The sequence below is a fragment of the Paenibacillus sp. FSL M7-0420 genome, assembly GCF_038002345.1.
Lineage (GTDB): Bacteria > Bacillota > Bacilli > Paenibacillales > Paenibacillaceae > Paenibacillus_AQ.
Genome location: NZ_JBBOCJ010000001.1, coordinates 807,400 through 865,070 on the forward strand (window position 1 = coordinate 807,400; position 57,671 = coordinate 865,070).

Genomic DNA, 57,671 nt, shown 5'->3' on the forward strand with positions numbered 1-57,671 from the left:
CACGTTTAAGGATTACAATCTGTTCAAGGGGATCTGGGCCAGCAACTGGGTGGGCTTCAAATATTACCGGATGTTTCTGGAGAACCCGGATTTCCTGCTGCTGATGAAGAATACCTTTCTGCTTGGATTATACCGGCTGGTATTCGGCTTTCCTGCCCCGATCCTGCTCGCGATTCTGCTGAATGAGGTAAGGAAGGCATCCTTCAAACGTCTCGTGCAGACGGTAAGCTATCTTCCGCATTTCATCTCCAATGTCATTGTTGCCAGTATGGTGATTATGTTTCTCTCGCCAACGGGAGGGCTGATCAATAATCTGCTCGGGGGCCTTGGCATCGGGCCTGTTAACTTCATGAACGAGCCGGGTTTCTTCCGTATCATTTATGTACTCTCCGAAATCTGGCAGCATATCGGCTGGGAGACCATCATCTATCTTGCTGCGCTAACCGCCATTGATCCCCAGCTGTACGAAGCGGCGGAAATGGACGGAGCAGGCAGACTGCGGCGGATCTGGCATATTACGCTGCCGGGTATCTCTCCCGCGATTGTCATTACACTCATTCTGAATATCGGGCAGGTGCTGGAGATAGGCTTCGAGAAGGTCTTCTTGATGCAGAATCCGGCGATTTACGAAACTGCGGATATTATCAGCACTTATGTATACAGAGTCGGTATGCAGCAAGGTAATTTCAGCTACGGTGCTTCCATAGACCTATTCATGGGGATGATCAGTCTGGTCTTCATCTATAGTGCCAACTGGATCAGCCGCCGCATAAGTGAAACCAGTCTATGGTAGAAAAGAGGTGCTTATTATGAAATTCCGGATGAATCTGTTCAGTATAATCAATGGGATTGCGCTGCTGATGGTTGTGACCGCTACGCTGTATCCGTTTGTACACATGCTGGCGGTGTCGCTTAGCAGTGATTCTAATGTCATCCAGAATAAAGTGTCCATCTGGCCCAAGGGCTTTAACCTTGACATGTATAAAGTGGTACTGGAGGACTCCAAGATCTGGGTAGCTTACAAGAACACGATCGTCTACACCTTTACGGGTACACTGATCTCCCTGCTCATCACCTCCACGGGAGCTTACGCCTTGTCGCGGAGCGATATGGCGCTGCGCAAAAGCTTGACCATGCTGATTGTGGTCACCATGTTCTTCAGCGGCGGGATGATTCCCACTTTCCTCGTGGTCCGCTCTCTGAATCTGGTCGATACCGTATGGGGGATGGTGCTGCCGGGTGCGGTGAGCACCTGGAATCTGATTCTGATGCGCACGTTCTTCGCGGGCATTCCGAAGGAGCTGGAGGAGTCGGGGCGTATGGACGGATTGAATGACATCGGTATCTTTGCCCGTATCATCGTCCCCTTGTCCAAAGCTTCATTTGCGACGATTGCGCTCTTCTATGCAGTGAGTATGTGGAATAATTTCCTCGGCCCGCTCTTGTATCTGCGCTCCTCGGAGCTGTTCCCGCTGCAGGTACTGCTGCGCAATATGGTCCTTGCCGGCACCTCCAGCTCAGGAGATGTAACCGGTATTGGGGGGGATAATCAGATTGTTGAAGAATCGCTGAAATATGCGACGATTATGGTATCAACACTTCCGATTCTGGCCGTGTATCCGTTTATCCAGAAGTATTTCGTCCAAGGCGCAATGATTGGAGCCGTCAAAGGCTGACAACGAACAGTACAATTCATAGGAATGGGAGTGGCTTATATGAGAAAATGGATGACTGCAAGTCTGCTTACCGTGATGGCAACGCTGCTTCTGTCCGGCTGCAGCGGCAACAATAAGAATGCAGCCGCGCCGGAAGCTGCTGTGCAGGAGGGCGGTGAAGGTTCGGGAAGTCCGTCTGCATTGCCGGTCAAGACCTTCACGGCGCTGCTGGACAACAATGCTACGTTTCCTTATTCGGAGTCCTGGCCGGTCTGGAGCTGGCTGAAGGAGAAGACCGGTGTCACCCTGAAGGTGCAGACGCCTTCCGGGGAGCTTGAAGAAAGCCTCAATCTGGCGATTGCCTCCAAAAACCTGCCGGACATCCTATATATGCCGAACCGTAAGGAATCTAACAAATTCGGCCAGCAAGGTGCTCTGGTGGATATCAAGGAGTATATGGACAAGATGCCGAACCTGAGCAAGTGGATCCAGCAGTATCCTGATGAAGCTAAGGCGGCGTTGTCCGCAGACGGGAAGATGTATATGTTCCCGAACCAGGGCTTCGGAGAGACGAACCGCTTAGTCTGGATGTACCGGAAGGATGTTTTTGACAAGGAAGGCTTGAAGGCGCCAACGACCTATAAGGAGCTTCATGAAGCTCTTCAGGTGCTGAAGGCGAAATACCCGGATAGCTTTCCGCTCTCCATCCGTTACGGGCAGAACCCCGATGAGCTGAATGCCAGCATGACGATAAACTTCGGGACCAGTGAGGGCGCATATTTTAATTTTGATAACAGTGAGTGGCATTACGGGCCAACGGAGCCCGCTTATAAGGAAATGCTCGGCATGTGGAAAAGCTTCTATGATGAAGGGCTGATTCCTCCGGATTTCCTCTCGCTGCAGACAAAACAGTGGCAGGATATGGTATCTACCAGCAAGTCTTTTGTCACCGTCGATTATATCAGCCGGATTGATTTCTTCAACAATGCGATGCAGAAAGACAACCCTGAATACAACATGCAGTTCCTGGCTCCACCCGCAGGTCTGGCGGACGGCAAGCAGCTCAATCCTTATTTTCACTATCTGGAGAGCGGTCTGACAGTGGCTTCGACCTCGAAGCAGATTGAAGACATCATGGCCTATATGGATTTCTTCTATACAGAGGAAGGGCGTACACTTGCCAGCTGGGGCAAGGAGGGGGAGACCTATACCAAAGAAGGCGATACGATCAAGTTCAAGCCGGAATACAGCGATGTGACCGAAATGCGCAAGCAGACCGGGCTGCAGACCAGCGGCACGTATACCTGGATCGACTTCGATGCCCATCTGTCGCTTTTCTCCGATAACCTGAAGCATGCTTATGAAGAAGCGGCCAAGTATGACCCGTCCGCCATGCAGCCCCGCCCAGCCTTCACCGAGCAGGAGAATGAAGTGATCTCGCTTACCGGGGAAGCGATCAACAAGCACCGGGATGAGAGCTTCGCCAAATTCGTCACCGGCTCCAGAAATCTTGCCGAATGGGATAAGTATGTGGAGGAAATGAACAATCTGGGCGTGGATAAGCTGGTAGGCGTATATAAGGAAGCTTACGACCGTATGCAGAACGTGCAGCTGAGCGGGGAATGAAGCTGCAAGATAAGGAGGAGAGCCGTGTATAATTTATTGCCAGAACCGCAACAGATGAAGCTTGAGGACGGAAGCGCTTTTCAGATCAATGACGGAGTATGGCTGAGTCTGATGATGGAGCAGGAGGAGCCAAGGCTGGAGCGGCATTGCCGCCGTGCTTTTCCCGGGGCGAAGCTGGTCAGCTCCACAGAAGGCAACGGCTATTCTCTGCTGCTGCACAGCGCGGCGGGAACGTCTGCTGGTGAGCGTCTGCAGAAAGGAGCGCTGGGAGGGGGCAGCGGTGAGAACGGCGTAGCGGGAGCCGGGCTAGTTGGAGTGCTGGAAGGCCGGAAGGAGAGTTATCTGCTGGAGGTGTCTGAGCATCGCGTTCGCATCCGGGCTACGGATGCCGCCGGGCTGTATTATGGGCTCCAGACCTTGCTGCAGCTGCGGAATCCGCAGGGAGAGATATTCGCAGTCAGCATTATGGACTGGCCGGATACCCGTTTGCGTGCGATGAACTATGACCTCCGCCAGACCTTCTCGAAGCCGGAGCTGCTGGTCCGTTATTTGGCTGATTTCTCCAACTACAAGATCAATGCGGTCCTGATCGAATACGAAGACAAGTTTCCGTTCCGGAAGTATCAGGAGCTGACGCACCCGCAGCATGCGCTGAATCCGGAGCAGCTGGAGGCGCTGCTGGGCGCTGCGAAGGAGCATTTTATCGAGATTATTCCGCTTCAGCAGAGCTTCGGGCATCTGGAATATGTGCTTCGGCACGACCGTTGGCGGCATCTCCGGGAGACCGAGTCTTCCACCGGAGAAATCTGCCCGTCCCGTCCGGAATCCTATCAGCTCATTACGGATTTGCTGGGTGAGATGATGGAGGCTCATCCGGACTCCCCTTATATTCATCTAGGCTGTGATGAAGTGTATAGCTTGTGTGAGTGTGCGCAATGCCGGGAAGCCTTCGGCGGAATCCGGGAGCGGGCGTTCATCGCCTTTCTGAACCGGCTGATTGAATTCACTTCAAGCCGGGGCAGAACGCCGGTATTCTGGCATGACATGCTGGATAAATGCCCGCCTGAGGAACTGGCGAAGCTGGACACGCGCAGTGTAGCGATGATCTGGATCTATAACGGCCGCAATATTGAAGCGGAGGTCTCAGGGCTGGCGGACAAATTCCGGGCTCTCGGCATTGAAGTGATGGGGGCACCAGCGGTCCGCAGCTTCGACTCGGCAGAGCATCAGAATTATCCCGTGCTGGATAACCGGACGGATAATCTGCGGCAGTGGGCTGAAGCAGCCGGTCGTCTCCACCTTGATTGCGTGGTGGCTACGAACTGGACCGGCCCGTTCAGTCTGGGAGTCCCTTACGGAATCTTTGAAACGACCTGGTATCCCATGCTGCTTCATGCTGAGCTGGCCTGGAACCGGAAGGCGGATACGGAGACTTTTATTGACCGCTTCCTGGAGCGGTTCCACGGCATTCCTGCCGGGAAGGCGCATGAGCTTCAGGGAAGGTACAGGCTGGAGGATTATTATAATCTGATCTGGAAGCTGGTTGATGAAGTCCGGCTCAACAAAGATGTTGCCGGACTGATTGCGGTAATGCATGATTTTGAAGAGGCTACAGATCGTTCGCGGGCTATCCATAAATACGTCTACCGCTGGGAGATGTATCCGGGGGATGAGGCGGAATGGCAGTCCCTGCTGAACAGTTACCGGCATAACCGCCATGGGCGAGAGGCGGTCCTCCCGCGCATGACAGCAGCGTTGGAACAGTATCAGTCTCCCGATATGGCCGCTCATTTTGTAAGCTCGCGTTTCTTCCTGCATGATTATCTGGAGCGGACCTTATACCATGTGATGGGGCTTCATTTGGATCACTCAGCAACCAGTTGATAGAACTCTTCAAGCAGAGTCAACAGGACAAGTCTCCAAGTTAACAGCGGGGCTTGTTTTTTTGGCATGGAATGATGTTTACTCCACAGCCGCCCCACTCAGCTTGGCGGCAAGTGCGGTATATTCCCCGCGCAGGCGGACCAGCTTCGAGACACTGCGCTCCAGGCCGCCCGGCCGGTTGCGCCGGGTCCAGAGCTGGCGGTACTGGTGGAGCAGCAGATCCAGGTCATGGATCAGCGCCTGAACCTGCGCTGCCTGGGGCTGCGAATCGGCTGCGGCGAGCTGCTGCTTGAGCCGGGTGAGCTGCACGGCATGCTTCACGAAGTGAATGCCGCTGCGCAGCTCCTGGATCACCAGCCCGGCATCGCTGCATTCCAGAACCGGCTGCTCAAGCCGGGCTTCAAGGCCGAGGATGTACTGCTCAAGCCTGTCAAGCTGCTCTACAGGCAGCTTCGTAGCCAGCTGCACATGCTCCAGATGGCTGCGCAGCAGCATAGACATCTCCGTGTCATTCGGGCGGACCGTGCCCGACTCCAGCTTATAGTAGTTCCCCAGATCTAGCAGCAATTGTCCGATGGTTCCTGAGCGGTCTTGGAAGACCGACGTGTTCAGATAATGCGCCACATCCGCCTCCAGATTCCCGTCTACATTCCAGGCCAGTGCTGCCCCGTAGGCGAATCCGGCATAGCTGACCGGCAGATGCTGCCAGTGGCCGAAATCGCCCCAGTCGGTAATCAGGTAGCCGACAGCGCCGTTTCTCTTGCCATGCACCGCAGCGCTGCGCAGATTGGCGAGCATGTTGTCGGTCCTGCCGGTGAGCGAGTTCCAGGAACTGGTTCCCGGACAGACATAGAACGGGATGCCTGCTTCCTTGAATTTGCGGGTATCCGCTTCAAAAGGATGAGCCGCGCTGTACCCCCATTCCATGGCGATGATATCCTTCGGCAGCCGGGGGATCAGCCCGGGATGCTGGATGATGATATCGCCCCAGAACTGCATGGTTTTGCCGCGCTGCTTGACCAGTCCGTGAATCTTCTGCAGGAAGGAGAGATACAGCTCGCCTTTGCCGGAAGACTCCGCCAGCGCCTGGCTTGCGCCAAGTCCCAGTTCATAAGTCTCATCGCAGCCGACATTGAACATCTCTGAGCTGAAGTAGGGAAGGAGGTCGTCATACATCGTGCCCAGAAGCTGCAATACCTCAGGGTCCTCCGTATGGAAGGTGCCGGGATGCATGAACAATCCTTCCGGGTATAAATCGCTATCATACATCTGATCCGGGAGCATGAAGCCTTCGGGGATCTCTGCCAGATGGTTGAACTCCGGCCGGGTCAGCCAGCCTTCCATATGGCCGAAGCTGTTCTGGTTGGGCACCAGCTCAATATACCGCTCGCAGCAGTAGGCATCCAGCAGCAGGATTTCATCGCCGGTGAGCGGAGTTTCCAGCTCCCATACCTGCGGGAAGGATTCGTAAGCAAACGGAGCTCCTTCTATATATAGCTGCAGCTGATTCAGCTTGAGGTCCGCCATGAGATCAATGATCCGGTACAGGGTTTCCAGCTTGGGGATTTTGTTGCGGCTGATATCTAGCATCAGTCCTCTGGCGGCGAAGTCCGGCTGATCTTGAATATGCAGATAAGGCACAGTTCTGCCGAATTGCACAAGGAGCTGCTTCAGTGTCGCCGCTGCATAATAAGCGCCTTGCGGAGAACTGTAAGCGGCAATGAGACCTTTTTCGTTAATGTGCAGCTCGTAGGCTCCTTCTGCAAGCAGTGGGTTATAGCGGAAAGTGCAAGCCGGAACTGTGGCAGACCGCTGCCCTATGGACAGAGGCAGACTGAGACGGACCACCTCGGAAGCGGTCTGTTGAAGCCTGCGGGCTGCGGGAAGGGCAGACACCTGATCCTCACCGGCCAGCACAATGCTGCCCCGGGAAGGAAGGTGGAACTGTCCTGCGGATACCGTGATCTTCTGCGGCCGGGGAAAAAGCTGTAAGTGAACAACATCAGACATAGCGTGGACACCTCTTATTCATGTAGAATATGATCATCTTCATTATCAACATACCACTCCTGAACACATGGAGGAATGCAGTGTATGCCCAAGCTCATGGATTATATGATCAGCCCGTATCCAGTAAGAATTATTGATCCGAAGGTGGAGGCCGCCAGGCTGCGCCTGAAGTCGATTCGTGTCGGGCAAGCCGGCCATCTGCCGGGAAGAACGCTGTTTCGTTCGGGTGTCACCTTTGAACACTGGGCACTTGTATATATAGTCGCAGGAGGCGGAACTTATACGGAGAACGGAGGACCGGAGCAGCAGGTCCATGAGGGAAGCCTGTTTTTTTTCAGACCCGGTTATAGCTACAGCTTCGGACCGCCCCCAGGCGGGTATTGGGATGAATACTATATTAATTTCAGCGGAAGCCGTGTCACAGAATGGCTGGAAGCGGGAATGATTGCGGGTGGAGAGGTGACCCGGGGGGATAAGGCGGAAGGGCTGAAAGCGTCCTTTGAAAAGGTTCTGGATTACATGGCCGGAGATGTTTCCGGTAACGCGGACCGGGCTGCGCTGCTGCTGGAGGAGATGCTGCTGGAATGCTCGCTGCAGCTCCAGGGCAGCCGCCGCCCGTGGCGGCAGGAAGCCATGCCGCTGATCCGGGAGGCGCTGAATGCCTGCATCTATGAGCAGCCGGATCTGCCGGGGATGGCCGAGCGCCTGCACCTGTCCATGTCTACACTCCGCCGCACAGTGCGGCGGAGCAGCGGGTACCCGCTGCATGAATATATCCACCGGCTGAAGATGGCCGAGGCCAAGCATTTGCTGCTGAATACCTCCCTGCAGGTGCAGGAGATAGCGGGAATGCTTCATTATAGGGATAGTTTTTATTTTTCAAGGCTATTCAAGAAATATATGGGCCTCTCCCCGCAGACCTGCCGGAATCATCTCTGACATAATAAACGACATAATTCTACTTTTTATCTTAAAAGAGTCTCGAAATAATGTCGTTTTTTGCAGATTTTTGTTGACACGCAGAAAAAAACAGTGATATGCTCTAGATAATATTAGCAGTTCTAGAATAGTTCTTCTAGACTATGCCGGAGATGAGACTATTGAGAGAGTATTACTGCATCAGTTGCCGCAGTCTCCATAAGGTGGTAGGACCTAATCATACCTTGCGTATTTTGTCCACCGGGTATCATATCGTTGGCGAACAGCGCTATCAAATTTGTATATGTAATAATGCCAAGCTGGAGCAAGCTGTGACGGCGGTGACCGAATAGACTGTGCCGGGTGTACTCACCGGTAACCGAAGACTTCTCTTTTGAAGAGCCTGTCCCTGGAGGGAGAGGCTCTTTGTCATGCCTGGAGCTGAATTGGATAATTTTGCATACGCTATCATTTGAGAAGCTGGATAGAGTTGGTTAATTTTTCATGAAAAAAGAATAATTATACCCATTTTATTTTCAAAGTAAACGCTATCATTAGAAATCGAAACTTGTTATTGTGATTTTTCTCATGTATGATGCTTTTAAACATAGCTTAGAATAAACTCGAATTTTCCACAAACTGGAGAATAGGGTGGTGGGATGAACATTAAATTAACAGTCGAAGACCGTACGATCGCCTTTTTCAGAATCTTTTCTTTGTCCCTCACATCGTTTATGTACCTCATGGTTTCTGCGGGGCCTTCCGTAATATACAAATCCCTACTAATCATTGTGCTATTCTTATTTGCCCAACTATTCCCGTACTATTACCGGAGGTTCCATGCAAGAGCCCGTACTCTAATGCTGATGGTCAGTATGGAGACGGCACTCATTGCGGTGTTGATGTTATTTACTGGAGGATACGATAGTCCTTTTAAGCTATATGTACTTAATCCGGTGTTGTTTGCGGCGGGTGCGCTCTCTTTGTATTGTGTCTGGAGTCTGATCCTGGGGTATATTGCCATGGTGGCGGTATCGGGCTACATGGAAGCCGGTTCTCCGGGTCTTACGATAGCTGAAATTATGCTTGCCAATGGTAACCTGTTTCTAGCCCTGGCTCTCGCGGTTATAGTTATGCAGATGGTTAAGGGGATAAAGCGGCAGCGGGAGGAAGCGAACGCGCGGACCAACGATACCATGGAGCATATCAAATCGCTTTATCACATCGTGGAAACATCAAGCCAGCATGACTTCATGAATATTGGCCAAGTCATTACCGACTATGTGGTCAAGCTTACCAAGCTGGAGAAGGCCCTGTTCTGGTTCGCCAAAAAAAGCGGTGAGCCTGCTCCGCAGAGCCGCCAGACGGGATGGCAGCATGAGGAGGAGCGCTTTCTGTTCATGGAGCTGGAGAAGCATGAGCATGAATGGAGGCTGCAGCGTGAACCGGTATTCAAGAGTATGCCGGGGATCGGCGACTTCCTGCTGATGCCGGTAAGAATGAGCACCCGGTTCGTCGGTATGATTGGCGTGAAGCTGGAAGCCTCGGAAGGGCTGGAGGGCCGCCGGTGGTATATCCAGCAACTGATGTTCCTGTCGGAGCTGAGTGCGATTATTCTTGAGCGCCACGAGCTGGGCGTGATCGAGAACCGGCTGATCATCACGAACGAGCAGAACCGGATCGCCGATGAGATGCACGACAGTGTCTCCCAGAGTCTTTTCGGCATCGTCTATGCGACCCATTCCCTGAAGCAGACGTGGCGCAAAATGTCTGAGCGGGAGCTGGAGGAGCAGATTGAGCTTATCCATGATTCAGCCACCAAGGTAGCCAAGGAGCTGCGGATTACCATCTACAGCCTCAGCTCGAAGAAGAGCGGCGGCCCGAGCTGGCTCGGGATGGTGCGCTCGCATCTGAAGAGCCTCTCCCGGCTTAATGATGTTGAGATTGAACTGAAAATAACGGGGGATGATTTCAGTCTCCCTTATCCTTACCACAAGGCACTCTTCCGGATTATCTCCGAAGCGACCGGCAACGCCATAAGACACGGTGCTGCCAGCCGGGTGGATGTAGAACTGTCGCTTAAGCCGAAATGGATTAGACTATCGATTGTCGACGATGGCATCGGTTTCGATGCAGATCTGATCTGGGCTGAATCCGAGGATCACTCAGGCGGACTGGGAATGAAGAATATGCAATATCTGGCACAGTCCCTTGGAGGCGATTTCCAGTTAACCAGCAGCGAGAACGCTGGAACCAGAATTTTAATCTCTATACCTGTCGGTGTGGCTGAACTGAAAAATGCATAAACTTTAGGCAGGAGGTCGTTCAAGTGAAAATCGTCATTGTTGATGATCACCCTTTGGTGAGAAGAGGATTGGCATCTGTGATATCGATGCAGTCCAATCTGCAGTTTGCCGGCGAAGCAACGAATGGCCAAGAAGCTCTTCTCGTGATTGAGGAGATACAGCCTGATCTTGTGCTGATTGATCTGAAGCTTGCCGATGAATCGGGCCTGGATATTATCAAGGAAGCCCGCGTGCGCGGATTCTCATGCAAGTTCATCCTGCTGACATCCTCAGCCAGCCGGGAAGATTTCCTGAAGGCGGAGGAAGTGCTGGTAGACGGTTATGTACTGAAGGAAGCTCTGCCTGAGGAATTGCTGTTTGCAATTCAACTGGTCCACAAGGGCAGGAAGTATTACGATCCCGGGCTGATGGAAGATAAGATGCGCATGAGCGGCAGCAGTCCGACGGATGAGCTTACACCCAAAGAGAAGGAAGTTCTGATCGAGCTGGGACAGGGGGCCTGCAACCGCGAGATTGCTTCACGCCTGTTCATCAGCGAATTCACCGTCAAGAAGCATGTCAGCCAGATTCTGGCGAAGCTGCAGGTGGCGGACCGGACGCAGGCGGCCTTATACGCCAATGCTGTCGGGCTTACCAAATATGAGATGTCATACGATTAATAATCATCCCTGTGAATGATCGGGGACGGAGCACGGACAATACTGTCCGTGTTTTTTTGCGTTCCGGGAAATCAAAGAAGGGGGGAAGATTATCGGGTGCGGGCCGAATGTATGCGAAAAACAGCATACATCGGGCGGCTGTGAGGTCCACGGCCCGAATGTATGCGAAAAACAGCATACATTATGTTCGCAAGCAGGCACACGCCCTGAATGTATGTGAAAAACAGCATACATTAGCTCGCAAGCAGGCACACGGCCTGAATGTATGTGAAAAACAGCATACATTAGCTCGCAAGCAGGCACACGGCCCAAATGTATGCGAAAAACAGCATACATTGTGCTCGCGCGGAATGCTGACACGAAGGTGCACCGGCATCCTTCACCCGGCTGGGTGATTTTTGTGTTTGGGTAAGTAAACACCTGAAGGAGGCAAGGCTCACCGGGGGTGTTAGCATTTTCCATGGATATGGTACTAAAGTATACCATTCACCCCCTCTAGCGGACCAAACGGGGGTACTCGAAAGTGAAGTGTAAAGTGATGCGAGGGGGCATGTGATAAATCCTGCGCATTGATAGAATAAAAGCAAGACATCTGAAACTTTCATGATTGCTTTCAAAACGAACACAAGCGGAAGGAGGGTTACTGTGGAAAAGACGATTCTGGATTACATTAACCTGATAAAGAAAAAATTATGGTTAATCATGGTATTTGTACTGATCTCCTGCGCCACCACCTTCTACGTCAGTAAAAACTTCGTTGCACCCGTCTACTCCGCCTCTGGACAGCTACTGGTCAACAACGTTGTGAATGTCCCCGAGAGCAATAATCTCAACGCACTGAACTTCAGTCTTAACCTCATCGAGAGCTATAAGGAAATCATGAAGTCGCCAACCATTATGAAGAGTGTAATCGCGGAGCATCCCGAGTTCGGTCTGACGGCGGGCCAACTGGCTGCCAAGCTGCAGATTAAATCCTCGGAGAAAAGCCAGGTGATTAATCTGACCGTGGAGGATAAGGATTACGGCACCGCAGCTACGATTGTAAACGCGGTTTCGCAGACCTTTATCCGCAGCCTGCCGGCACTGATGAATCTGGATAATGTAACATTCCTGACTCCGGCTGATCCTGCAGCCCAGCCTCTGCCGGTCAACGGCGGGGTGACCATGAATATTCTGATCAGCTTCGTGGTGTCACTGATGGCAGCGGTCGGGATTATCCTGCTGATGGAGACGCTGAACGGTACGCTGAGAAACGAGAAGGAAGCGGAATTTGAGCTTGGCCTTCCGGTCATTGCCAGTATTCCGGCGATCCGCAAACGCGATTTCGGCAGTGCGGATAATGACAAGGCAAGAGTAGGGGAGGGCAAATATGTTACGGCTGAATAGAAGTCTTATTACAGATATGAACCCGTCCTCGCATGTCTCCGAATCCTTCCGCTCGCTGCGCACGTATATCCGCCAGCTCGGCTTGCTGAAGGGGCCCGGCGGACAGGTGCTGCTCTTCACCTCAGCGGAGAGCGGCGAAGGCAAGACCACGATTCTCTCCAATCTGGCCGTATCCTTCGTACAGGACGGCAAGAAGGTGGCGGTGGTGGATTGTAACCTGCGGAAGCCTGGCCTGCACAGCGTCTTCGATGTGGAAGGCAGCCAGGGGCTGGCAGCTTACTTGAGCGGCTACGAGGAAGCGAAGGACGTTCTGGTATACGGCAGCCTGGCGAATCTGGCGGTAATCCCTGCCGGAGTAAGTACGGTCAGCCCGCCTGACCTGCTCGGCAGCGAAAGAATGGCCGGACTGCTTACGGAGCTGAAGGCAAGCTTCGATCTGATTCTGCTGGATTCGCCGCAGGGGGTCGATTACAGCGATGCACGGATTCTGGCCCCGCTCTCGGACGGGGTGGTCATTGTCGCCAGACACGGCCGGACGAAGCGCGAAGCGCTCCGCAAGCTGAAAGGTCTCATGGAACAGACAGGTGTAAGGATTCTCGGAATAGCAATGAACCAGACCAAGTAGAACACCGAAGCGGCAATGTGAACGAAACTATTGGGAGGTATGTGTGATGAAAAAGGTAAAAAAGGTAATTATCCCGGCGGCCGGGTTAGGCACACGTTTCCTTCCGGCGACCAAGGCAATGCCCAAGGAAATGCTGCCTATTATCAACAAACCGACGATCCAGTATATCGTGGAGGAGGCCATTGCCTCCGGGATTGAAGACATCATCATTGTAACCGGTAAAGGCAAACGGGCGATTGAGGATCATTTCGACAATGCCTTCGAGCTTGAGTCCAGACTGCTGGAAGACGGTAAGCTGGAGCTGCTCAAAGAGGTGCAGCGGTCCTCCAAGGTGGAAATTCACTACATCCGGCAAAAGGAACCCAAGGGTCTAGGCCACGCCGTATGGTGTGCCAGACGGTTCATCGGCGATGAGCCGTTCGGCGTTATGCTCGGCGATGATATTGTAACCGGACAGGTCCCTTGCCTGAAGCAGCTGATCGACCAGTATGAAGAGACCCAGAATTCGGTGATCGGGGTACAGGTTATCCCGGATGAATTTACGAACCGCTACGGGATTATCGAGCCGGATATGCAGGACGGGAAGCTCTACCGGGTGAACAATTTCGTAGAGAAGCCTCCGCTTGGAACAGCGCCTTCCAATCTGGCAATCATGGGCCGCTATGTCTTTACCCCTAAGATCTTCAAGTATCTCGATCTTCAGGAGAAGGGCGCAGGCGGTGAGATTCAGCTGACGGATGCCATTCAGAAGCTGAACCAGAGCGAACGTGTCTACGCTTATAACTTCGACGGTACAAGATATGATGTTGGCGAACGGCTCGGCTATATTTTGACCACACTGGAATTTGCCTTAGAGAGCGAAGATCTGCGTTATCAGGTCATGGATGCTATGGCGGAATGGCTGAACAAAGCGGGACAGACCACGCTCAGCAGCTGAGACGGTTCCCCGAAAGCGAGCGACACAAGCCGGAGTCAAGAAGTAAGGCTGCATAAACCTTTACGAGAAATGAGGAGAGATGAGCATGCAAAAACTGCCGGAAGACTATGAGGCCGTCCTGCCGAAACTTTACATGCTGCATTCGGGTGAAGAAAGCAAGGGAATGGAATCCTATCTGGTCATGAAGCGGATCATCGACATCTTGTTCTCTGCCCTGGGGCTGCTGTTCCTGCTCCCGCTCTTCGCAGTGGTGGCTGTTCTGATTAAGCTGGAAGATCCGAAGGGCAAGGTGTTCTTCCGCCAAATGCGGGTCGGCAAGGACGAGAAGCTGTTCCCCATGTACAAGTTCAGATCCATGGTCTCTAATGCCGAGGAGCTGAAGGAGAGTCTCATGGCCTATAACGAAGTAAGCGGCGCGATGTTCAAGATCAAGAATGATCCCCGCATTACGCGGATTGGAAGATTCATGCGCAAGACCAGTATTGATGAACTGCCGCAGCTCTGGAACGTGCTGATGGGGCATATGAGTCTGGTGGGTCCCCGTCCTCCGCTCGTTGAAGAGGTGGAGCAGTACACGGAATACGACAAGCAGCGGCTGATGGTAACCCCCGGCTGCACCGGCTACTGGCAGGTAAATGCCAGAAACAGCGTCGGCTTTGACGAGATGGTTCAGCTGGATCTCACGTATATCCACATGCGCAGCACGATGCTGGATCTGAAGATTATTGTCAAGACTGGCCTGATGCTCCTGGGTTCCAAAAATGCTTATTAAAAATATGGGAATTAGGTGATGCCGATGTTCGTACACGGAGATGGACCTGAGATTTCCATTATCATATGCACCTATAACCGGTCGGCGCTGCTGGTGAAGACTCTTCATTCGCTGCTGCCGCTGGAGAATTTGCACCAGGCCGAGATCATCGTCGTGGATAACCAGTCCACGGATGATACGGCGGCCGCCATTAAGGGGTTCATCGAAACCTATGGTGCGGATATGGATATCCGTTATCTGCTGGAGCCGGTTCAAGGGCTGTCAGCAGCCCGGAACACGGGGATTCTGGCTTCCAAATCGCAGCTCATCGCCTTCCTGGATGATGATGCGATCCCTTGCCGGACCTGGATTACAACCATTGTGAACACCTTTGCGGATAAGCCCGAGGTGATGGCTATGGGCGGCAGGATTGCTCCGATCTTCGAGAGCAAGCGCCCGGATTGGCTGATCAAGCCGTTCGAGCTTCCTTATACGATTGTCGATCTGGGGAGCCGGATCAAAGAGTATCCGAAGCGCCTTCACCCTTGCGGGGCCAACATGGCGATGCGCAAGCCGGTATTCGATATCAGCCTGTTCCCGCTGGAGCTGGGCCGCAAGGGCGATTCGCTGCTCTCGGGTGAAGAGACCTGGCTGTTCAGCCAGCTGCAGCAGGAAGGGCATTCGATTCTCTATCATCCCGAAATGGCCGTGGATCATTTCGTTCCGGCTAACCGGCTGACGGAGGACTGGATCATGAAGCGGTACTACAGCCAAGGCATATCAAACGCTATGAAGAGTGAAGGAATGAAAGGGCATCTGCTGCTCCTGGGCAAGACAGGTGCCAAAGTCATCTACATCCTGGCAGATTCTGTTCTCTCCCGCAGTAAGGGGAGAAGGCTGCTGAATAAATGCCGGCTGGAGAGTATTCGCGGAACTCTTCATATGATTCTTAACCGGAAGAGGGAATCCGCAGCGGGGTGAGGGGAGGTACGCGCGATGACCCATTTTGAGTGGGGCTCCAAAATCAATAGTCTGCCATATGGAATGCTCTATCTCGTAACCGCACTGTTCCTGGGAACAGCCGTCATCTTCCAGCCGGTCATCGCAGTAGCGGCCGTATTCTTCATTCTGCTGCTGGTTGCCTCCCTGTCACGCCCTGAACTGATCAGCTATTTCGTCCTGCTGACCACAGCGGTCTCGATTAACTTCCTGTACAGCGGGAGTATGTTCGGTATTGAGATCCTGTCGCTCTACAAGCTGGTTATTCTGATGCTGCTGGTGCCGTGTATCCTGGTCAATGGCCTGAGGTTCAAGCTCAGCCCACCCTTATGGGCGATGCTGGCCCTGATTCTGCTCACCTTCAGCTTCTCCATCTGGCTGCCGGAGATGAGCACATCGATTGCGGTCAAAGCCTTCATCGGACTGTCTCTGCCCTTCGTGCTTCTGCTGATCAACTGGAAGAAGGAGGTCGCCGAGAAGCAGATTCGGATCATTACCCTGCTGCCGCTGGTTAGCATGCTGCTGGGCGTGGTGCTCCAGGCTGCGAATATACATTCACTGGTAGCCGTTGAGTTCACAGGCGCGGTACGGGTGCAGGGGGCGAACATACCACCTCACCTGGCGATGCTGGCCTTCATGGGGGTAGCGATCGCGTTCATCGAGATCAAGCGCAGTCCGCAGTATACCCGGTTCAATTACATCATGCTGGGGCTGAATTTCTTCATTCTGGTGATTACAGGCACGCGCGGGCCGATTCTCGCCCTGGTCCTGATGGTGCTCTATTACTTCTATGATATCTCCCGCGCTTTTCTGAAGGGCAAGAAGAAGTACCTGCTCCCGCTGCTGGGCTCGCTGCTGATCATTACCTCGGCGGTGTACCTGCAGCTCGACAACCTCAAGAAGCGCTCCTTCGAACGGACGACCGAGACGGGAATTGACCTGTCCGGGCGGGCGGAGGCCTGGGAGTACTTCCTGAACAAGGCGGCGGATTCGCCGGTGGCAGGGCGGGGGCTTGGAGCCGTAACGGTGGCGAATGACGGAACGCTCTACGGAGGGTTCGTGGTTCCGCATAACGAATATATCCGCTTTTATTACGATGGGGGATACGTCGGGGCCATCCTGCTGCTGCTGTCCTTGCTCGCTGTGTTTCTTATGGTATACAGAGTTCTTTTGCCGGCGGTCAAACCTTATTTCCTGCTCTTTATTGCAGCATTTCTGATCTATTCTTTCACGGATAACACGCTGTCGACGGTCCAATTCATCATTCCGTTCTGTTGGTACCTGAACTGCCTGTATCGATCTTCACAGCTGGCCGATTCCCCACAAAAAGAAGTGATACGATGAACCAAGTGAACATGTTCGATGTCAATTTCGATAACTATGATTTCATGGACCTGCTGGATTATATCGACAGAACCATTCAGGAGAGGAACCAATCCTACATCCTGACCTGTAACGTCGACCATGTGATCAAGCTGCGCAAGGATAAAGAGTTCCGGGAAGTGTATTCCGAAGCAGGTGCCGTAGTCGCGGACGGGATGCCGATTATCTGGGCGTCCAAAATGCTCGGCAAGCCGCTGAAGCAAAAGGTGTCCGGCGCAGACCTGTTCAGCCGCCTGGGCAATGCGTTCGAGCAAAGGCAATACCGGTTGTTCTTCCTCGGTGCCGCCGAGGGTGTGGCGGAGCAGGCTACCAAAAATCTGAAGGCCGCCTTCCCGGGCATTAACGTAGTGGGCTGTTACTCTCCTTCCTACGGCTTCGAGCACAACGAAGAAGAGAACCGGCATATTATCCGGCTGCTGACCGAGAGCCAGCCCGATATCGTATTCGTAGGAGTAGGTGCACCGAAGCAGGAGAAGTGGATCTACCGTCACTATACCTCCTACCAGGCGCCGGTCTCTATCGGCGTAGGTGCAACCTTCGACTTCCTGTCCGGCTCGGTGAAGCGGGCACCGGATTTCATGCAGAGAACCGGCATGGAGTGGCTATGGAGACTTAGCCAGGAGCCGGGCCGGTTATGGAAAAGATACCTTGTCGACGATGCCCAGTTCCTGGTGCTGCTGCTCAAGGAGCTGCGCAAACGGGGCAAGGTGAAGAACAGCAGTACGGATTGAAGAGTGCGGCGAAAGACGGGAGGCAGGGAATGAAGATGCTAAGCAGAGATGAGAATAGTCTGAATCTTCCATCGGCACAAGCCGTGAAGTCGGCTGTAATGATGACCTTGATCTGCGCTTCGGCGCTGGCCCTGCCGCTTGCGATCGGCTTCGCCAGTGCGAACCTGAGCGCATCGAACAGCCTGCAGGGCATCATTCTGGCAGGCATCCTCTTTCCGGCCTTGCTGCTGGCCTTGCTGAATACACGGATGCTCATCCCGTACACGCTGCTGATCTGGGCGGTTGCCCCGGAGCTGCGGCGGATTGCAGACTGGTACGAAGGCGTGTATCATTCCGTATCTCTGCTCAGTCTGGCCCCGCTGCTGACCGGAGCGACCTTAGCCATTCCGGTGCTGCGGGAAATTCACCGGATCCGCAAGTCCTCCACCCGGATTATTCTGCTGTTCTCCATCGCTCTGGCCTACGGCGCATTGATTGGTCTGGCGAAGAACGGCATCGGCTCGGTATACGATCTGGCGAATTACATCGTACCGCTGCTGCTGATTCCTTTCTTCGCGGTGACGCCGTTTAAGCCGAAGGATATCGACCGGCTGCTGTACGCTTTTGCCAACATAGCCGTACTGGTTGCGGTCTACGGGATTGTGCAGTATCTGACCGTTCCCCCCTGGGACGCCTTCTGGATGCGGAATGCCGATATGATCTCAATCGGGACCCCCTATCCGCTGGAGATCCGGGTCTTCTCGACCCTGAACTCTCCGGGTCCGGCTGCAACCTTCCTGGTCTTCGCCCTGGTGCCGATGATTCTGGAGAAAAGATGGCAGGGTACTCTGCGCTGGCTCGGTGTTCTGCTCGTAGTAGTCTGCCTGCTGACTACGCTCGTCCGTTCCGCATGGCTGGTCCTGCTGGTGATGCTGCTGGTCTACATCGCTTCCTCTCCCTCCAAGGGCAAATGGAAGACGCTGCTGCAGCTCGCATTCGTGGCAGCCGCGCTGTTCTGGATCGTGCCTAAGCTTCCTGGAGCAGAGGGGCTGGTGGCCCGGATGGAGACGCTGACCTCCGTGCAGGAGGATCATTCCTACAATGAACGCCTCAGCCTCTGGACCAACATGCTGCCGATGGTGGCAGGCAATCCGGTAGGGCAGGGGATCGGCAGTGTAGGCCAGGGCACCAAGCTTGGAAACGGCGGAGAGCTGGGGGAATACGGCAATATGGATAACGGCTTCATCGCGCTGCTGCTGACCTTCGGTGTACTCGGCGCATTGTTCTTCTTCGGAGCGCTCGGTGCGGTCATCAAGGAGATCGGCGCCAGAGTCACCCGCAGGAATGAACTTCAGCCTTACGCCAGACTGGCGCTGGCGGCGTGGATGGGTGCTGTAGCCAGCCTGATATCGGATAACGGCTTTCCCGGTCTTAAGGGGTATCTGATCTGGATGCTGATCGGACTTGGCCTCAGTGCCAAGGAGCTCACTCAAAGCAGAAAGAAGGGACTACCGCATGCAGCAGTCAAGCGCCAAATCACTACCCGCTAACCGGGTATGGTCCACCTTCCGGAGATTCACGAAGAGTAAGGACAATAGCTCGGCTGCTGTCAAAACGATGTTCGTCAGCGTGCTGATCCTGCTGGTCAATATGCTGACCGGCGTCCTGACCGCCCGTTATCTCGGCCCGTCAGGCCGGGGGGAGCAGACAGCGATGGTGAACTGGTCACAGTTCCTGGCCTTCAGCATGAGCTTCGGCATTCCCTCGGCGCTGATCTATAACGCCAAGAAGAATCCGGAGGAAGCCGGGGTGTTGTACCGGATCGCCCTGCTGATCGGCCTGACATTCGGAACCATCGCCATGACAGTCGGGATACTCGTGCTGCCTTATTGGCTGGGGTCCTTCAGTCATGAGGTAGTGGTCTTCGCCCAGTGGTCGATGATTCTCTGCCCGCTGATTGTGGTGTCGCAGATCAACAACGCGGCCTTCCAGTTCAGAGGGGATTACAAGACCTTCAACTGGATGCGGTACCTGGTGCCGCTGCTGACACTGGGAGCCATCGGGATTCTGATCCTGACCGGTTACATGAATCCTTATACAACTGCACTGGCTTATCTGGTTCCGTCGGCTCCGCTGTTCATCTGGATGACCATCCTGCTGCTGCGGACCTACAAGGTCAAGCTCAGGGATTCCTATCTTAATTTCAAAAGATTGTTCACCTATGGTCTGGGCTCCTACGGAAACGACCTGCTCGGACAATTCTCGGTATACATAGACCAGATCATCATTGCCGGATTACTGAGACCGGCAGATCTGGGGCTCTATGCGGTAGCGGTCAGCCTGTCGCGTATGGTGAACTTCTTCGCGAATTCGATCACGGTGGTGCTCTTCCCGAAGGCCTCCGAGATGTCGAAGGACGAAGCGGTTGCCCTTACGTTCAAGGCTTTCCGGATCAGTACTACCTGTACTCTGCTAGGCGCAGTGTTCCTGATGCTGGTAGCGCCCTTTGTCATCCCGCTGCTCTACGGCAAGGATTTCAATACCGCGCTTACCGTGTTCCGCCTGCTGCTGCTGGAAGTAACCATCAGCGGCGGGACGCTGATTCTGGCTCAGGTGTTCATGGCGCTGGGCAAGCCGAAGTTCGTATCCATCCTACAGGGGGTCGGCCTGATCCTTGTGATTCCGCTGCTCTTCCTGCTGGTGCCGAAGTTCGGACTGTTCGGAGCCGGAGTGGCTATGCTCTCATCAGCTGTGCTGCGGTTCTTGTTCATTATTCTCAATATCAGGTACAACCTGAAGGTTAAGCTTCCGCGGCTGCTCATTAACGCCCAGGACCTTCAGTGGATGAAGACGACGATGAATTCGTATATTCGTAAGAAACCTATGGATGTGTAGAGGATGTCTAGGCAGTTAAGGGTTTGATTCAAGTGTTTTGCTTATGAATCAAATGGTTTGTATTTGTTTCAGCGAGCAGAGACACGATGCGAGCCCCTTATCTGCTTAAAAAACCATGGGACGGTGCTTGGAGGAACGTAGAGAAAATTTGGAGCTGTAGGAGCGAATGCGTCCGCCTTTGTGTTTGGATTTCTACCGCGAAAAGCGGTTCTAATCAGGAAATCTAAACACAACAGCGGCCGTAAGCCCAAACTTTTCTCGGAGCGACGACACACACCGGACCATCAGAAGGAGGATACCTATCATGGATTCAGTAACAAGCGTGCTTGGCGGCCGGGGAAGCTACCCGATCTCGGCGGTCATCATTGCCCAGGACGACGAAGTTCGGATATCCAAAGCCATTCAGTCCTGCCGGTTATTCGCCGATGAGGTGGTGGTAATCGACGGAGGAAGCACAGACGGGACCGTAGGGCTATCCGAGAGCCTGGGATGCCGGGTGTATGTCAACCCATGGCCCGGATATGCGAAGCAAAGGGAATTCGGAGTGGAACGTGCCATCCATGATTGGGTCTTCCTGATTGATACCGACGAAGTGGTCAGCGAGGAGCTGGCCCGGGATATCCTGGAGCGCAAGCCGGGACTGACCGATGCTACAGTGGCGTTCTCGCTGTACCGGATTGGCGACTTCCTCGGCAAATGGCTGGATAAAGGCGAGTATCTGGTGCGGCTGTATAACCGCAAGGAATACGGTATCCGCAACTCTCTGGTGCATGAGATGCCCGAGGTGTCCGAGGAACGGACGGTGAAGCTGAACGGAACGCTGTGGCATCAAGGCTTCCGCAGCATCAACGATCATGTCGCCCGGTTCAACAAATACACTGATCTGGAAGCAGAGAGTGCGTTCGCCAGCGGCAAGCCGTTCAAGCTGAGCCACCTGCTCCTGCGTCCGCCCGCACGGTTCCTGCAGAAGTATTTCCTGCATGGCCTGTTCAAGAAAGGCATCTCGGGCTTCGCGGTATCCGTCTTCTGGGTGATGTATGAATTCATGGTCGGCTTCAAGCATTACGAATTACACAGCGCAGGCAGGCTGGCCCGGCATAACGAAGCGGGTCAGGCCGAGCAGGAGAACAAGGGGGAGAGAAGCTATGTCGTACAATGACGGACTCAACATTATGACGACCGGCCTCAGCTGGCCCTCGTTACAGCCTGGAGGACTGAACACCTATTTCAAATCCGTGTGTGAGCAGCTCTCCTCACGGAACCGGGTGCATGCCCTGATCTGCAGCCAGGAAACGCCGGAGACGCCGAAGGAACTGATCATCCACAACGCCGGTGATCCGAAGGAGACGATCTGGAAGCGCAAGGATGCCTTCCAGCGCAAGGCGGCCTCCCTGATGGGAGATGGCAGCGGGCGGATTGATATCCTCTACACCCACTTCGCCCCTTATGGCATCGGGCCGGCGATTGAAGCGAAGAAGCGGGGCATTCCGGTCATCATGACCTTCCACGGCCCGTGGAACGAAGAGATGAAGATCGAAGGTCAAGGCATCAAGCATAAGGTCAAAACAACGATTGCCAAATCGATAGAACATAAGGCTTACAAGCTGGCGGACAAATTCATCGTCCTCAGCGAATACTTCCGTAACATGCTGCATGAACTGCACGGTGTGCCGCTGCATAAGATCACCGTCATTCCGGGAGCGGCCAATGTCGAGCGGTTCACACCCGCCCCCAATCGGCTGGCGGTCCGCCGGACGCTGAATCTGCCGGAAGGCGCAACAACGGTCCTGACCGTCCGCCGGCTGATGAACCGGATGGGGCTGCTGCAGCTGCTTGAAGCCTGGAAGCAGGTGGGAGAGCGGTTCCCGAATGCGATTCTGCTGATCGGGGGCAAGGGCCCGCTGCGCGGGGAGCTGGAAGAACGGATCGCCGATTACGGGCTGGGCAACAAGGTCCGCCTGCTCGGCTACATTCCCGATCATGAGCTGGCCTCCTATTATCAGGCAGCCGACATGTTCGTCGTCCCTTCCCAGGCACTGGAAGGCTTCGGCCTGATCACCGTTGAGGCCTTGGCCTCGGGACTGCCGGTGATGGCTACGCCGGTTGGCGGCAACAAGGAGATCCTCCAGGGCTTCCGGCCGGAGCTGCTGTTCAAGAGTGCGGCCAGCGATGATATGGCGGAAGGCATGATCCATATGCTGAGCAACCGCAAGCTGCTGCCGGGCCGGGAGGAATGCCGGAATCATGTGCTGGAGAAGTACACCTGGCAGCATGTAGGCGACAAGATTGAGTCTGTATTCCTCGAAACCTTGGGAAAGGGTGTGAGCGTAGGATGATCAAAGTCGCTTATATCGACCACACCGCCAAATGGAGCGGAGGAGAGGTCGCCCTGTTCAACATCCTCACCAACATTGGTGAGCAGATTGAGCCGCTGGTGATCCTGGCGGAGGAAGGCACGCTTGCCGAACGTCTGCGGGAGAAGGGCATTGATGTCCGCATTATCCCGCTGGATGAGAGCATCCGCAGCCGCGGCCGCAATGCCGTGAACCTCGGCGCTCCGGCGGCAGCGATGAAGCTGCTGGCTTATGGCCGCAAGCTTGCCCCGCTGCTGAAGGAAGAGAAGGTGGATTGTGTGCATACCAATTCATTGAAATCGGCCTTCTACGGAGCCGTCGCTGCCAAAAAAGCGGGCGTGCCGCTGATCTGGCACATCCGGGACCACATCGGGGCGCCTTATCTGAAGCCGGTTGTCGCCAAGGCGATCCGGCTGCTGTCACGCCTGCTGCCGAACGGGGTCATTGCCAATTCCCACTCCACGCTGAATGCGCTGGAGCTGCCGCGCTCGAAGAAGACGCTGGTCGTCTACTCGGCGTTCGCCAAGGCAATCGGCGAAGGGATCGGCAAGCGGGATCAGAAGGACTTCAATGTCCTGCTGGTCGGACGGCTTGCCCACTGGAAAGGCCAGCATATTGTGCTGGAAGCGGCCAAGGCCTTCAAGCACGACAGCCGCGTGAAGTTCTGGCTGGCCGGTGACGCTCTGTTCGGAGAGGAAGAATACAAGCAGGAATTAATTGCGCAGATGCAGCAGGGGGACATCACCAATGTCAGCCTGCTGGGTCATGTAGATGATATACAAGGACTCATGAACCAAGCGGATCTGTTGATCCATACGTCGATTACCCCTGAGCCGTTCGGCCAGGTCATCGTCGAAGGCATGGCAGCCGGACTGCCGGTGATTGCCTCCAATGAAGGCGGACCGGTGGAGATCGTGGTTCCTGGTGAGACAGGACTGCTGATCCAGCCGGGAGATGCTACTGTACTTGCAGACTCCATCACCTGGATGCTGAACCATCCCGAAGAGCGTAGACGGATGGCGGACAATGGAATGAGACGGGTGAAAGAGCATTTTGTCATCGAGAACACGGTCAAGGATATTGTCGCTTACTACAAAGGTCTGCTGGCAGTTACCTGACCTTCCCGCTCCATAATGCTTAAGGCTTGCATCATATCTGTCTCTAGCCATGCGTGTACTGCTTAATGATGCTGCTCCATAAAACTTTGAGGATGATTCACATGAAAATTGCGATAGCGCACGATTATTTAATCCAGATGGGCGGGGCGGAACGGGTGGTGGAGGTTTTTCATCACATGTACCCGGAGGCTCCGATCTTCACAACGGTTTTTAACGGAAGCCGCCTGACCGATAACCTCAAAGATGCCGATATCCGGGCCTCCTGGCTGCAGAAGATTCCGGGAGTGAAGCGCAACTTCAAAGGGGTGCTCCCGCTCTACCCCATGGCTGTCCGCGATTTGGACTTCAGCGGGTATGATATCGTTCTTAGCTCCAGCAGTGCTTTTATGAAAAGCATCCAGGTGCCCGAGTCCACCTTCCATCTGTGCTACTGTCATACGCCGATGCGCTTCGCCTGGGACTATGACACGTACATGGAGCGGCAATCGAATTCCGGATTATTCAAAAGACTGCTTAAGGTGTATATGCAGCGGCTCAAGAACTGGGATCAGCGCACCTCCAAAAATGTGAACCAGTTCGTCGCCAACTCCTCAGTCGTGAAGACGCGGATTCAGAATTATTACCACCGGGATTCCGATGTGATTTTCCCGCCGATCAATACGGCCCGCTTCACCAGCTCCCCGAGCATTGGCGATTATTATCTGATTGTCTCGCGGCTGGTCTCCTACAAGCGGATCGATCTGGCGGTGGAGGCGTTCAACCGTAACGGTCTCAAGCTGTATATTGTCGGGGACGGACCGGACAGGAAGCGTCTGGAAGGCATGGCCAAGGGGAATGTATCGTTTCTGGGCCGGCTGGAGGATCAGGAAGTCACAGGGCTGATGTCCCAGTGCCGGGCGTTTGTTTTTCCCGGGGAAGAGGATTTCGGTATTACGCCGCTGGAGGCGAATGCCGCAGGAAGGCCGGTCATCGCCTATCAGGCTGGGGGAGCGCTCGACACGATTATTCCATACGTTAACGGCGTGTTTTTCCAGCACCAGGAAGTTGATGATTTGCTTAAGGCCATTGATGAGGTGGAGTCCTATGCGTGGGATATCGACCAGATTATGGGCCATGCACGCAAATTCGATGAGCAGGCGTTTATGGTTCAGTTCAAGCAGTATGTGGAACAGGCCTACGTCAATTTCCTAAAAGGAGGATGAAAGTATGAAACTCGCAGTTATTGGTACCGGCTATGTAGGACTTGTATCAGGCGTATGCTTTACCCTAAATGGAAATCATGTCATCTGTGTGGATAAGGATGAGGAGAAAATCAATAAGCTGAACCGGATGGAATCTCCCATCTATGAGCCGGGCATTGAAGCCCTGATCGAAATGAATCTGCGCGAGGGGCGGCTGAGCTTCTCGTCCGATCTTCAGGAGTCGGTCCGCCGCTCCGATATCGTCATTCTGGCCGTGGGTACACCCTCCCTGCCGGGCGGCGAAGCCGACCTGAGATATATCGAAGGGGCGGCTGCCGAGATTGCGCAGGCGATGGAAGGCTACAAGATCATTATGACCAAGTCAACTGTTCCTGTCGGCACCAATGAGCGAATCCGCCAGCTGATCTCCTCCCTCACGAATCATCCCTTCGATATCGTCTCTGCGCCTGAATTCCTCCGTGAAGGCTCCGCAATCCGCGATACGCTTCATCCCGACCGGATCGTGATCGGACTGGATAATCCGGCGCTTGAGCCCACGATGCGCGAGCTTCATCAGGGATTTACGGACAACGTATTCGTCACGGATATCCGCAGCGCCGAGATGATCAAATATGCTTCGAATGCTTTTCTGGCGACGAAGATCTCGTTCATTAATGAGATTGCCAACATTTGCGAAAAGGTAGGAGCGGATGTCACCGAAGTCGCAGGCGGCATGGGGATGGACCAGAGAATCGGTTCGACCTTCCTGCAGGCCGGTATCGGTTATGGCGGCTCATGCTTCCCGAAGGACACCAACGCGCTGATCCAGATTGCCGGTAACGTGGATTATGAGTTCAAGCTGCTCAAATCCGTCGTTGAAGTCAATAAAGGCCAGCGCTTCATGATTATCTCCAAGCTCCATGAATCGCTCGGCAGCCTGCGCGGCGCGGTCATCGGCATCTGGGGGCTTGCGTTCAAGCCCAATACCGATGATGTCCGTGAGGCCCCGGCCCGTGAGATCGTCGAGGCGCTGGTCGCCGAGGGCGCCATCGTGAAGCTGTATGATCCCATCGCTGCCGAGAATTTCCGGCGCGAGTACGATCACCCGCAGCTCCGCTGGTGCGGGCTGGCCGAAGAAGCTGCCGAGGGCAGCGATGCCGTCTGCCTGCTGACCGACTGGAGCCAGTTCAAGGAGATCAACCTGCACGTGCTTGCGGGCACCATGCGCCGCCCACTGCTGATCGACGGCCGCAATGTCTACACCAAAGAGCAGATCGAAGGCACCGGCCTCGAATATATCTCCGTTGGCCGCCCGCAGATGGGCGGGCTTAGCGGATTCTCCGCCAGCGTGGCTGGCGCGGTCTAATCTCTCTGGCGGAGTGCGCCGGCAGTGGGCCGCACGGCGAATGAGAGGGATAAATCCCATTAAATGCGCCGAAAGCGGGCTGGACGGCGAAATGAGAGGGATAAATCCCCTTGAATGCGCTGAAAGTGGGCTGAACGGCGGAATGAGAGGGATAAATCCCATTAAATGCGCTGAAAGCGGGCTGGACGGCGGAATGAGAGGGATAAATCCCCTTGAATGCGTCGAAAGTGGGCTGGCCGGCGAAATGAGAGGGATAAATCCCATTGAATGCGCTGAAAGTTGGCTGGAAGCGGAAATGAAGAGCACAAGTGCACCTGAATCGCGGGGAAGTTGGCTAAATGAGTAAATGAAGAGCACAAGTGCACCTGAATCCCGGGAAAGTTAGCTAAATGAGTAAATGAAGAGCACAAGTGCACCTGAATCTCGGGAAAGTTGGCCAAATGAGTAAATGAAGAGCACAAGTGCACCTGAATCCCGGGAAAGTTGGCTAAATGAGTAAATGAAGAGCACAAGTGCACCTGAATCCCGGGAATGTTAGCTGAACGAGCAAATGAAGAGCACAAGTACCCCTGATTTCCCGGATTCGAGCCAAATGGAGCAACTGAGCAGCACTAGTGCCTAGTACTTAACTAACCAGCTTCTGCCGCCGCGAACTTGTGCGGCAAGCCCTTGGCACAAGAGTCTTGGATTCCGGTCTTGAATCTTGGTCTTGAATTCTAATGTCTTGGAACTTGTTCTTTCCAGCCGCTAACTCAGCGGCGACGCCTTGGAACAAGCGGCACTTAAGAGTCTTTGAGCTTTTGAATCTTTCTCCGCCGCAACAGTAGGCGGCAACCAGGGATTCACTGTCGTGAAGGCAGGCTGCCGGCAACCAGGATTTCAACTGCTGCTGCCGCAAGTATAGCGCGGCAGCCCGGCCCCCTTGCCGCTACAACAAGCCGGCAATATCGGATCTTTAGCCGGGAGCTTCGCCTGCGGGCGAAGCGGATGTAAAAGCACAGCCTGTTATGAAATGGAGCGGAGAGGAATTTTGGAGCTGTAGGAGCGTTAGCGTCCGCCTTTGTATTTGGATTTCTACCGCGAGAAGCGGTTTTAATCAAGAAATCCAAATACAACAGCGGCCGTAAGCCCAAAATTCCTTGCAGCGACCCTCATAACAGGCGGGATTTTAAATTACAATTCCAGCAACAAGAAATACCCAATAACAATACGATATGGAGGGTTCACTATGAAACTAGTACTTCTATCAGGCGGCTCCGGCAAGCGGCTCTGGCCGTTGTCCAATGACTCACGCTCCAAGCAATTTCTGAAGGTACTGGAAAGCCCGGCAGGTGAACCGGAATCGATGGTACAACGGGTATGGAGACAGCTGGAGGAGAACGGCATGGCCGGGTCCTCTTATCTGGCGACCGGACGCAGCCAGGTGGAGATGATCCAGAGCCAGCTCGGCAGCGGGGTGCCGATCATCGTGGAGCCGGAGCGGCGGGATACCTTCCCGGCTATTGCGCTGACGGCGGCCTACCTGTATTCCATCGCGGGGGTGTCCCCAAGCGAGACCGTGGCGATTCTGCCGGTGGACCCATACGTGGAATCCTCCTTTTTCGAAACGGTGCTGCAGCTGGAGAACACCATGCTGGTGAGCGGGGCGAACCTGGCGCTGATGGGCGTAGTTCCCGAGCATGCTTCGGAGAAATACGGCTACATCATTCCAACGGGCGCAGATGCGGGAGCGAATGGTTACCTGCAAGTGAGCCACTTCCAGGAGAAGCCTGACCGTGTGCAGGCCGAGGAGCTGATCAGCCGGGGAGCGCTCTGGAACTGCGGAGTATTCGCCTTCCGTCTGGGCTACCTGCTGGATATCCTGCAGCGCAAAGGGCTGCCGCTGAATTACGAGGAGCTGCAGAAGCAGTATAAGCTGCTGTCCTCCATCAGCTTCGATTACGAAGTGGTAGAGAAAGAAGAGAACATCGTCGTGCAGCCTTATGCCGGATTCTGGAAGGACCTGGGTACCTGGAACACCCTGACCGAGGAAATGACCAGCAACCATGTCGGCAAAGGCTTCATCACCGCTGATTCCGAGGGCACCTGCCTCATTAACGAGCTGGATATTCCGATTACGGTCATCGGGGCGAAGGATCTGATTATCGCCGCCAGCCCGGACGGCATTCTGGTGACACACAAGGCCGAGAGTCCGCGGATCAAGGAAGTGCTGAAGACTTTTGAACAAAGACCGATGTACGAGGAACGCCGCTGGGGACACTACAAGGTGATCGATTATGTGAAATATGATGAAGGCAACGAGGTGCTGACCAAGCGGATTTTCATCAATGAGGGTAAAAATATCAGCTATCAGCTGCATCACAAACGCAGTGAAATCTGGACCTTTGTCAGCGGCGAAGCAAGCATTGTGATTAACGAGAAGATGCACAACGTGAAGGCAGGGGATGTGGTGCGGATACCGGAAGGGACCAAGCATGCCATTCTTGCTCTTACCGATGTGGAGTTCATTGAGGTGCAGACAGGCTCTGAGCTGGTAGAGGAAGACAATATCCGTATTACTCTGGACTGGGAGGATATCGCTCTACATCAGTTCATTTCTTAGGTCTAACTTATCTATTTAACCAATTGTTACAATTTTAAATCAGGTATTGAGAACTATTTTTTAGACAAATTTTGTTTTTACTCTACATTAAATTTGCATATCGACGATACTTACGGTAAGAGGGATTGATCCTTCCAAAACGACAATGGCAAACCTAATCGAAAGATAGGGACGCAAAGCTATAGGGCCTTCGCAAGAGTGGCAGCCTGGCTACCGAAAGGAAGAGAATATTGTGAAAACTTACCGTAAGTCTCGTTTGCTCTGCGCTGTGCTGTCGCTGGCCGTGGTATTGTCTGCTGTACCCGTGGGATTGGGAATCGCCCCGTCCACTGTCAAGGCTGCCTCCTCTACAGGAGCGCCCGTGAACCCTAATGCCTCAGCCGAGGCGGTCAAGCTGCTGAACAATCTGTATGATATCTCGGGAAATGGAATTATTACAGGGCAGCATGACTATTTCGAGAGTCCGGATGAGCTGAGCAACAAGCTAAAGGGAACAAGCGGACAATACGCCGCACTGCATGGTTATGAGCTTGGAGCAATCGGTGGACAGAGTGAGAGCGGAGTCGCTGCACAACGCAAAAATATTGTCTGGAGTGCAACGAACTGGTCCAGAGCGGGCGGCATTGTCGCCATGACCTTCCACCAGAACCTGCCGGGCACCAAGTACGAATGGTCCAATGTGCAGAAGTCAATCAGCCAGGCACAATTCAACAAATACGTAACCCCCGGTACTACAGAGTATAATGCGCTGATCACCGATCTGGATAAAGTAGCCGTCTCTCTGAAAAGCCTGCGGGATGCCAAGGTTCCCATCCTGTGGAGACCGTACCATGAAATGAACGGCGGCTGGTTCTGGTGGGGGAAGAAAGATAATTTCTCAGCTCTATGGAATATTATGTATGACCGTTTCGTAAACGTTCATCAATTAAATAATCTGATTTGGGTATGGAACCCGAATGCGCCGAATGCCAACTCTGATCCCTATGCACGGACTTATCCGGGTGCGGACAGAGTGGATGTGCTGGCAGCGGATATATATAATAACGACTACTCGAATAAATATCATGATGATCTGACCAGCCTGGCTGGCGGCAAACCGATCGGCATCGGCGAGAACGGTGAAATGCCGAATATCTCGAAGCTGAAGCTGACCCAGCAGAATTACGTGTTCATGATGAACTGGGGCAAGATGCTCTATGAGAATAACAGCACGGCTACGATCAAGAATTTCATGAATGACAGCTACACACTGACCCGTGACCAATATAAGGCCTGGACTGCTCCAGTGGCGGCCCCTAAGCCAACCGCAACACCGACGCCTACAGCAACACCAGCGCCTACAGTAACACCGACACCAACGGCAACCGCAACGCCGACGCCAACAGCAACGCCAACCGCAACATCGGCACCAACCGTTGCGCCGATTCCGAAGCCGGTCCCAACCTCCGGTGATACGGAGAGCAAGCCTGGCCAGAATGGGTTGCTTGGAGAATACTTCAAGAACATGACACTCTCGGGGACACCGGTTATGGTGCGTAACGATGAGGTCATCAGCTTCAATTGGCGTCAGAGTACTCCTAATACCACACTCGGCGTGGACTACTTCTCGATCCGGTGGACCGGCCAGATTAAGCCGGCTTACAGCGAGACCTATCAGTTCTATACTACATCGGATGACGGTATCCGCTTATGGGTGAACGGCACAGCAGTCATTGACAGCTGGGTCAAGCAGAGCGGAACTGCCCGCACAGGAAGCATAGCCTTGACTGCCGGGCAACTGTACGATATTAAGGTAGAGTATTATGAGAATGCAGGCGATGCGAATGTCCATCTGATGTGGCAGAGCCCCAGCCAGGTGAAGGGAACCGTACCTGCAAGTGCGCTTTTCTCCAGAGCAGGCAACACATCCATACCTGCTCCGGCTGCAACAGCAGTACCGACAACGGTACCAGCAGCGACAGTAGCGCCAGCACAGACAGCAACGCCGGCACCAGTAACGACACCAATGCCAACACCAGCACCAACACTGACGCCAGCACCGACACCAACGCCAACGCCAACGCCAACACCGGTGCCTACGCCGACAGCGGCTCCCGTTCCTTCTCCTACAGCAACACCGGTGGATCTGCCGGTAGAAGTTCCTGCTGCCAATGGACTGTACGCGGAATACTTCAATAACATGACGCTATCGGGCGAACCCGCTGTAGTGCGTACCGATGCTGTGCTTGATTTCAACTGGCGCCAAGGCTCGCCGGATGCCGCCCTCGGCATAGACTTTTTCTCTGTCCGCTGGAGCGGGAAGATGAAGCCGCTCTACACGGAGACTTATCAGATCTATACCCATTCCGATGACGGTATCCGCGTACGGGTGAACGGTGAGCTTGTGATTGACAGCTGGGTGAAGCAGAGCGGCACCGAACGCATGGGCAGCATCAGCCTGACCGCAGGCGAGCTGTATGATATTCAGGTAGAGTATTATGAGAATCAAGGGGATGCAAAAGCGCGGCTGATGTGGCAGAGTCCAAGCCAGGCCAAAGGAACCATTCCGGCAAGCGCGCTGTTTCTCCCTTCCGCTTCGTAAGCTCATAAGGTCCGCAGCTGTGTTCAACATTGGCGCTGTTACTGGTTAAGACGTTACAATTATAAATCCTGCAAGCCACTCTTAATGGCCCTGCTTACCAGCAGGGCTACTAAGCTATAGACGACCATCCGGGAAGCGTAACCGCTCCGGGGTCTGCCGAAGCGGTGTGGCTGGAGAAAGGAGATTACATTGAACACTAACCGTAAGTACAGGCTATTTACAACTGTTTTTCCTCTTATCCTTATCCTTTCATTGCTTCCATGGGGGGAAGGGCGCAGTCTTCCGGCAGATGCCAAGATTACCACACTGGCCGCCCCTGCCGCCGCTCCCATTAAGCCCATTAATCCTTCGGCCTCCAAGGAGGCTTCCGCACTGTTAAGCTATCTCCACGATCTCAGCGGCAAGGGCATGATATCCGGCCAGCATGATTACCTGGAGAGCCCCGATGAATTCAATAATAAGCTCCGCACCACAACCGGCCGCTATGCCGTTCTGCATGGCTATGAGCTGGGAGCCATAGGTAACCAGTCCAAGGCGACCATTGCCAAGCAGCGTCAGGCTGTCGTGGACAGCGCCATCCGGTGGCATAAGGGCGGCGGCATTGTCGCCATGACCTTCCATCAGAATCTGCCGGGAACTGCGCCGGTATGGACCAATGTGCAGAAGCCGCTTAGCCAGAATCAATTCAAGCAGTACGTCACTCCCGGAACGCCGCAGTATAAGGCTCTGATTGCCGAGCTGGATGAAGTGGCCAAGTATCTGGGTGAGCTGCGGGATGCCGGAGTTCCCGTGTTATGGCGGCCCTATCATGAGATGAACGGCGGCTGGTTCTGGTGGGGGCAGAAGGATGACTTTGTGAAGCTGTGGGACCTGGTCTATGACCGCATGGTGAATACGCATAAGCTGAACAATCTGCTGTGGGTGTGGAATCCGAATGCCCCCAACAAGTCGTCTGAGCCGTATGCCGCCTATTTTCCCGGCACCGCCAAGGTGGATATTCTGGCCGCCGACATTTATGACAATGATTTCAAGCAGTCTTATTATGACAGCCTTCTGAAGCTTGCGGACGGCAAACCGATAGGCATCGGGGAGAGCGGAGAGCTGCCAGACCCTGTCATCATGTCTCAAAAACAAAGCAAATGGGTATATACGATGACATGGGGCAAGATGCTGGTGGAGAATAACCCGACCGTGAAAATTCAAAGCTTCATGAACCATAAATATACGGTCTCGCGGGAGGATTACAAGCTCGCAGCGGGTGCCAAAACCCATGCGGCGGCTGTAAGCTCAAGGAACGGTCTGAGAGGCCAGTATTATGGCAATATGGACCTGTCCGGCACACCGCTGCTTACCCGTAACGACAGTACCATTCAGTTCAACTGGCATGGGAATTCACCGGCATCCGGCCTTCCCAAGGATTCATTCTCGGTACGCTGGACCGGGACCCTTAAGCCTCTCTACAGTGAAAAGTATACGTTCACCGCTTCTTCGGATGACGGCATCCGCGTATGGATCGGCGGCAAGCTCCTGATCGACAGCTGGAAGAACCAAAGCAGTGCGAGCAAGGAGGGCAGCATCACGCTCTCTGCGGGTACCCCCTATGCTATCAAGGTAGAGTATTACGAGAACCGCGGGGATGCCAGCGTCAGTCTGATGTGGAGAAGCCAGAGCCAGAAGCAGATGATTATTCCCCAGAGTGCGCTGACGCTTCCTTAAGGAAGCCGCGCAGAGGAAGAAGCGTGACGTTAGCCCGGTGCAGCACAGAATTCCGGAAGAAAGCGAGGACAAGGGAATGAGGACTAGAGTTCAAAAGAAACCCAGTAAATATCTCCACAGGCTACTAAAATTTGCAGCACTGATCATCTTGATTCTGTTGTCCGTCTCTGTCTTCGGAGATTACGGGACCAGGGACGGTGAAGCAGATGTGGATCTGTCTTCATTGTCGGCGGCCAAGGATGCCGGTCCTGAGATGCCGGAAGGAACGGTTCTATGGAAGCTTGGCAAGCATGACGGCTCTGCCGGTGAGTTCAAGGCGGCAGGGTCAAGCGGGGTGAAGAAGTCGCTCAGCATAGCCTCAACCACTGCCAGGTCGGCAGAGCTGAAGTCACTGCCCTCCGGCCTGCACGGGGAGACCAACCCGGAGCTGCGGATTCAGTATGAGCTGGATAAGATCCCGGAGCACGGGGTCTTATTTCGCGTGAGCATTATCGATGCTTACAAATCCGTTCCCCAGATGAGCGTGTTCTCCAACCGTCAGCTCTCAGGCATCATTCAGATCGCCGGGATTGCCGGAACAGGCAGCAAATACGACTTCCGCAAAACCTATGAGCTGTACATTCCCAAAGAACAGCTCATCAGCGGCACCAACGAGCTGACGCTGCGGACGGCCAGGGGAATCTATTCCTCAGAGGCTGAGGATAAGTACAACTGGTGGACATGGGATAATCTGAGTCTGGAGGCGCTGAAATCTCCGATTAAGGAGCCGATTCACGGCAGCTATACGCTGACGGGGACGGTGGTGAATAACAAGCAGTTTTATTTTGACGAGGGGGCGGTTACGCATCTGCCCTATATTATGAAGTGGCTGGGCGTAGCCTATAGCGGCAATATCATGCGGACCAGCTGTGCCAGCGATGTGGGCCGCTCGTGTGAGAATATGGAGGAGTATTACAAGGTCCTGAAGGATTACAATATGCAGGCCGTAGCGCTCTATCTGTACACAGGCGATATCAAGCTGAAGGCGGACGGATCGCTGCCCGAGGATGCCGAGAAGAAGCTGACGGAATATTTCCAGAAGTACAGCCCGTACTTCCAGTATTACGAGGTGGATAACGAACCGGGTCTGTTCAACCGTTCCAAAGCGGTCAATCTGGCCATAGCCGGGTGGCTGAACAGCAAGGGTAAGACGATCGCACCGCATCTGCAGACGGTTGCACCCGGATGGGCCTACTGGCCGGGCTACAGCGAAGACTCGTGCGGCAATCAGAAGGGGCCGGTGAAGCAGTGCGGAGACCCCGACGGCTGGGAACGCGATCCGAAGCAGCGCGATGAGCTTGAAGCGGTAACGGATCTGACGAATGGCCATTCTTATGGGGATTCCTATATTTTCGGACAGGGCGGGAGCTTCACGGAGAACCTGAAGACCTTCGGGGGCTCGCTAGACGGCCTTAGCAAAAAAATGCTCGCCACCGAGTTCGGCACCTCGGACTCCCATGTGGACGCGTATCAATATGGGGCCAAGGAGCGGACTTCAGCGGTGTTCGACCGGATTATGCGGGCACATATTGGCTATGCCGAGATGTTCGTGCAGCATGCCGCCTTTTTCAAAAATTTCAGCCTGTTCAAATACGGCTTCAATCTGGAGGATCATGATCCGGCGGCTACAGAGATCTACTACACCAAGGAAGGCGAAGAATCCCGCGTCAGTATCATGCGCAGGCTGGATCTGGCTTATGCTACACACGGCGCTCCGCTGACCTACCAGATCAGTAATAAGGAGGAGCTGAAGGATAAGCTGGTCTACGTAAGAGCAGTGGACACCTCCACGCTTGAGCCGCTGGCGGGCAGCAAGGCGACATCCAACAAGGTGCTGGTGAACTTCGTCAATTTCGAGAAGACGGAGCAGACCGTTAAGGTCAAGGTCACTATGCCGAAGAAAACGGAGTACGAAGGAGAACGGTTTGGCAAGGGCGATACTTATGAGGAGGCCCGCAGTTATGTAACCGGCAGAGCCGCTTCGCCGGAGCTGGAATTCACGGAGACGCTGGCTCCGGGAGAAGGCGTACAGTACATTCTGGAGCCTTCCTCCGAGGTGGCGGATACGGCGCCTCAGGGCCTGAAGGCGACTGCTGTCAAGGGATTATCGATGCATCTGAACTGGCTGGAAGCCCCCGGAGCAAGCTATGAAGTGCTCCGGGCGGACGGCCCGGACGAGAAGCTGAAGGTCATCGCTACAGCAGTGAAGGGAACCGAGTACAACGACAGCAAGCTGAAGGAAGGCACACTTTATACTTATGCTGTAAGAGTGTCCGGCTCTGGTGTGATGTCAGAGAAGACACAGATTACAGCAACCGGACTTGTCCCGCTGGACCGGGCAGGCTGGAAGGTGACGTCCAGTGTGAGTAAGGAGGCTTCCAATCCGGCAGGTGCCATTGACGGAGACCGGCGGACCCGCTGGGATACGGTCAAGCATCAGGCTTCGGGGGAGTACTTCCAGATTGATCTGGGCGCAGAACATACGGTAGAAGCTATAGATATGGATTACCCTTTATCGCCATATGATTATCCGCGCGGCTACACTGTCCACGTATCGGAGGATGCCAAGAGCTGGAGACAGGTTGCAGCGGGCAAAGGCCAGCTGGAGAAGACCAAGATTACGTTTGCTCCGGTCAAGACCCGGCATATCAAGATTACCCAGACAGGCTCCGGCGGCAACTACTGGTCCATTCAGGAGCTGCAGGTGTATTCAAGAGAATGAAGGACGGCATAATAACCTCCGTGGAATTCAGCCCACCGGGGTTTTTTTCTATCTAACGAATCATACACATACTATAAAATACATGGGGCTAAGGCGAATACCCGCTCCCGGGAAAGGTGTGAACCGGTTCATGACTCATCTTGCAGATCAAATCATCCTGCTGCTGGCGGCTTTGCTGCTGATCGCCGTGCTCTCCACCAAATTCTCCACCCGTTTTGGCATGCCTGCCCTGGTCCTGTTTATTGCAGCCGGCATGGTACTCAGCCATTTTATTTATTTCAACAATGCTTCGCTCACGCAGATTGCCGGCATTTTTGCCCTGGTGGTGATTCTGTTTGAGGGCGGGATGCAGACGAGCATGAAGGATATTCGCCCGATTCTGAAGCCGGCGTTGTCGCTGGCTACACTCGGAGTGCTGCTGACTGCGGTGATCGTTGGTGTTTTTGCCAAATTTATACTCGGGGTGCCCTGGGCGGAGAGCTTCCTGTTCGGGGCCATTGTCGGCTCCACAGATGCGGCGGCGGTATTCTCCGTGCTGGGCGGCAAAAATATCGACAAACGGCTGACCTCGACGCTTGAAGCCGAATCCGGCAGCAATGATCCGATGGCTGTATTCCTTACCGTGTCGCTGATTGAATGGGTGCAGCACCCGGATACCGCAGTCTGGAGCCTGGTGCTGTCGTTCTTCTGGGAGATGGGGGTAGGGCTGCTGGTCGGGATCATCCTCGGCAAGCTGGCAGTGTATCTGATTAACCGGATTAATCTGGACTCCACCGGGCTGTATCCGGTCATGGCGGTAGGCTTCGCAGTTCTGACTTACGGGGTCTCGGCTATGGTGCACAGCAGCGGACTGCTTGCCGTCTATGTCATGGGGCTGGTGCTGGGGAATTCCGAGCTGATGTACCACCGTACCATTATGAATTTCAGTCATGGCTTTGCCTGGATGATGCAGATTGCCATGTTCATTCTGCTCGGGATGCTGGTCTTCCCGCAGGAGCTGGCGGCTGTGGCCTGGCAGGGGCTGCTGCTGTCAGTGATTCTGATGGCCCTGGCAAGGCCGCTCGGCGTATTTCTTAGCCTGCTCGTGTCCCGGTTCTCCTTCCGTGAAAAGACACTGATCTCCTGGGCCGGGCTCCGGGGAGCCGTCCCGATTGTCCTGGCGACCTACCCGCTGCTCGCGGGGCTGCCGCATGGCAGGCTGTTCTTCAATGTCGTATTCTTCGTTGTCCTGACCTCGGCAGTGATTCAGGGAACAACCATTTCACCCCTGGCCTCGCGGCTGAGGCTGGTGGGCCGGGAGCATGCGTCCCAGCCATCCTTGATGGAGCTTGTTGCGCTAGGGAAGACGGATTCCGAATTCAATCATATCGGAATCGACCGGCAGATGGCGATATCCGGCATGCAGATTGCAGAGATCGGCCTGCCGGATGATATTCTGTTCACGGCCATTATACGGAACAAGAGCATCGTGACACCGCATGGCAGCACGGTGATTGAGCCCGGAGATACGGTATATGTGCTTAGCCCCAAGAGCAAACGGGAGGAGATGCGCACCATCTTCCGCAGCGGCCTGGGGCGGGCGGCAGAGGCGGATATCCCTACGGTATAAGGGACATCCTACGGGAGGGATGGAAGCTTCTCTTCCGGTTCAGGTGATTTATGTCAATCCATGTGCTTTTGCAGAATTGTGATTCAAATTATAGGATAGCCTCCCGGAGGAGTGCTAGAATGTGCAGTACATCAAGGATGCAGCACATTAGATTGCAATACGGCAAAAAGTATGTTAAATTGTATATAGATTTAGAACGAGTCTAAATACAATAAGTTGCAAAATACACATTCCGGGAGGTTATTTAAATGAGTACACAAGTTAACAGCCACACTGCACTGCATGCTGTTCTGAACCGTCAGACCGCGAACTGGACGTTGCTGGGAGTGAAGCTGCATCACTACCACTGGTATGTCAGCGGAACCCAATTCTTCACTCTGCATGAGAAATTCGAAGAGCTGTACAATGAAGCTGCGGGTTATGTGGATGAGCTGGCGGAGCGGCTGCTTGCGATCGGCGGACGTCCTGCTTCTACGATGGCAGAGTACCTGAAGCTCTCCAGCCTGAAGGAAGCTGCCGGCGGTGAGAGCGCCAAGGAAATGGTGGCACAGCTGGTTCAAGACTTCGCTGCCGTAGCTGAAGAGCTGAAGCAGGGCATTACTAGCGCAGAGGAGGTCAGCGACCAGCCTACCGCCGATCTGCTGATCGGAATCCGGACAAGTGTAGAGAAGACATCCTGGATGCTGAACGCTTACCTGGCGTAACTCCGGCATAAGACATATAGAAGAGCGCCCGCGTTATACATGCGGGCGCTCTTTGCTTACTTAATAAATACACCGCCGAAGGGCAGCGCCTCCCGCAGGAAGCGCTTGATAATGCCGTCTTCATTATTGTCGCGCTCGAAGCGTCTGCTCTGGCGTCCGGCCTGGAACAGCACAGGCCCGTGGCCGGTCATCTTCCAGTGATAGCTCATATGCTGGCTGGCGAGATGGTTGCCGTACACCGTCAGCTCAAGCTTGGCATTCTCGGGATAAGCGATAATGCTTCCGGCATCGACATACAGCGGATCGAAGGGATGCAGCTCGGCTTCGCAGACCGTGCCCTCCGTCAGAATGCCGATGCTGCCGCGGCCGGAGAATTTGACCTTGACGATATCCCGGGTAATCAGCATGTTCTTCATGCTCAGCACTCTCGTCTGCATCGTGACACCCTTGCTGTAGAAGAAGAGATGCCTGAAGTCGTAGAGCAGATCGCTCTTGCTGTCGAGCTGGATGGTCTTGACCCGGTAGCCGGGCGGCAGCGCGGCTGTGAACCGGCAAGGGCCGGTCAGATCCGCCCGGATCAGCTTGCGCTTGCGGTACATGCCCTTCACATCCATGAACCGGTCGGCCCGTCCCGCCGAAGGGCCCTGGTAGGCAATAATCTGCTGCGGATGCAGCACATGGACCTCCTCGTTCTCCTGAACGGTAAAAGCAACCGCCTGTCCGCTGCCGCTGTCGCCTTCATCCTGAATGTCAATGTTCATTCTTCATCCTCCTTAACGCAGCCGGTCGCTTCTTCTGGAGCGGTGCCGCATCGTGAAGCGCAGCACCCGGATCAGCAGGAAGTAGCCCAGCAGAAGAGCAATCCCGGAGATGACTGTCACCTTGATCCGGTTGAAGTAGTTCTCTCTCGCCGTGCGGTCATTCTTCAGCTCGTCCACGACCTGGCTGAGCTGGCGGTTCTGCTCCTGCAGGGCAGCATTCTGGGACTGATACGTCTGCATTTGCTGCAGGCTGTCCGTCAGCTGGTCCTTGGCTTCACCGAGATCCTCCTTCGTCTGCTGAAGCTCTTCTGCAGTCTTCTGGTAACTCTCCTGCAGCTTGGTGACTTCTCCGGGAAGCTCCGAGAAGCTCTGTATTCCATTGTATATATCATTCAGATAATTGGCCTTGGCCTCGGGGGCAGGCCAAGTGAGAGTAAGGCCAAGCATAAGCAGGGAAGAACCCAGCAGCCTCAGCATCACTCCTGTTACCCGTCTTTTCATCAACTGATCACCACCTGTTAGAGCTAATTGTCCTCCTATTTTATCATAGCTGCTTGCTGTTTGAACAACCCGGGCGGCTGTAGGCATAATTACCCTTTGTGTCTATGGAGAGAACCAAGAGGTAATACAGCGTTAAGGCAGGGATGGTTTCCATAATATTGAGTGTAACTGCAAATTAACGTATACTGTGAACGGAAAGGGGCTGTATTCAATGAATAGATGGCTCAAAACACTGTTGTTCCTGGCGGGCTCCGCCCTGTTGACCCGGTTTATTCCGTTCTCCTCCTTATTCCGTAATCTGGATACCATGTTCCATGAATTCGGCCACGCGCTGATGACTCTGCTGCTCTCCGGCAATGTGCTGCGCATTGAGCTGTATTCTGATCACAGCGGTGTGACCTATTCGGCGATTGCTGCCGGAGGCAAGGCGATCCTGGTGTCGCTGGCGGGTTATCCTCTGGCTTCACTGTTCGCGTTGCTGCTCTTCTATTTCTATAGTAGAGATAAGCGGGAATGGGGGCTTGTTCTGACCAGCCTGGTCGCGCTGATTATGCTTGTGCTGTATGTACGGGGCGGCTTCGGAATGATCTGGCTAAGCGGCTTCATTCTGCTGAATGCTGCGATGCTGTTCCTCTGGCCGAAGGTCAGCAAGGTGTACTATCTGTTTCTTGCGTTCCTGACTCTGGAGGAGTCTGTGATGGGGACCTTATTCCTGGTCTATGCTTCCGTCGTGACGCCTTCCCGGGCAGGGGACGCGGCGAATCTGGCCCGATTGACCATTTTACCGGCCCCTGTGTGGTCACTCCTGTTCTTCCTCTTCGCATTGCTGTGTGCAACCTGGGCCCTTGGGCTGTTCTTCCGGCATGAGAAGGCGGGCAGACGGGTCCGATTGATGTAATGCGTAAAACTTTGTTCGTCATATTTTGACAAAAGAATAGACTTTCATAAAGAGGCAATCACCTTTTGGGGTAGGTTGGCTCTTTTTTTGTCGATATTATAGGACCGAACATACATTCCATGACAAGGAGTTGTCCGCCAATATTGGTACATTAATAGAAGACCCAAATTAAGAAAGAGGTGGAAATATGCAAGCAAGTATTCAGACGTTGTTTACATGGAGCCAGGAGCGTATTTTGGCAGGCGGTGCCAAGAAAATAGTGCTGCTCGTGGAGTGGAAGGGAGCGCTACAAGGGGAGGATTCCCGCAAGAAGAGCCGCAAGGTGGTAGCCCGGGATATTGAGCTGCGTGTCTGGCTCGAAAGTCATGTCAAGGTAACAGGATGTTACGGCTGTAGTGCAGAAGAAGGAGAGGGGAGGTCACTGCTCCTGAAGCTTGGCAAAATCCATTCCGGGCAGCGCAGGTACATCGCCCTGGAATTCATGATGGCGGGTATGCCTGCAGGTATACATGAAGCCCTCTGGCTGCAATGGCAATACAAGCAGCCTACGGTGGAGCGTATCCGCGAGCTGCCGCTCAAGAAGCTGGGAATCGAATATTCCCATCATACCGGCCTGCTGGGAGCCAACTCCTGCTTCCATGTGGAGAAGCATCTGGCGCTGCTGCAGACAGAGGCGCTAATCGCGGAAGCCCAGGAGGCCCGGATGAGGAACAAGCCGGAGGTGCCCGCAGATATTCTTCGCAGGCAGGCCGATCATCTACTCCTGATGGCTGCCCGTTCCGGGGATATGCAGCTGCTCAGAGAAGCGGAAGCGCTGTATAAAAGACTGGAGGCGGAGAATCTGCCGCTCAGCAGGATAGGAATGAGATAATTGCAGGGAAACTGCGTAGATAGAATAGGAATTACCCATACATAGGGCTCAAATATAGAATCACACTCGGCGGAGCAGATAAAGAAATGCGTAATATCTAAATGTGGTAACATAGTAAAATAGTTCTATTATATTTTCTTATCTCGGTTATTACATCCTTGGTTATAGATATATATAACTAGTTTATTTAAAAATAATGGGTCTATTTTACCATAAGTCAAGGAGAACTGAATATGACAGACCGATTGATCCGGCTGATGCGCATCATTACGCTAGTTCAAGCCAAACCGGGAATTCTGGCCCGTGAGCTGGCGGAACGATGCGGCAACAGCGAGAGAACGATTTATCGGGATATGGATGCGCTCAGTGCCATGCATATCCCCATTACTCATATGGGACACGGCAAGGGGTATGCTTTTATCGGTAATTTCGCGCTGTACCCCTTGGATTGGTCAGAAGAGGAAGAAGAGGCTTTTTCACAGTTGCGCAGTATTATGGCGGAGATCAAACCTTTGCTGCCCCCGAGCTTTGAAGACGCATACGAGAAAGTGATGGCTGCAGATTATAAGCAAAAGGCAGAAAGGGAAGAAACAATGGAGCGTACGAAAAAGGAAGCCGGACCAAACTGGACGGAAAGCAGCAGATCTCAGGGAGACCAGCCCCTCTTTCTGACCGACATTCTGGATGCCGTAATGAAGCAGAGAAGCATACAGGCCGACTATAGTGAGAATGCCTACGAAGAAAAAGGTATCCGGATTGATCCCTATTGCCTGGTCCCGCTAGAGAATCGTTTTCACCTGATTGGTTTCTGTCACCGCTTCGGGATCATCCGCACCTTTCATATTAACGGCTTCTCCAGTGTCAATCCGTTGGACAGGTGGTTCTCCAAAGATCAGTTCGATCTGCAGTCCTTCATGGAGCAGAAGTGGTCCCTGGAACAGGACAGCCTGCAGGTTGAATTCAGAGTCAAATTCTCGCAGCGGATGATGGAACGGCTGAAGCAGGAGGAGATGTTTGTGAAGCCGAGCAGGGTGGACCGCCAGAACCGCAGCCTGCATTTCAAGGTCGCTGTGGAGCAGGACATCGGCTTCGTCCATTGGATTATGAAATACAAGGAAGAGGCTGAGATTATGGAGCCGCTGTACTACCGGGATGTGCTGAAGCATCAGCTGGAGAAGTGGCTGTCGCTATATAAATAACGATAGGTATATTTTCCCCACACTTTTATGCTCTGATATATTCATACAAAATTCATAGGGTTAGTTATATGCATAAATTTTCCTTGCCTAGATAGGACATCCATAGTAAAGTTATACATTAAATAACAGTAATATGTATTTAAAGTCAATTACTTTACTTGTTGTGTTAGGTAATAGTTAATATATCTAACTTTTTAAATAGTTTTCCTGACCAGGCATTTGACCTTCGTTCAATTTTTAACAGAAAAGAGGGAGAGACTTGATCCAGCCGATTCTGAGCATTGAGAACCTGCATACCCACTTTTTTACCGACCGGGGTGAGGTCCCGGCAGTGGATGGTGTCGATCTCTACATTAATCCGGGCGAAGTTCTGGGTGTCGTAGGAGAATCAGGCTGCGGCAAAAGCGTCACCTCACTGTCTATCCTGAAGCTGGTCCCAAGCCCCCCAGGGAGAATTGTAGACGGGCGCATCCTGCTGAAGGGACGCGATATTGTTCCGCTGAAGGAGAAGGATATGCGAAAGATCCGGGGGGATTCGGTCTCGATGATCTTTCAGGAGCCGATGACCTCGCTGAATCCCTTATTCACGGTTGGACAGCAGATTATGGAGACGGTACGCCTGCACCGTGGTCTCTCCAGGAAGGAGGCCCGGGAGCATGCTGTCGGTATGCTGCGCAAGGTTGGAATTCCCCGGCCGGAAGCGATCATCGACGAGTACCCGCATCAGCTGTCGGGAGGCATGCGCCAGCGTGTCATGATTGCCATGTCGATCTCCTGCAGCCCGGAGCTGCTGATTGCCGATGAGCCGACAACGGCGCTTGATGTCACCATTCAGGCCCAGATTCTGGAGCTGATCCGCCAGTTGAATGAGGAGCAGGGCACTGCCGTTATGCTGATTACCCATGATCTTGGCGTAGTAGCCGAGATGTGCCACCGTGTGGCTGTGATGTATGCCGGCAAGGTGGTGGAGGAAGGCAGTGTGCATGATATTTTCAAAAATCCGCTGCATCCGTATACGAGAGGACTGATTGCCTCCGTCCCCCGGATGGATGAAGCTAAGGAACGTCTCTACTCCATTCCGGGCAATGTGCCGATTCTCAGTACAGATATGCAGGGCTGCCGGTTCGCACCGCGCTGCCCGGAGGTCATGGAGCTCTGCATGCAGAGCCTTCCGGCGCTGACACGGCAAGAGGAGCAGCACAGCTGCAGATGCTGGCTGCATGACAGTCCACAGGAGGATGCGGTATGAGTGAGAGCCTGCTTGAGGTCAAGGGACTCCGGAAGTATTATCCGCTGAACAAGGGCTTCTTCAGCCGGGAACGTGGCAGTGTGAAGGCTGTAGATGATATCTCCTTCGCGGTGAGCAAGGGGGAGACCTTCGGTCTGGTAGGGGAGAGCGGCTGCGGCAAATCGACCACCGGCCGCGCGCTGCTCCGGCTGATTGAGCCGACAGCGGGCGAGATCTGGTTCGAAGGGCAGGAGCTTACGAAGCTGTCTGCGGAAGAGATGCGGCGGCAGCGCCGGGAGATGCAGATTGTCTTCCAGGACCCGTTCTCCTCCCTGGACCCGCGCCATACTGTGCAGCGTATTCTCGAAGAGCCGATGATTGTACACGCTACTTGCGATGCCAGGCAGCGCAAGGCAGAGGTGGAGCGGCTGGCGGATGTAGTCGGGTTGTCCAGGGCGCATCTGCAGCGTTACCCTCACCAGTTCTCCGGCGGACAACGCCAACGGATCGGCATTGCCAGAGCACTGGCACTCCATCCGAAGCTGATTATTGCGGATGAGCCTGTCTCTGCGCTGGATGTATCGATCCAGTCCCAGGTCATTAACCTGATGCAGGATTTGCAGCGGGAATTCGGCTTAACTTACATATTTATCGCCCATGATCTCAGTGTGGTGAAGCATATCTGCGACCGGGTAGCGGTAATGTACCTGGGGCGGATTGTCGAAATTACGGACAAGCATAAGCTCTATGCCCGGCCGCAGCATCCTTATACGCAGGCTCTGCTGTCTGCGGTTCCTGAACCTGATCCCGATATCCGCAAGGAGCGGATCATTCTGCAGGGGGAGGTACCAAGTCCTGCTAATGCGCCAATCGGATGTGCGTTTAACACGCGTTGTCCGCGCGTGATAGAGCGGTGCCGGGTGATCAGACCTCCGCTGATAGAGACAGAAGCCGGACACTTCACAGCCTGCCATCTCTATGATGAAGAAGCCAATACACCGCTTGCCTGATCTGCTTGCATCGTAGAGCCATACACAGAAGAACCTTGGTTTATAGCTGTGCTACCTGCACCGCTCTATATAAACACTTTGATATTTCAATGAAAGAAGGGAGCTTTCTGGAGATGAACAAATGGGGTAATCTCGCATTGGTACTGATGCTTGGCGCGGGGCTCGCGCTCAGCGGCTGCGGCGGAGGGAACAACACAGGCAACACGGGAAATACCGGAGGGAATACGGCGGCAACAAATGCTCCGGCAAGCTCACCTGAGACCTCCGGGACAGCGCAGGATACCCTGATCCTGGGGCGCGGAGGCGACTCGGCTTCCCTGGACCCGGCGATTGTGACGGACGGGGAGTCGCTGAAGATTGCGCATCAGGTCTTCGATTCGCTGCTCGAGTATAAGCCGGGTACCTCTGAAGTCCAGGCCTCACTTGCCGATAGCTGGGAAGTAACGCCGGACGGGCTGAGCTACACCTTCAAGCTGCATCCCGGCGTGAAGTTTCATGACGGAACCGATTTCAACGCCGAGGCAGTCGTGTTCAATTTCCAGCGCTGGAGTGATCCGGCCAGTGAATACAAATTCGAAGGTGATTCTTTCGATTACTATGACTCCATGTTCGGTCCGGACGGTTCACGGGTGATCAAGGAAGTGAAGGCGGTGGACGAGTCGACGGTTCAATTTGTACTGAACCAGCCGCAGGCGCCGTTCCTGCAGAATATCGCCATGACCACCTTCGGGATTGCCAGTCCTGCTGCGGTCAAGGAGAAGAAGGAGAATTTCAAGAATGAGCCGGTAGGGACAGGCCCGTTCGTGTTCAAGGAGTGGAAGCGCAATGATTCCATCACCCTGGACAAGAATACCGCCTACTGGAAAGAAGGGCTTCCCAAGCTGAACAAGGTCATCGTGCGCTCGATCCCGGACAACTCAGCCCGCTTCACGGCGCTGCAAAACGGGGAAATCGATCTGATGGAAGATCTCAGCCCGGATGACTTGTCCACGCTGGAGAGTAACAGTGCGCTGACCAAGATTGAGCGTCCGCCGTTCAATGTGGCGTACCTCGGCTTCAACTTCAAGAAGAAGCCGTTCGACAATGTGAAGGTCAGACAGGCGCTCAGCCATGCAGTCAACAAGCAGGAGATTATCGATGCGTTCTTCGCAGGCCAGGCTCAGCCAGCAGTGAATCCGATGCCGCCTTCGCTGTGGGGGTATAACGACAGCGTGAAGGATTATGAGTATGATCTGGACAAAGCTAAAGCGTTGCTGGCCGAAGCGGGTTATCCTGACGGACTGCCTGATCCGGTGACATTGTACGCGATGCCTGTATCCCGTCCTTATATGCCTGACGGCAAGAAGGTAGCCGAAGCGATTCAAGCAGAATGGGAGAAGATCGGGGTCAAGACCGTCATCGAGTCCCCGGAATGGGCCACGTATCTCGATGACACCAAGGCCGGGGAGAAGGATGATATCTTCATGCTTGGCTGGACCGGTGACAACGGCGACCCGGACAACTTCCTGTACACCCTGCTGGACAAGGATGCTATTCCCGGCAATAACCGTGCCTTTTATGTGAATGAAGAATTGCATACACTTCTGACCGGTGCCCAGAAGGAGACGGATCAGGACAAGCGCTCCGAGCTGTACAAGCAGGCTCAGGAGATGATCAAAGCCGATGCACCGTGGATTCCGCTGGTTCATACCACACCGCTGCTGGCCGGCAAGGCCAATCTGAAGGGCTTCGTTCCCGGACCGACAGGGACAGAGTATTACAGTGAGATTTATTTTGAATAAATACACCTTTGGAAGGTGAACGGAATTGAACTCTTACCTCATAAAACGTGTGATGGTGCTGTTCCCGGTTCTGATCGGCATGACCCTGATCGTCTTCTCCATCATCCATGCCATTCCGGGTGATCCGGCCGAGACGATTCTCGGCCAGAAGGCAACGGAGCAATCCAAGCAGGCGCTGCGTAACCAGCTTGGTCTCGACAAGCCCTGGCTGCAGCAATATTTTAACTACATGGGTGATTTGGTCCGGGGCGACCTGGGGACTTCGATCCGCACCAAAACGCCGATCGCCAAGGAAATCGTACCGTATCTGGCGGCTACGCTGGAGCTGACGGCTGCCAGTATGCTGTTCGCAACCTTCGTCGGAGTCAACGCCGGTATCCTTAGCGCCTGGAGACAGAACTCCTGGTTCGATTACACGGCTATGATCATCGCGCTCATTGGGGTATCGATGCCGATCTTCTGGCTGGGGCTGATGGAGCAGCTGCTCTTCGCGCTGAAGCTGCACTGGCTGCCGTCCATCGGCAGGATGGACCAGCGCAATCCGGTGGAGACGATAACCAACCTGTACGTGCTGGATACAATTCTGGCCGGGCGGTGGGACCAGCTGTGGACGGTCATTAAGCATCTCATTCTGCCGAGTATTGCGCTTGGCACGATACCGATGGCGATCATTGCCCGGATGACCCGCTCCAGTATGCTGGAGGTGATGAATTCCGATTATATCCGTACAGCCAAGGCTAAGGGTATGTCGCAGTTCCTCGTGGTCTATAAGCATGCGCTGAAGAATGCGCTCATTCCGGTGCTGACGGTAATCGGCCTGCAGACGGGGGCGCTGCTCGGAGGGGCGGTGCTGACCGAGACGATTTTTGCCTGGCCCGGGGTAGGGCGTTATATCTTTGAAGCGATCAGCTCGCGGGATTATCCGGTGATTCAGACGGGGATTCTGATTATTGCCTTTATCTTTGTGCTCATCAATCTGCTGGTGGATCTGCTGTATGCCGCAATCGATCCGCGCATCAATTACAAGTGAGGGGGAGCAGCTATGGGACAGGCAGCACTACAGGCTTCACCTCCTAAGGCTCCGGCGGATCAGGCCTCCGGCCCCTGGCGCGATGCGTGGAAGGCCTTCCGCAAGAACAAGACAGCCATGGCTGGGCTTGGCATTATCCTGTTCTTTGTACTGATTGCGCTGCTCGCGCCGTGGATCGGCCCGTATGATTTCAAGGCCCAGCAATTGGTAAACCGGCTGAAGCCGCCGTCGGCGGAGCATTGGTTCGGTACGGATGATCTGGGGCGGGATCTGTTCACCCGGGTAATCTACGGGGCACGGATCTCACTCTGGGTGGGATTCTTCTCCGTAATCGGCTCGATCATTGTCGGCACCGCGCTGGGCATCCTCGCCGGGTACTACGGCAAATGGATGGATATGATCATCTCCCGTCTGTTTGACATTTTGCTGGCCTTTCCGAGTATTCTGCTGGCTATCGCGATTGTAGCTATTCTGGGACCCTCCTTGCAGAATGCGCTCTACGCGATTGCCATCGTCAACATTCCGACCTATGGCCGGCTGGTGCGGGCCAAGGTGCTGAGCCTGAAGTCCGAGGAGTATATCACCGCGGCCAGGGCGATCGGGATGAAGAACGGGCGGATTCTGTTCAGCCACATCCTGCCGAACAGCCTGACGCCGATCATTGTCCAAGGCACCCTTGGCGTCGCGACAGCTATCATTGAAGCCGCTGCCCTGGGCTTCCTTGGACTGGGCGCTCAGCCGCCGGACCCGGAATGGGGCAAGATGCTATCGGATTCCCGCCAGTTTATCCAGAAGGCCCCCTGGACAGTAGTGTTCCCGGGCCTGTCCATCATGTTGACCGTCCTCGGCTTCAACCTGATGGGCGACGGCCTGCGGGATGTGCTGGACCCGCGGATGAAGAGTTGAATCTGAATAGAAGGTATTAGCAAGGGCTGTCCCAAGCCATATCAATGGCTGCTTGGGGCAGCCCTTTCTTTTAACAGAAGGTGGTTTACTGTTGGAAGGCGCGAGCATGCTTCACCTGTTAGGATGATGTTGTTCAAATATAGTTAGTTGTAGAATGTACACTTAAAAACAGCGAAAAGGCATAGCTTCATCTTCTAACTGTATTCTGTACAACTAAATCTGCCTAATTAGCTGATAACCGGGAGAAGGCTGCCTTTTAAATGAACGAAATACAACTAAACGTGGAAAGGGTTATGAATAGGACATTTTAGTTGTACAAAGTGCAATTAAGCCAAACCACCTCCTATCCTCGGGTCAGGGCTATTTTCAAATTTCATTAACGTTTTCTAAAAATAACCTTGTGAATTTTCGAACAATATCCAGATCACTTCGTAATGTAGGTTGAAAGGGCGGCGGGGAACAGATGATGACCGACAAACAGCTCGTTGAAGGATGCAAGGCCGGTCAACAAGCGCATCTTGAGCTCCTCATTGTCAGGTATAGGGATGATTTATACCGGTTCTGCCGCCATCTTACCTTGAACCGGCAGGATGCGGAGGACCTGTTCCAGGAGGTATGGGTACGTGTGCTCTGCAAGCTGGAGAAGTATGATGCCGAGCGTCCCTTTAAGCCTTGGCTGTTCCAGGTGGCATTCAACATGTACCGCGACCGCTACCGGAAGTGGAAAAGCGCGTATGCTCTTTGGACCTGGTTGTCCTCGGATGCGGAGCTTATTCAAATTAGAGATCCGGCTTCACTTGCAGAAGAGGATCTGCTGCGGCATGAGGAGCACCGGTTCCTGGAGGAATGCCTGCGCAGTCTGCCCACACGTTATCTTGCCCCTCTCGTGCTGTATTACTATGAGGAGTTCAGCTATGAGGGCATTGCGGAGGTGCTGGGAGTTCCCATCGGAACCGTCAAATCCCGATTGAATCAAGGCAAGAAGCTGCTGCACAATTTAATGAAGGAGATGAACTAAATGAAGGAGTCCGGAGACAAAGACCAGCTGCTGACGGAATATTTCAATCTGCCGCTCACGCCATCTCCAGAGCTTGTCTCTAATACGATTCAGCGGACACAAGGGCGCAGGACAATGGGCGCACTTCCCATTTTAATGGTCTTGCAATGGCTGGTATTCATGGTGCTGGGACTGTACTTCCTGGCCGGTCCGGCTGCCCTGCAATGGAAGATCAGCATGGGGCTGCTGTTCATCCTGTCTCCAATGATCGCCGGAACATTGCTGTTGTACAGTACCCTGGGGAGCGGGAGAGGGTCTTATGAAAGTTCACTTAACCGTTGAGCAATTTGTTTTTTGGGCGCTTACGGCAACCATCCTGTTAAGCTGTATTGCGCTGGGGTATGCCATAAGCCCCTATATGGGCGAATTTGTAGAGGAGAATCTGACCTGGCTTATCGTGATAAGCCTGCTGGCCCTGCTGTTCCTGAGCCTCAATGTGCTAATTGCAGTATTCATTTACAAAGATGCCTCGCGGCGGCGGATGAATGCCTGGCTCTGGGTGACTGCGGTCATCTATATTCCTAATTTCATCGGTCTGATCCTTTATCTCCTGGCGAGGAAACAGCATCACATTCATGCTGCACATGGTGCAGGCAATCAGGATATCCGTTGTCCGCACTGCGGCCATCTAATCTAAACCGGGGAGTGTTAAGTATATGAACAAGAAATGGATGACACTGGGGATCTTGATCATCATGGCGTCGGTGCTGCTGACTTCCTGCGACAAGAGAATAATGTACGCCGGGTCCAGCACGAAGAGCAAAATAAGCGGCTCCTACAAGTTTTTTACGGGCACAGAGGAGAAGAAGCTGAGTATGAAAAGCGGCGAAACGCTCAGTATAGATTACGATTCCAAGGTGGAGAAGGGCCAGCTGACCATGAAGTTATACGGGCCGGGTAATGAGGTGCTTACTGAACTGGCAACCAATGAATCAGGTACCGAGAAGGTGGAAGCCGGGAAGGACGGGAAATACCGGATTGAAATCAAGGGTGAAGATGCCAAGGGAAGCTTCAAGGTTGCTTTCAAGGTCAAATAACTGGAACTGGTGAGAAATTTATTGCGAATAGCCTTAGAACAGGCCTCTTCCCTATACATAGGGCGGGGTTTTTTGGCGTGGATACGAGGGTAATCCCTGATTTTAATACTAATTATAACTAAACATATACAAACATAATCAAATATATTGTATAATTCGATTTGACTTGCTAGAATATGTTCAAATATACAAAATAGCGATTGGGAGGTATGGAGTGTGCTGAAGAAGTGGTTAGCGGGATTATTGGTGCTGCTTATGGTGGCGGGAGTGTCGGCGGGTTCAGCAGGAGATGTTGAGGCGGCAATGAAAAAGACGGAGATTATTGTCTCCGCAGCAGCGAGTCTGCAGGATAGTCTGGACAAGATTGCTGTACAGTATGAGCAGCAGCATCCTGAGATTAAGCTAGTGTTCAATTACGGCGCTTCAGGTACGCTACAGAAGCAGATTGAGCAGGGGGCGCCGGCTGACTTGTTCTTCTCGGCAGGCGATAAGCAGATGAACGCACTGGTGGATAAAGGGCTGATTGCAGACCACAAGGCGCTGCTGAAGAATCAATTGGTCGTCGTTGTGCCTTCCGATTCGAACACGAAGCTTACAACCATTACTGACCTTACCGCTCCAGCCTTCAAAAAGGTAGCCGTAGGCCAGCCGGAATCGGTACCGGCCGGACAATACGCTCAGCAGTCCTTGACCGCGAAGAAGGTATGGGATACGCTGCAAGGCAAGCTGGTCTTCGCCAAGGATGTCCGACAGGTGCTGTCCTATGTGGAGACAGGCAATGCGGATGCCGGGTTCGTCTACAAGACGGACGCTTTAACCTCGAAGAAGGTGAAGATCGCCCTGACGGTGGGCGGCCATGTGCACAAGGCGATTAATTATCCGGCGGGCATTGTTAAGGATTCGAAGCATCAGGCGGAGGCCAAAGCCTTCTACAGCTATGTGCAGACCGCAGCGGCCAGCTCTGTCTTTACCAGCTACGGCTTTCAATTGGCTAAATAACTAACTACCATTAGATGGGGTGAAGAGAGATGGAGATCAATTGGCCCGACTTTTTCGCCCCGGTCTGGTTATCAATCAAGATTGCGGTATTGACCAGTATCATCGTGTTCCTGTTGGCCATGCTGGCAGCCAGGAAGATGGCGGGGCGCAGGTTCTTCGGACATAATCTGGTAGAGACCGTGTTGCTGCTGCCGCTGGTGCTGCCGCCAACCGTGGTCGGCTTCGTCCTGCTGATGGTCCTCGGGCGGCGCAGCTGGATCGGCAGGCTGTATGAACAGTTTACGGAGCAGACGATTCTGTTCACCTGGGGGGCGGCAGTCATTGCCGCTGTTGTGGTTGCTTTTCCGCTGGTATACCGGACGGTTAAAACGGGCTTCGAGGGCGTGGAGAAGGATCTGGAGGATGCCGCGCGGGCGCAGGGAGCCAGCGAGCTTCAGGTGCTGCGTTATGTGACCCTGCCGCTGGCCGGGCGTTCGCTGGCTGCCGGTTATGTCCTCGGCTTCGCCCGCGGGCTGGGCGAGTTCGGGGCAACGATTATGGTGGCGGGCAATATCCCGGGCCGTACCCAGACCGTGCCTACTGCGATCTATGTAGCGGTGGATGGCGGCAATATGACGCTGGCCTGGATGTGGGTCGGCTCGATCATCGTGATTTCCATGCTTATGCTGATGTTCGTGAACCGCCGTACCTGACGGATGATTACAGGTTAACAAGAGCAACCCCCGTCCTCACCGGGTTTCCGGTGAAGGCGAGGGTTGTTCGGTAAACCGGACACAATTGGCTGGAGCGGACGGCACATGGACCCAATGTAATCGAAAAACCGCCACAATAGGACCGGGAGCAGCGCGTAAGCCAAATGTAATCGAAAAACCGACCACAATAGGACCGGGAGCGGCGCGTAGGCCAAATGTAATCGAAAAACGGAACACAATAGGACCGGGAGCGGCGCGTAAGCCAAATGTAATCGAAAAACCGACTACAATGGGACCGGGGGCGGCGCGTAAGCCAAATGTAATCGAAAAACCGACCACAATGGGACGGAAGGCGGCGCGTAGGCCAAATGTAATCGAAAAACGGAACACAATTGGCCTCCCGATGGCCCCATAGTCCAATTTATATGCTGTGAGTCCCCTGCCGGCGGTAATCGGAGGGCGAGACGCCGGTCTCCTTCTTGAAGATCCGGTTGAAGGACCGGTAATTCTCGAACCCGATGGATTCGGAGATTTCGAAGGTCTTGTGGTCGGTGGTGAGCAGCAGCAGCTTGGCCTGTTCGATCCGCAGGCGGGTCAGGTATTGGACAAAGCTCTCACCGACGGCCTTCTTGAACATGGAGCTGAAGTAGGGCACGCTGTAATTGATCGAAGCGGCCAGCTCCTCCAGCTTGTAGGGATAGCTGAGATCTTCGCGCATCTGTTGAATGATCCGTGTGATGGAGGCATCGATCTTCCGGCCGCCCTCCTGAAGCTGCTGAAGCTTGCGGAAATGATCGCAGGTGATCTCATGTACAGCGTTGAAGGTCTGGCACAGCTCGATTTGTACACGCAGCTCCGCTTCGAGGTCCGCCCCGCCTTCTGCCCCAATAACGTTATGGCTCATATCCAGGAAGACTCGCAGATACAGGGACTTGATCTGCTCCGGGTCCCAGGCTTGCTCCATGGCCTGACGGTACAGGGACAGTCGCTCCTGCTCCAGGGCTGCCGTGCTGAGATGCGGCTCCAGCAGCGCTTTCTTCAGCACCTTGCTCCAGAAGCGGCTCTGCGGCTCGGGAATCCGCTGGAAGCTGGAGAGCTGCCCCCACTCCCCGATGCCGATAAGCTCATTGCTGCGGTAAAAGAACGGATACGGCGCCGTAGCCAGCCGCTTCAGCGCCTCCGACCGCTCCTCCAATCCCTGTTCGAAGCTGCACAGCAGGGCGATGCAGCTCATCCGGAGATTCGCAGCCAGGGACTCCAGCACCTGCTCCAGAAAGCGGGGTCTCCCCTCCTTCAAGCTGTCGGTATACAGGGCAAGGAACCGCCCTTTGTCGAGGGCGATCACCTTATGCGGGCCTATACTGCCGAGCAGCTCCTTCAGCACGTTCACCCCGGCGAATTGCCACAGCTTCAACTCCTCCAGCTGGTCGATCGGGAAGCGCAGGGAGTTGCGGTCCAGCTCCACCAGCAGGGTCATGAAGCCCTGGCCGTGAAGCGGAAGCTGCGAGTCCGCAAGACTGCGCAGCCACTTGGCTTCCGCCGCCGGGCTGCGCAGCATTTCCAGGAACAGGCTCTGCTCGATCTCCACTTCGCTCAGGCGGACCTGCTGCTCCAGCTGCAGATAATTGTCTCTCGTCTCGCCGCGTGAATCCGCCAGGACCGCCAGCTCCTCCATCGTCCGGGTCAGCAGGCCCGGATCGGAGAGGCAGTCATCCTTAATCAGATAGGAGGCTGCCTTCAGATGAATGGCCTGCTGGGCATAGTGGAAGTCCTGATGGCAGGTCAGGATAATGATCTGCGGCGCACGTACCCCGCTCCGTTCAATCTCGCGCAGCATCTCCAGGCCGTTCATGCCCGGCATCGTAATGTCGGTGACGATCAGCTCCGGCTTATGCTTCAGGAACAGCTCCAGCCCGTCCCGGCCATCCTCGGCTTCACCGACAAGGGTGAACAGGTCTGCGCGCTCCTCAATGAAATGCCGGAAGACGGTTCTTGCCGGAATCTCGTCCTCCACAAGGACAACTCTATAGTGATTCATGATGTTCCTCCTTAATCAGAACGTTCCCGGATGGCAGCAGCATGCGGATGGTCAAGCCTTCACCCGGGGCGCTTGTGAGCAGGATCTGTGTCTCCGCCCCGAACAGCAGCTTCATGCGCATCCATACATTCTGCAGTCCGATGTTCTCGGCAGACTCTTCCTGCTGGAGATGGAGCTGCAGCTTGCGCAGGTCAGCCTCTTCCAGACCGGTTCCGTCGTCCTCCACTTGTACAATAATATGGCTTCCGCCTGGACTTCTGTATACGCGCACACGGATATGGCCTTCCGGTGCCTTGCGCGGGAGAATGCCGTGGAACACGGAGTTCTCAATCAGCGGCTGCAGACCCAGCTTCGGAATCATCATGCCCCGCAGCGGCTCTTCAATCTCAGTCTCCAGATGAATCTGGCATTTGTAGCGCATATTCAACAGCCCGGTATAATCCGCCAGATAATCAAGCTCCTGCTGGAGCTGCACCGTCTGCTCGAAATTCTCCATCGAATACCGCAGCAAGGCCACCAGCCGTCCCATCAGGGAGTTGATCTTCTCATAATCCTTCATCATGGCGAACATACGGATCGTATTGAGGGTATTGTACATGAAATGGGGGTTGATCTGCGACTGCAGCGCCCGGATCTCCAGCTTGCGCTTCAGATCCTCCGAATCATGCAGGTCTGCCAGCAGATCCTGTATGCGGACAGCCATGGTATTGAGCATCCGGCCCAGATCCCCGATTTCATTATTGGCGAAATGGGTGACCCTGGCCTCGAAATTCCCTTTTTTCAGAGCATCGACCTGCCGCTTCACAGCCTGTAGAGGCCGGTAGAGCTGATACCCGAAGCCGACCACACAGAGCGCCCCCAGACAGACCAGTACCAGCAGAAAATAAGTGACCGTCCGGCGGATAATCTCGGCGCTGGCTGTAAGCTCCTTGGACGGAATCTCCGAGAGTACGATCCACTTGTCGTAGGTGGAGGTCTGCTTGACAGAGACTATCGAGGAGCCTGCCGCGAACTGATCCGGGCGCTTCAGCTCCTTCCAGCGCTTCAGAATCTCCTGCACCCGCTGCGTATCCTCCTGCTTCTCCAGCTTGCTGGTCGTGGCAATGGTCAGGCCGTCTTCCGTCAGCAGGGAGATGGAGCCCTCGCTCCCAAGCTGAATATTCTCGATCTGCTGCTGGTATTGGCTGTTATTCATGGAGATCAGCAGCACGCCCTTCAGGTCCTTATATAAGTCGAAGGGAACGCGTGAGATATAATAGGTGGACGATTGAAGAATAGCCAGCTCAGGCAGCGAATGCTTGTCCAGAAAAAGATTCGGCCGTCCCGAAGCCAGATACGCTTCAATCAGCGGCCTGTATGGAGACTCCTCCAGCATGGCCGGGGCTTCTGTGGAGGAGAGGACTTCTCCTGTAACGGCGGAATAGACCTGCAGACCCTCCACATTCCCGATGATGGCGGAGGCGCCGCTGAGCACGGAGATCAGATCCTTTTTGCGGACCACCTCTTCAAAATATTGAGCCGAAGGCGAGACCAGCGCACTCTGAATGGACGAGATCCGCGAGTATTGCTCGCTGAGTTCCCGCAGCCGGGTCATGGTTAATTCAATCCGGTCCACGACCTGATTGACGAGCTGGGCATTCAGGCGGTTCACCTGCTGCTCCACCGTCGTGCTGGATACGCTTACAGAGATGAAGGACAGCACAATGAGCGGAACCACCGAGATGGCGAACATGACCACAATCATCTTAATATAGAAGCTCCGCCGCAAAAAGCTGAAAAAGGGTGAATTCATAGAGTCACATCCGTTAAGGGTTTTGGACTACGGATACCGGGTAGGCTATCCTAAACAGATTATAGTACATTGGCGAACATGGAGATACCTGCGGACCGGCAAATCTTAAAAATGGTGACACTTTGGCTGGAATCCGGCATGTTCTTAAGCTCGGGTGTCTTCTATAATCCAAAGTGTAAGCACGATGTAAACGCAACCAATACAAGCAAATGGGGGATGACAATGAGTTACAAGAGAAAGCTTGTACCGCTTATGGCTACAGCGGCGTTAGCCTTAACTACACTGGCGGGCTGCGGCGGAGATAAAAATTCTGCGGCAGGCAGCACAGCGGCACCGGAAGGCAGTACACCAAGCGGTGAGGCTAGCAAGCCGGCCAGCATCAAGGCCATGACCATTCTGTTCGGCAATCCGCCGGAGATGACGAACAACAAGGCGCTGGAGGATCTGGAGAAGCGCGGCAATGTAGATCTGAACGTAACCTTCGTGCCATCCGAAGCCTATACGGACAAGCTCTCTGTGGCGGTATCGGCCGGAGATTCCTATGACCTGCTGCTGATGGATGGCGGCAAGGACGATAAATTCAACAACCTGGTGAAGATGGGCGCTTTTCATGACCTGACGCCTTACCTTGCGAAGACCAAGAATATCAGCCAGATTGATGAGGTGGTCTGGAACGGAGCCAAGATTGACGGCAAATCGTACGGGATTCCCCGGCCGCGCGGCCTTTACGGCGGAGGTGAAGCCAATATTCTGATCCGCAAGGACTGGCTGGATAAATATAATCTGCCGGTTCCGAAGACCATGGATGAGCTGACGAATGCGCTTGCGGTGTTCAAGGAGAAGGACCCGGCAGGCGGCGGCAAAACCATTCCGTTCACGATCTACGGTTCTGACGGTGTGAATAGCCCCGGGCCGTTCTCGGGTGTCCTCCCGATCCAGTATGCCTTTGGCATTCCTAATGTCTGGAAGCTGGAAGGTGACAACGTGGTCCGTGATTTCCAGACGCCTGAATACAAGGCATTCCTGGAGTGGCTGAGAGATTCGTGGAGCAAGGGCCTGATCGACAAGGATGCGCCGGTACTGAAGAACCAGGGGCAGGCGCGGAGTAAGTTCCTTGCGGGCACAGCGGGTGCTT

At 54.1% G+C, this 57,671-nt stretch carries 48 protein-coding genes and 1 riboswitch (2 of these 49 only partly in view); of the genes, 42 read left to right on the forward strand and 6 right to left on the reverse strand.

Features of this window, described 5'->3' with window-relative positions; translation table 11 throughout:
- The 4 genes in view from MKX51_RS03450 to MKX51_RS03465 are tightly spaced (at most 39 nt apart) and all read left to right on the forward strand, a layout consistent with a single transcriptional unit that may run on beyond the window.
- Positions 1–793, forward strand: partial view of an ABC transporter permease gene (locus MKX51_RS03450; protein ID WP_340944750.1) — the 3' portion only. Its footprint begins 101 nt before the window's first position; the window shows 793 of its 894 coding nt (coding positions 102–894); its start codon lies beyond the left edge, outside the window; it ends in the stop codon at positions 791–793.
- Between the two features lie 16 nt (positions 794–809).
- On the forward strand, positions 810–1,676 hold the full coding sequence (locus MKX51_RS03455; protein WP_340943867.1) for a carbohydrate ABC transporter permease: 867 nt from the start codon (positions 810–812) through the stop codon (positions 1,674–1,676).
- Positions 1,677–1,715: 39 nt separating this feature from the next.
- Positions 1,716–3,281 carry an extracellular solute-binding protein gene (locus MKX51_RS03460; RefSeq protein ID WP_340991214.1) on the forward strand — a complete coding sequence of 522 codons (1,566 nt, stop codon included), beginning with the start codon at positions 1,716–1,718 and terminating at the stop codon, positions 3,279–3,281.
- 24 nt (positions 3,282–3,305) lie between these two features.
- Entirely contained in the window at positions 3,306–5,165 is a 1,860-nt protein-coding gene (locus MKX51_RS03465; protein ID WP_340991215.1) for a glycoside hydrolase family 20 zincin-like fold domain-containing protein, read from the forward strand.
- A 78-nt stretch (positions 5,166–5,243) separates the two neighbouring features.
- Here the strand turns inward: MKX51_RS03465 and MKX51_RS03470 are convergent, their stop codons facing one another.
- Positions 5,244–7,175: a beta-N-acetylhexosaminidase gene (locus MKX51_RS03470; protein WP_340991216.1), complete on the reverse strand. Its 1,932-nt coding sequence runs from the start codon at positions 7,173–7,175 to the stop codon at positions 5,244–5,246.
- Positions 7,176–7,259: 84 nt separating this feature from the next.
- Between MKX51_RS03470 and MKX51_RS03475 the strand changes: the two genes are divergently transcribed.
- From MKX51_RS03475 to MKX51_RS03585, 23 genes are all read left to right on the forward strand, one after another.
- Positions 7,260–8,114, forward strand: coding sequence for an AraC family transcriptional regulator (locus MKX51_RS03475; RefSeq protein WP_340991217.1), 855 nt, complete (start codon positions 7,260–7,262; stop codon positions 8,112–8,114).
- Positions 8,115–8,953: 839 nt separating this feature from the next.
- Positions 8,954–10,399, forward strand: a complete 1,446-nt coding sequence (locus tag MKX51_RS03480; RefSeq protein WP_340943857.1) for a sensor histidine kinase — start codon at positions 8,954–8,956, stop codon at positions 10,397–10,399.
- A gap of 23 nt (positions 10,400–10,422) precedes the next feature.
- Entirely contained in the window at positions 10,423–11,058 is a 636-nt protein-coding gene (locus MKX51_RS03485; RefSeq protein WP_036693598.1) for a response regulator, read from the forward strand.
- Between the two features lie 645 nt (positions 11,059–11,703).
- Positions 11,704–12,444 carry a YveK family protein gene (locus tag MKX51_RS03490; RefSeq protein ID WP_036723433.1) on the forward strand — a complete coding sequence of 247 codons (741 nt, stop codon included), beginning with the start codon at positions 11,704–11,706 and terminating at the stop codon, positions 12,442–12,444.
- Positions 12,428–13,069 carry a CpsD/CapB family tyrosine-protein kinase gene (locus MKX51_RS03495; protein WP_340991218.1) on the forward strand — a complete coding sequence of 214 codons (642 nt, stop codon included), beginning with the start codon at positions 12,428–12,430 and terminating at the stop codon, positions 13,067–13,069. The genes MKX51_RS03490 and MKX51_RS03495 overlap by 17 nt, the downstream gene beginning before the upstream one ends.
- Positions 13,070–13,115: 46 nt before the next feature.
- Positions 13,116–14,006 carry a UTP--glucose-1-phosphate uridylyltransferase GalU gene (galU, locus tag MKX51_RS03500; protein WP_340756620.1) on the forward strand — a complete coding sequence of 297 codons (891 nt, stop codon included), beginning with the start codon at positions 13,116–13,118 and terminating at the stop codon, positions 14,004–14,006.
- Between the two features lie 79 nt (positions 14,007–14,085).
- The gene (locus tag MKX51_RS03505) at positions 14,086–14,778 is read left to right on the forward strand and encodes a sugar transferase (protein WP_036693606.1); all 693 of its coding nucleotides are present in this window, start codon (positions 14,086–14,088) and stop codon (positions 14,776–14,778) included.
- 24 nt (positions 14,779–14,802) lie between these two features.
- Positions 14,803–15,738, forward strand: coding sequence for a glycosyltransferase (locus tag MKX51_RS03510; RefSeq protein WP_340943852.1), 936 nt, complete (start codon positions 14,803–14,805; stop codon positions 15,736–15,738).
- Positions 15,739–15,753: 15 nt separating this feature from the next.
- The gene (locus tag MKX51_RS03515; RefSeq protein ID WP_340991219.1) at positions 15,754–17,100 is read left to right on the forward strand and encodes an O-antigen ligase family protein; all 1,347 of its coding nucleotides are present in this window, start codon (positions 15,754–15,756) and stop codon (positions 17,098–17,100) included.
- Positions 17,097–17,870, forward strand: a complete 774-nt coding sequence (locus tag MKX51_RS03520) for a WecB/TagA/CpsF family glycosyltransferase (RefSeq protein WP_076078985.1) — start codon at positions 17,097–17,099, stop codon at positions 17,868–17,870. The genes MKX51_RS03515 and MKX51_RS03520 overlap by 4 nt, the downstream gene beginning before the upstream one ends.
- Positions 17,871–17,968: 98 nt before the next feature.
- Positions 17,969–19,399, forward strand: coding sequence for an O-antigen ligase family protein (locus MKX51_RS03525; RefSeq protein ID WP_340995489.1), 1,431 nt, complete (start codon positions 17,969–17,971; stop codon positions 19,397–19,399).
- Positions 19,365–20,744 carry an oligosaccharide flippase family protein gene (locus tag MKX51_RS03530; protein ID WP_340943848.1) on the forward strand — a complete coding sequence of 460 codons (1,380 nt, stop codon included), beginning with the start codon at positions 19,365–19,367 and terminating at the stop codon, positions 20,742–20,744. The genes MKX51_RS03525 and MKX51_RS03530 overlap by 35 nt, the downstream gene beginning before the upstream one ends.
- Positions 20,745–21,048: 304 nt before the next feature.
- A complete protein-coding gene (locus MKX51_RS03535) occupies positions 21,049–21,903 on the forward strand; it encodes a glycosyltransferase family 2 protein (protein WP_076078988.1) in 855 nt (284 codons plus the stop codon).
- Positions 21,890–23,080 (forward strand): glycosyltransferase family 4 protein, encoded by a 1,191-nt coding sequence (locus MKX51_RS03540; RefSeq protein ID WP_340991220.1) that lies wholly within the window; start codon positions 21,890–21,892, stop codon positions 23,078–23,080. The genes MKX51_RS03535 and MKX51_RS03540 overlap by 14 nt, the downstream gene beginning before the upstream one ends.
- Positions 23,077–24,216 carry a glycosyltransferase family 4 protein gene (locus tag MKX51_RS03545; RefSeq protein ID WP_340991221.1) on the forward strand — a complete coding sequence of 380 codons (1,140 nt, stop codon included), beginning with the start codon at positions 23,077–23,079 and terminating at the stop codon, positions 24,214–24,216. Before MKX51_RS03540 ends, MKX51_RS03545 begins: the two co-directional genes overlap by 4 nt.
- 101 nt (positions 24,217–24,317) lie before the next feature.
- On the forward strand, positions 24,318–25,418 hold the full coding sequence (locus MKX51_RS03550; protein ID WP_340943840.1) for a glycosyltransferase: 1,101 nt from the start codon (positions 24,318–24,320) through the stop codon (positions 25,416–25,418).
- A 4-nt stretch (positions 25,419–25,422) separates the two neighbouring features.
- A complete protein-coding gene (locus MKX51_RS03555) occupies positions 25,423–26,763 on the forward strand; it encodes a UDP-glucose dehydrogenase family protein (protein WP_340943837.1) in 1,341 nt (446 codons plus the stop codon).
- A 1,228-nt stretch (positions 26,764–27,991) separates the two neighbouring features.
- Positions 27,992–29,365, forward strand: coding sequence for a sugar phosphate nucleotidyltransferase (locus MKX51_RS03560; RefSeq protein ID WP_340991222.1), 1,374 nt, complete (start codon positions 27,992–27,994; stop codon positions 29,363–29,365).
- A 137-nt stretch (positions 29,366–29,502) separates the two neighbouring features.
- Positions 29,503–29,583, forward strand: a riboswitch (cyclic di-GMP riboswitch).
- 14 nt (positions 29,584–29,597) lie between these two features.
- On the forward strand, positions 29,598–31,946 hold the full coding sequence (locus MKX51_RS03565) for a PA14 domain-containing protein (RefSeq protein WP_340991223.1): 2,349 nt from the start codon (positions 29,598–29,600) through the stop codon (positions 31,944–31,946).
- Between the two features lie 189 nt (positions 31,947–32,135).
- The gene (locus tag MKX51_RS03570; protein WP_340991224.1) at positions 32,136–33,662 is read left to right on the forward strand and encodes a glycosyl hydrolase; all 1,527 of its coding nucleotides are present in this window, start codon (positions 32,136–32,138) and stop codon (positions 33,660–33,662) included.
- Positions 33,663–33,738: 76 nt separating this feature from the next.
- Entirely contained in the window at positions 33,739–36,423 is a 2,685-nt protein-coding gene (locus MKX51_RS03575) for a discoidin domain-containing protein (protein ID WP_445321981.1), read from the forward strand.
- 130 nt (positions 36,424–36,553) lie between these two features.
- Entirely contained in the window at positions 36,554–38,032 is a 1,479-nt protein-coding gene (locus tag MKX51_RS03580; RefSeq protein ID WP_340943826.1) for a potassium/proton antiporter, read from the forward strand.
- Positions 38,033–38,280: 248 nt separating this feature from the next.
- Positions 38,281–38,736, forward strand: a complete 456-nt coding sequence (locus MKX51_RS03585; protein ID WP_340943825.1) for a Dps family protein — start codon at positions 38,281–38,283, stop codon at positions 38,734–38,736.
- Positions 38,737–38,792: 56 nt separating this feature from the next.
- On the opposite strand, the gene MKX51_RS03590 is transcribed toward MKX51_RS03585, so the two are convergent.
- The gene (locus MKX51_RS03590; protein ID WP_036723116.1) at positions 38,793–39,497 is read right to left on the reverse strand and encodes an AIM24 family protein; all 705 of its coding nucleotides are present in this window, start codon (positions 39,495–39,497) and stop codon (positions 38,793–38,795) included.
- A 12-nt stretch (positions 39,498–39,509) separates the two neighbouring features.
- Complete coding sequence (locus MKX51_RS03595) at positions 39,510–40,001, reverse strand: hypothetical protein (protein WP_340991225.1); 492 nt, start codon at positions 39,999–40,001, stop codon at positions 39,510–39,512.
- Between the two features lie 208 nt (positions 40,002–40,209).
- Between MKX51_RS03595 and MKX51_RS03600 the strand changes: the two genes are divergently transcribed.
- The 14 genes from MKX51_RS03600 (at position 40,210) to modB (ending at position 52,706) form a co-directional block, all read left to right on the forward strand.
- The gene (locus MKX51_RS03600) at positions 40,210–40,896 is read left to right on the forward strand and encodes a M50 family metallopeptidase (RefSeq protein ID WP_209879442.1); all 687 of its coding nucleotides are present in this window, start codon (positions 40,210–40,212) and stop codon (positions 40,894–40,896) included.
- A 187-nt stretch (positions 40,897–41,083) separates the two neighbouring features.
- Complete coding sequence (locus MKX51_RS03605) at positions 41,084–41,767, forward strand: hypothetical protein (RefSeq protein ID WP_340991226.1); 684 nt, start codon at positions 41,084–41,086, stop codon at positions 41,765–41,767.
- A 233-nt stretch (positions 41,768–42,000) separates the two neighbouring features.
- The gene (locus tag MKX51_RS03610) at positions 42,001–42,966 is read left to right on the forward strand and encodes a helix-turn-helix transcriptional regulator (protein ID WP_340943821.1); all 966 of its coding nucleotides are present in this window, start codon (positions 42,001–42,003) and stop codon (positions 42,964–42,966) included.
- A gap of 259 nt (positions 42,967–43,225) precedes the next feature.
- Complete coding sequence (locus MKX51_RS03615) at positions 43,226–44,215, forward strand: ABC transporter ATP-binding protein (protein ID WP_340991227.1); 990 nt, start codon at positions 43,226–43,228, stop codon at positions 44,213–44,215.
- On the forward strand, positions 44,212–45,204 hold the full coding sequence (locus tag MKX51_RS03620; RefSeq protein WP_340943818.1) for an ABC transporter ATP-binding protein: 993 nt from the start codon (positions 44,212–44,214) through the stop codon (positions 45,202–45,204). Before MKX51_RS03615 ends, MKX51_RS03620 begins: the two co-directional genes overlap by 4 nt.
- A gap of 113 nt (positions 45,205–45,317) precedes the next feature.
- On the forward strand, positions 45,318–46,985 hold the full coding sequence (locus MKX51_RS03625; RefSeq protein WP_340991228.1) for an ABC transporter substrate-binding protein: 1,668 nt from the start codon (positions 45,318–45,320) through the stop codon (positions 46,983–46,985).
- Positions 46,986–47,010: 25 nt separating this feature from the next.
- Positions 47,011–48,015, forward strand: a complete 1,005-nt coding sequence (locus MKX51_RS03630; protein WP_340991229.1) for an ABC transporter permease — start codon at positions 47,011–47,013, stop codon at positions 48,013–48,015.
- A gap of 12 nt (positions 48,016–48,027) precedes the next feature.
- Positions 48,028–48,921 carry a nickel transporter permease gene (gene nikC / locus MKX51_RS03635; RefSeq protein ID WP_340991230.1) on the forward strand — a complete coding sequence of 298 codons (894 nt, stop codon included), beginning with the start codon at positions 48,028–48,030 and terminating at the stop codon, positions 48,919–48,921.
- A gap of 463 nt (positions 48,922–49,384) precedes the next feature.
- Positions 49,385–49,939, forward strand: coding sequence for an RNA polymerase sigma factor (locus MKX51_RS03640; RefSeq protein WP_340991231.1), 555 nt, complete (start codon positions 49,385–49,387; stop codon positions 49,937–49,939).
- Entirely contained in the window at positions 49,940–50,260 is a 321-nt protein-coding gene (locus MKX51_RS03645; protein WP_340991232.1) for a hypothetical protein, read from the forward strand.
- Positions 50,238–50,615 carry a PLDc N-terminal domain-containing protein gene (locus tag MKX51_RS03650; RefSeq protein WP_340943804.1) on the forward strand — a complete coding sequence of 126 codons (378 nt, stop codon included), beginning with the start codon at positions 50,238–50,240 and terminating at the stop codon, positions 50,613–50,615. The genes MKX51_RS03645 and MKX51_RS03650 overlap by 23 nt, the downstream gene beginning before the upstream one ends.
- Before the next feature lie 19 nt (positions 50,616–50,634).
- The gene (locus MKX51_RS03655; RefSeq protein WP_340943803.1) at positions 50,635–51,015 is read left to right on the forward strand and encodes a hypothetical protein; all 381 of its coding nucleotides are present in this window, start codon (positions 50,635–50,637) and stop codon (positions 51,013–51,015) included.
- 255 nt (positions 51,016–51,270) lie between these two features.
- Positions 51,271–52,014, forward strand: a complete 744-nt coding sequence (modA, locus tag MKX51_RS03660) for a molybdate ABC transporter substrate-binding protein (RefSeq protein ID WP_340995491.1) — start codon at positions 51,271–51,273, stop codon at positions 52,012–52,014.
- A gap of 29 nt (positions 52,015–52,043) precedes the next feature.
- Entirely contained in the window at positions 52,044–52,706 is a 663-nt protein-coding gene (gene modB, locus MKX51_RS03665; RefSeq protein ID WP_340991233.1) for a molybdate ABC transporter permease subunit, read from the forward strand.
- 36 nt (positions 52,707–52,742) lie between these two features.
- On the opposite strand, the gene MKX51_RS03670 is transcribed toward modB, so the two are convergent.
- From MKX51_RS03670 to MKX51_RS03680, 3 genes are read right to left on the reverse strand one after another with little or no spacing between them, the layout of a single operon-like run.
- Positions 52,743–53,096, reverse strand: a complete 354-nt coding sequence (locus MKX51_RS03670; protein ID WP_340991234.1) for a hypothetical protein — start codon at positions 53,094–53,096, stop codon at positions 52,743–52,745.
- A 31-nt stretch (positions 53,097–53,127) separates the two neighbouring features.
- Positions 53,128–54,744, reverse strand: coding sequence for a helix-turn-helix domain-containing protein (locus MKX51_RS03675; RefSeq protein ID WP_340991235.1), 1,617 nt, complete (start codon positions 54,742–54,744; stop codon positions 53,128–53,130).
- On the reverse strand, positions 54,731–56,536 hold the full coding sequence (locus MKX51_RS03680) for a sensor histidine kinase (RefSeq protein ID WP_340991236.1): 1,806 nt from the start codon (positions 56,534–56,536) through the stop codon (positions 54,731–54,733). Before MKX51_RS03680 ends, MKX51_RS03675 begins: the two co-directional genes overlap by 14 nt.
- Before the next feature lie 222 nt (positions 56,537–56,758).
- On the opposite strand from MKX51_RS03680, the gene MKX51_RS03685 reads away from it, so the two are divergent.
- Positions 56,759–57,671 carry the 5' portion of an extracellular solute-binding protein gene (locus MKX51_RS03685; protein ID WP_340991237.1) on the forward strand. Its footprint extends 659 nt past the window's final position, so the window shows 913 of its 1,572 coding nt (coding positions 1–913); it begins with the start codon at positions 56,759–56,761; its stop codon lies beyond the right edge, outside the window.

What these genes read in the sequence shown, in the direction of transcription:
- MKX51_RS03505 (WP_036693606.1), top strand. Translation starts at nt 14,086, where the DNA reads ATGAGCATGCAAAAACTGCCGGAAGACTATGAGGCCGTCCTGCCGAAA.
- MKX51_RS03580 (WP_340943826.1), top strand. Translation starts at nt 36,554, where the DNA reads ATGACTCATCTTGCAGATCAAATCATCCTGCTGCTGGCGGCTTTGCTG.
- MKX51_RS03530 (WP_340943848.1), top strand. Translation starts at nt 19,365, where the DNA reads ATGCAGCAGTCAAGCGCCAAATCACTACCCGCTAACCGGGTATGGTCC.
- modA (WP_340995491.1), top strand. Translation starts at nt 51,271, where the DNA reads ATGGTGGCGGGAGTGTCGGCGGGTTCAGCAGGAGATGTTGAGGCGGCA.
- MKX51_RS03610 (WP_340943821.1), top strand. Translation starts at nt 42,001, where the DNA reads ATGACAGACCGATTGATCCGGCTGATGCGCATCATTACGCTAGTTCAA.
- MKX51_RS03625 (WP_340991228.1), top strand. Translation starts at nt 45,318, where the DNA reads ATGAACAAATGGGGTAATCTCGCATTGGTACTGATGCTTGGCGCGGGG.
- MKX51_RS03545 (WP_340991221.1), top strand. Translation starts at nt 23,077, where the DNA reads ATGATCAAAGTCGCTTATATCGACCACACCGCCAAATGGAGCGGAGGA.
- MKX51_RS03585 (WP_340943825.1), top strand. Translation starts at nt 38,281, where the DNA reads ATGAGTACACAAGTTAACAGCCACACTGCACTGCATGCTGTTCTGAAC.
- MKX51_RS03590 (WP_036723116.1), bottom strand. Translation starts at nt 39,497, where the DNA reads ATGAACATTGACATTCAGGATGAAGGCGACAGCGGCAGCGGACAGGCG.
- nikC (WP_340991230.1), top strand. Translation starts at nt 48,028, where the DNA reads ATGGGACAGGCAGCACTACAGGCTTCACCTCCTAAGGCTCCGGCGGAT.
- MKX51_RS03510 (WP_340943852.1), top strand. Translation starts at nt 14,803, where the DNA reads ATGTTCGTACACGGAGATGGACCTGAGATTTCCATTATCATATGCACC.
- MKX51_RS03515 (WP_340991219.1), top strand. Translation starts at nt 15,754, where the DNA reads ATGACCCATTTTGAGTGGGGCTCCAAAATCAATAGTCTGCCATATGGA.
- MKX51_RS03475 (WP_340991217.1), top strand. Translation starts at nt 7,260, where the DNA reads ATGCCCAAGCTCATGGATTATATGATCAGCCCGTATCCAGTAAGAATT.
- MKX51_RS03605 (WP_340991226.1), top strand. Translation starts at nt 41,084, where the DNA reads ATGCAAGCAAGTATTCAGACGTTGTTTACATGGAGCCAGGAGCGTATT.
- MKX51_RS03680 (WP_340991236.1), bottom strand. Translation starts at nt 56,536, where the DNA reads ATGAATTCACCCTTTTTCAGCTTTTTGCGGCGGAGCTTCTATATTAAG.
- MKX51_RS03600 (WP_209879442.1), top strand. Translation starts at nt 40,210, where the DNA reads ATGAATAGATGGCTCAAAACACTGTTGTTCCTGGCGGGCTCCGCCCTG.
- MKX51_RS03460 (WP_340991214.1), top strand. Translation starts at nt 1,716, where the DNA reads ATGAGAAAATGGATGACTGCAAGTCTGCTTACCGTGATGGCAACGCTG.
- MKX51_RS03675 (WP_340991235.1), bottom strand. Translation starts at nt 54,744, where the DNA reads ATGAATCACTATAGAGTTGTCCTTGTGGAGGACGAGATTCCGGCAAGA.
- MKX51_RS03540 (WP_340991220.1), top strand. Translation starts at nt 21,890, where the DNA reads ATGTCGTACAATGACGGACTCAACATTATGACGACCGGCCTCAGCTGG.
- MKX51_RS03495 (WP_340991218.1), top strand. Translation starts at nt 12,428, where the DNA reads ATGTTACGGCTGAATAGAAGTCTTATTACAGATATGAACCCGTCCTCG.
- MKX51_RS03470 (WP_340991216.1), bottom strand. Translation starts at nt 7,175, where the DNA reads ATGTCTGATGTTGTTCACTTACAGCTTTTTCCCCGGCCGCAGAAGATC.
- MKX51_RS03550 (WP_340943840.1), top strand. Translation starts at nt 24,318, where the DNA reads ATGAAAATTGCGATAGCGCACGATTATTTAATCCAGATGGGCGGGGCG.
- MKX51_RS03620 (WP_340943818.1), top strand. Translation starts at nt 44,212, where the DNA reads ATGAGTGAGAGCCTGCTTGAGGTCAAGGGACTCCGGAAGTATTATCCG.
- modB (WP_340991233.1), top strand. Translation starts at nt 52,044, where the DNA reads ATGGAGATCAATTGGCCCGACTTTTTCGCCCCGGTCTGGTTATCAATC.
- galU (WP_340756620.1), top strand. Translation starts at nt 13,116, where the DNA reads ATGAAAAAGGTAAAAAAGGTAATTATCCCGGCGGCCGGGTTAGGCACA.
- MKX51_RS03520 (WP_076078985.1), top strand. Translation starts at nt 17,097, where the DNA reads ATGAACCAAGTGAACATGTTCGATGTCAATTTCGATAACTATGATTTC.
- MKX51_RS03650 (WP_340943804.1), top strand. Translation starts at nt 50,238, where the DNA reads ATGAAAGTTCACTTAACCGTTGAGCAATTTGTTTTTTGGGCGCTTACG.
- MKX51_RS03455 (WP_340943867.1), top strand. Translation starts at nt 810, where the DNA reads ATGAAATTCCGGATGAATCTGTTCAGTATAATCAATGGGATTGCGCTG.
- MKX51_RS03560 (WP_340991222.1), top strand. Translation starts at nt 27,992, where the DNA reads ATGAAACTAGTACTTCTATCAGGCGGCTCCGGCAAGCGGCTCTGGCCG.
- MKX51_RS03645 (WP_340991232.1), top strand. Translation starts at nt 49,940, where the DNA reads ATGAAGGAGTCCGGAGACAAAGACCAGCTGCTGACGGAATATTTCAAT.
- MKX51_RS03555 (WP_340943837.1), top strand. Translation starts at nt 25,423, where the DNA reads ATGAAACTCGCAGTTATTGGTACCGGCTATGTAGGACTTGTATCAGGC.
- MKX51_RS03655 (WP_340943803.1), top strand. Translation starts at nt 50,635, where the DNA reads ATGAACAAGAAATGGATGACACTGGGGATCTTGATCATCATGGCGTCG.
- MKX51_RS03640 (WP_340991231.1), top strand. Translation starts at nt 49,385, where the DNA reads ATGATGACCGACAAACAGCTCGTTGAAGGATGCAAGGCCGGTCAACAA.
- MKX51_RS03535 (WP_076078988.1), top strand. Translation starts at nt 21,049, where the DNA reads ATGGATTCAGTAACAAGCGTGCTTGGCGGCCGGGGAAGCTACCCGATC.
- MKX51_RS03480 (WP_340943857.1), top strand. Translation starts at nt 8,954, where the DNA reads ATGCTGATGGTCAGTATGGAGACGGCACTCATTGCGGTGTTGATGTTA.
- MKX51_RS03525 (WP_340995489.1), top strand. Translation starts at nt 17,969, where the DNA reads ATGATGACCTTGATCTGCGCTTCGGCGCTGGCCCTGCCGCTTGCGATC.
- MKX51_RS03575 (WP_445321981.1), top strand. Translation starts at nt 33,739, where the DNA reads ATGAGGACTAGAGTTCAAAAGAAACCCAGTAAATATCTCCACAGGCTA.